Source organism: Natronoarchaeum mannanilyticum, assembly GCF_039522665.1.
Taxonomy (GTDB): domain Archaea; phylum Halobacteriota; class Halobacteria; order Halobacteriales; family Natronoarchaeaceae; genus Natronoarchaeum; species Natronoarchaeum mannanilyticum.
The window spans coordinates 1-52,679 of the sequence record NZ_BAAADV010000003.1 but is presented as its reverse complement, the minus strand read 5'-3'; the positions used below and the strand labels follow the sequence as shown (position 1 = coordinate 52,679).

Annotated in this window: 61 protein-coding genes; 26 read left to right on the top strand and 35 right to left on the bottom strand. The window is 68.4% G+C overall.

Annotation, left to right across the window (positions count from 1 at the left end; translation table 11 throughout):
* Positions 1-145 precede the first annotated feature (145 nt).
* Positions 146-949, top strand: coding sequence for a ZIP family metal transporter (locus ABDZ81_RS08675; protein WP_343773565.1), 804 nt, complete (start codon positions 146-148; stop codon positions 947-949).
* 26 nt (positions 950-975) lie between these two features.
* Here ABDZ81_RS08675 and ABDZ81_RS08670 read toward each other — a convergent pair whose 3' ends face one another.
* The 6 genes from ABDZ81_RS08670 to ABDZ81_RS08645 all read right to left on the bottom strand — a co-directional run bounded on the left by ABDZ81_RS08670 (position 976) and on the right by ABDZ81_RS08645 (position 4,633).
* Positions 976-1,593, bottom strand: a complete 618-nt coding sequence (locus tag ABDZ81_RS08670) for a GNAT family N-acetyltransferase (protein WP_343773564.1) — start codon at positions 1,591-1,593, stop codon at positions 976-978.
* Between the two features lie 83 nt (positions 1,594-1,676).
* On the bottom strand, positions 1,677-2,045 hold the full coding sequence (locus tag ABDZ81_RS08665) for a putative antibiotic biosynthesis monooxygenase (protein ID WP_343773563.1): 369 nt from the start codon (positions 2,043-2,045) through the stop codon (positions 1,677-1,679).
* A 71-nt stretch (positions 2,046-2,116) separates the two neighbouring features.
* Positions 2,117-2,758 (bottom strand): helix-turn-helix domain-containing protein, encoded by a 642-nt coding sequence (locus tag ABDZ81_RS08660; RefSeq protein ID WP_343773562.1) that lies wholly within the window; start codon positions 2,756-2,758, stop codon positions 2,117-2,119.
* A 48-nt stretch (positions 2,759-2,806) separates the two neighbouring features.
* On the bottom strand, positions 2,807-2,965 hold the full coding sequence (locus tag ABDZ81_RS08655) for a hypothetical protein (RefSeq protein ID WP_343773561.1): 159 nt from the start codon (positions 2,963-2,965) through the stop codon (positions 2,807-2,809).
* A 123-nt stretch (positions 2,966-3,088) separates the two neighbouring features.
* The gene (locus ABDZ81_RS08650) at positions 3,089-4,012 is read right to left on the bottom strand and encodes a cation diffusion facilitator family transporter (RefSeq protein ID WP_343773959.1); all 924 of its coding nucleotides are present in this window, start codon (positions 4,010-4,012) and stop codon (positions 3,089-3,091) included.
* Between the two features lie 66 nt (positions 4,013-4,078).
* On the bottom strand, positions 4,079-4,633 hold the full coding sequence (locus tag ABDZ81_RS08645; RefSeq protein WP_343773560.1) for an HIT family protein: 555 nt from the start codon (positions 4,631-4,633) through the stop codon (positions 4,079-4,081).
* Between the two features lie 295 nt (positions 4,634-4,928).
* Between ABDZ81_RS08645 and ABDZ81_RS08640 the strand changes: the two genes are divergently transcribed.
* The gene (locus ABDZ81_RS08640; RefSeq protein ID WP_256393926.1) at positions 4,929-5,129 is read left to right on the top strand and encodes a DUF7835 family putative zinc beta-ribbon protein; all 201 of its coding nucleotides are present in this window, start codon (positions 4,929-4,931) and stop codon (positions 5,127-5,129) included.
* An 18-nt stretch (positions 5,130-5,147) separates the two neighbouring features.
* On the opposite strand, the gene map is transcribed toward ABDZ81_RS08640, so the two are convergent.
* On the bottom strand, positions 5,148-6,044 hold the full coding sequence (gene map / locus ABDZ81_RS08635; RefSeq protein WP_343773559.1) for a type II methionyl aminopeptidase: 897 nt from the start codon (positions 6,042-6,044) through the stop codon (positions 5,148-5,150).
* A gap of 63 nt (positions 6,045-6,107) precedes the next feature.
* The gene (locus ABDZ81_RS08630; protein WP_343773558.1) at positions 6,108-6,239 is read right to left on the bottom strand and encodes a hypothetical protein; all 132 of its coding nucleotides are present in this window, start codon (positions 6,237-6,239) and stop codon (positions 6,108-6,110) included.
* A gap of 443 nt (positions 6,240-6,682) precedes the next feature.
* Between ABDZ81_RS08630 and ABDZ81_RS08625 the strand changes: the two genes are divergently transcribed.
* Positions 6,683-8,146: a putative sodium/potassium/calcium exchanger gene (locus tag ABDZ81_RS08625; protein ID WP_343773557.1), complete on the top strand. Its 1,464-nt coding sequence runs from the start codon at positions 6,683-6,685 to the stop codon at positions 8,144-8,146.
* A gap of 82 nt (positions 8,147-8,228) precedes the next feature.
* Here ABDZ81_RS08625 and ABDZ81_RS08620 read toward each other — a convergent pair whose 3' ends face one another.
* Both ABDZ81_RS08620 and ABDZ81_RS08615 read right to left on the bottom strand, forming a co-directional pair.
* Entirely contained in the window at positions 8,229-9,170 is a 942-nt protein-coding gene (locus ABDZ81_RS08620; RefSeq protein ID WP_343773556.1) for an isoaspartyl peptidase/L-asparaginase, read from the bottom strand.
* Positions 9,171-9,226: 56 nt separating this feature from the next.
* Complete coding sequence (locus tag ABDZ81_RS08615; protein WP_343773554.1) at positions 9,227-9,862, bottom strand: IS6 family transposase; 636 nt, start codon at positions 9,860-9,862, stop codon at positions 9,227-9,229.
* 199 nt (positions 9,863-10,061) lie between these two features.
* Between ABDZ81_RS08615 and icd the strand changes: the two genes are divergently transcribed.
* Positions 10,062-11,339, top strand: a complete 1,278-nt coding sequence (gene icd, locus ABDZ81_RS08610) for an isocitrate dehydrogenase (NADP(+)) (protein ID WP_343773553.1) — start codon at positions 10,062-10,064, stop codon at positions 11,337-11,339.
* A 109-nt stretch (positions 11,340-11,448) separates the two neighbouring features.
* Here icd and ABDZ81_RS08605 read toward each other — a convergent pair whose 3' ends face one another.
* Positions 11,449-12,861 carry a PAS domain-containing protein gene (locus tag ABDZ81_RS08605; RefSeq protein ID WP_343773552.1) on the bottom strand — a complete coding sequence of 471 codons (1,413 nt, stop codon included), beginning with the start codon at positions 12,859-12,861 and terminating at the stop codon, positions 11,449-11,451.
* A 166-nt stretch (positions 12,862-13,027) separates the two neighbouring features.
* On the opposite strand from ABDZ81_RS08605, the gene ABDZ81_RS08600 reads away from it, so the two are divergent.
* Positions 13,028-13,471, top strand: coding sequence for a GNAT family N-acetyltransferase (locus ABDZ81_RS08600; RefSeq protein WP_343773551.1), 444 nt, complete (start codon positions 13,028-13,030; stop codon positions 13,469-13,471).
* Here the strand turns inward: ABDZ81_RS08600 and ABDZ81_RS08595 are convergent.
* Entirely contained in the window at positions 13,468-13,809 is a 342-nt protein-coding gene (locus tag ABDZ81_RS08595) for a cupin domain-containing protein (RefSeq protein WP_343773550.1), read from the bottom strand. The genes ABDZ81_RS08600 and ABDZ81_RS08595 overlap by 4 nt on opposite strands.
* A gap of 118 nt (positions 13,810-13,927) precedes the next feature.
* Between ABDZ81_RS08595 and ABDZ81_RS08590 the strand changes: the two genes are divergently transcribed.
* A complete protein-coding gene (locus ABDZ81_RS08590; RefSeq protein ID WP_343773549.1) occupies positions 13,928-14,455 on the top strand; it encodes a DUF5817 domain-containing protein in 528 nt (175 codons plus the stop codon).
* 27 nt (positions 14,456-14,482) lie between these two features.
* On the opposite strand, the gene ABDZ81_RS08585 is transcribed toward ABDZ81_RS08590, so the two are convergent.
* A complete protein-coding gene (locus ABDZ81_RS08585) occupies positions 14,483-14,629 on the bottom strand; it encodes a hypothetical protein (protein WP_343773548.1) in 147 nt (48 codons plus the stop codon).
* 196 nt (positions 14,630-14,825) lie between these two features.
* The gene (gene hmgA, locus ABDZ81_RS08580) at positions 14,826-16,037 is read right to left on the bottom strand and encodes a hydroxymethylglutaryl-CoA reductase (NADPH) (RefSeq protein WP_343773547.1); all 1,212 of its coding nucleotides are present in this window, start codon (positions 16,035-16,037) and stop codon (positions 14,826-14,828) included.
* Between the two features lie 135 nt (positions 16,038-16,172).
* Between hmgA and ABDZ81_RS08575 the strand changes: the two genes are divergently transcribed.
* A complete protein-coding gene (locus ABDZ81_RS08575; protein ID WP_343773546.1) occupies positions 16,173-16,427 on the top strand; it encodes a DUF7533 family protein in 255 nt (84 codons plus the stop codon).
* Positions 16,428-16,443: 16 nt separating this feature from the next.
* On the opposite strand, the gene ABDZ81_RS08570 is transcribed toward ABDZ81_RS08575, so the two are convergent.
* From ABDZ81_RS08570 to ABDZ81_RS08550, 5 genes are all read right to left on the bottom strand, one after another.
* A complete protein-coding gene (locus tag ABDZ81_RS08570; RefSeq protein WP_343773545.1) occupies positions 16,444-17,616 on the bottom strand; it encodes a M24 family metallopeptidase in 1,173 nt (390 codons plus the stop codon).
* A 4-nt stretch (positions 17,617-17,620) separates the two neighbouring features.
* Entirely contained in the window at positions 17,621-19,465 is a 1,845-nt protein-coding gene (locus tag ABDZ81_RS08565) for a UvrD-helicase domain-containing protein (protein ID WP_343773544.1), read from the bottom strand.
* Positions 19,466-19,527: 62 nt separating this feature from the next.
* Positions 19,528-19,686, bottom strand: a complete 159-nt coding sequence (locus ABDZ81_RS08560; RefSeq protein WP_343773543.1) for a DUF7563 family protein — start codon at positions 19,684-19,686, stop codon at positions 19,528-19,530.
* A 118-nt stretch (positions 19,687-19,804) separates the two neighbouring features.
* Positions 19,805-20,008: an HVO_0416 family zinc finger protein gene (locus ABDZ81_RS08555; RefSeq protein ID WP_343773542.1), complete on the bottom strand. Its 204-nt coding sequence runs from the start codon at positions 20,006-20,008 to the stop codon at positions 19,805-19,807.
* Positions 20,009-20,147: 139 nt separating this feature from the next.
* Entirely contained in the window at positions 20,148-20,555 is a 408-nt protein-coding gene (locus tag ABDZ81_RS08550) for a rhodanese-like domain-containing protein (protein ID WP_343773541.1), read from the bottom strand.
* Positions 20,556-20,670: 115 nt separating this feature from the next.
* Here ABDZ81_RS08550 and ubaA point away from each other — a divergent pair, with 115 nt between their 5' ends.
* A complete protein-coding gene (gene ubaA / locus ABDZ81_RS08545; protein WP_343773540.1) occupies positions 20,671-21,492 on the top strand; it encodes an SAMP-activating enzyme E1 in 822 nt (273 codons plus the stop codon).
* Positions 21,493-21,521: 29 nt separating this feature from the next.
* On the opposite strand, the gene hemA is transcribed toward ubaA, so the two are convergent.
* The 4 genes from hemA to ABDZ81_RS08525 form a co-directional block, all read right to left on the bottom strand.
* Positions 21,522-22,919, bottom strand: coding sequence for a glutamyl-tRNA reductase (gene hemA / locus ABDZ81_RS08540; RefSeq protein ID WP_343773539.1), 1,398 nt, complete (start codon positions 22,917-22,919; stop codon positions 21,522-21,524).
* A complete protein-coding gene (locus tag ABDZ81_RS08535; protein ID WP_343773538.1) occupies positions 22,913-23,575 on the bottom strand; it encodes a precorrin-2 dehydrogenase/sirohydrochlorin ferrochelatase family protein in 663 nt (220 codons plus the stop codon). Before ABDZ81_RS08535 ends, hemA begins: the two co-directional genes overlap by 7 nt.
* 68 nt (positions 23,576-23,643) lie before the next feature.
* Positions 23,644-24,777 carry a siroheme decarboxylase subunit beta gene (ahbB, locus tag ABDZ81_RS08530; protein ID WP_343773537.1) on the bottom strand — a complete coding sequence of 378 codons (1,134 nt, stop codon included), beginning with the start codon at positions 24,775-24,777 and terminating at the stop codon, positions 23,644-23,646.
* 135 nt (positions 24,778-24,912) lie between these two features.
* Positions 24,913-25,056: a hypothetical protein gene (locus ABDZ81_RS08525; protein ID WP_343773536.1), complete on the bottom strand. Its 144-nt coding sequence runs from the start codon at positions 25,054-25,056 to the stop codon at positions 24,913-24,915.
* A 164-nt stretch (positions 25,057-25,220) separates the two neighbouring features.
* Here ABDZ81_RS08525 and ABDZ81_RS08520 point away from each other — a divergent pair, with 164 nt between their 5' ends.
* Together ABDZ81_RS08520 and ABDZ81_RS08515 are read left to right on the top strand one after the other, a co-directional pair.
* Positions 25,221-25,655, top strand: a complete 435-nt coding sequence (locus tag ABDZ81_RS08520) for a Rieske (2Fe-2S) protein (protein WP_343773535.1) — start codon at positions 25,221-25,223, stop codon at positions 25,653-25,655.
* Between the two features lie 115 nt (positions 25,656-25,770).
* Positions 25,771-27,264: a sodium:solute symporter family protein gene (locus ABDZ81_RS08515; protein ID WP_343773534.1), complete on the top strand. Its 1,494-nt coding sequence runs from the start codon at positions 25,771-25,773 to the stop codon at positions 27,262-27,264.
* 39 nt (positions 27,265-27,303) lie between these two features.
* Here the strand turns inward: ABDZ81_RS08515 and ABDZ81_RS08510 are convergent, their stop codons facing one another.
* Complete coding sequence (locus ABDZ81_RS08510; RefSeq protein WP_343773533.1) at positions 27,304-27,708, bottom strand: DUF5778 family protein; 405 nt, start codon at positions 27,706-27,708, stop codon at positions 27,304-27,306.
* 212 nt (positions 27,709-27,920) lie between these two features.
* The gene (locus ABDZ81_RS08505) at positions 27,921-28,115 is read right to left on the bottom strand and encodes a cold-shock protein (protein ID WP_256393900.1); all 195 of its coding nucleotides are present in this window, start codon (positions 28,113-28,115) and stop codon (positions 27,921-27,923) included.
* A 151-nt stretch (positions 28,116-28,266) separates the two neighbouring features.
* Here ABDZ81_RS08505 and uppS point away from each other — a divergent pair, with 151 nt between their 5' ends.
* Positions 28,267-29,196, top strand: coding sequence for a polyprenyl diphosphate synthase (gene uppS / locus ABDZ81_RS08500; RefSeq protein WP_343773532.1), 930 nt, complete (start codon positions 28,267-28,269; stop codon positions 29,194-29,196).
* A gap of 24 nt (positions 29,197-29,220) precedes the next feature.
* On the opposite strand, the gene ABDZ81_RS08495 is transcribed toward uppS, so the two are convergent.
* Positions 29,221-29,829, bottom strand: a complete 609-nt coding sequence (locus ABDZ81_RS08495) for an undecaprenyl diphosphate synthase family protein (RefSeq protein WP_343773531.1) — start codon at positions 29,827-29,829, stop codon at positions 29,221-29,223.
* A gap of 178 nt (positions 29,830-30,007) precedes the next feature.
* On the opposite strand from ABDZ81_RS08495, the gene ABDZ81_RS08490 reads away from it, so the two are divergent.
* Together ABDZ81_RS08490 and ABDZ81_RS08485 are read left to right on the top strand one after the other, a co-directional pair.
* Positions 30,008-31,333, top strand: a complete 1,326-nt coding sequence (locus ABDZ81_RS08490) for a DUF92 domain-containing protein (RefSeq protein ID WP_343773530.1) — start codon at positions 30,008-30,010, stop codon at positions 31,331-31,333.
* The gene (locus ABDZ81_RS08485; protein ID WP_343773529.1) at positions 31,330-31,791 is read left to right on the top strand and encodes a GNAT family N-acetyltransferase; all 462 of its coding nucleotides are present in this window, start codon (positions 31,330-31,332) and stop codon (positions 31,789-31,791) included. The genes ABDZ81_RS08490 and ABDZ81_RS08485 overlap by 4 nt, the downstream gene beginning before the upstream one ends.
* 33 nt (positions 31,792-31,824) lie before the next feature.
* On the opposite strand, the gene dnaG is transcribed toward ABDZ81_RS08485, so the two are convergent.
* Together dnaG and ABDZ81_RS08475 are read right to left on the bottom strand one after the other, a co-directional pair.
* Entirely contained in the window at positions 31,825-33,240 is a 1,416-nt protein-coding gene (gene dnaG, locus ABDZ81_RS08480; protein ID WP_343773528.1) for a DNA primase DnaG, read from the bottom strand.
* 238 nt (positions 33,241-33,478) lie between these two features.
* A complete protein-coding gene (locus ABDZ81_RS08475; RefSeq protein ID WP_343773527.1) occupies positions 33,479-34,219 on the bottom strand; it encodes a sugar phosphate isomerase/epimerase family protein in 741 nt (246 codons plus the stop codon).
* A gap of 199 nt (positions 34,220-34,418) precedes the next feature.
* Here ABDZ81_RS08475 and ABDZ81_RS08470 point away from each other — a divergent pair, with 199 nt between their 5' ends.
* The 4 genes from ABDZ81_RS08470 (at position 34,419) to ABDZ81_RS08455 (ending at position 37,449) form a co-directional block, all read left to right on the top strand.
* On the top strand, positions 34,419-34,700 hold the full coding sequence (locus tag ABDZ81_RS08470) for a DUF3311 domain-containing protein (protein WP_343773526.1): 282 nt from the start codon (positions 34,419-34,421) through the stop codon (positions 34,698-34,700).
* A complete protein-coding gene (locus ABDZ81_RS08465) occupies positions 34,697-36,169 on the top strand; it encodes a sodium:solute symporter family protein (RefSeq protein ID WP_343773525.1) in 1,473 nt (490 codons plus the stop codon). Before ABDZ81_RS08470 ends, ABDZ81_RS08465 begins: the two co-directional genes overlap by 4 nt.
* A gap of 65 nt (positions 36,170-36,234) precedes the next feature.
* Positions 36,235-36,444: a YgaP-like transmembrane domain gene (locus ABDZ81_RS08460; RefSeq protein WP_343773524.1), complete on the top strand. Its 210-nt coding sequence runs from the start codon at positions 36,235-36,237 to the stop codon at positions 36,442-36,444.
* A 93-nt stretch (positions 36,445-36,537) separates the two neighbouring features.
* Positions 36,538-37,449 (top strand): HFX_2341 family transcriptional regulator, encoded by a 912-nt coding sequence (locus ABDZ81_RS08455; RefSeq protein WP_343773523.1) that lies wholly within the window; start codon positions 36,538-36,540, stop codon positions 37,447-37,449.
* Positions 37,450-37,453: 4 nt separating this feature from the next.
* Here ABDZ81_RS08455 and ABDZ81_RS08450 read toward each other — a convergent pair whose 3' ends face one another.
* The 3 genes from ABDZ81_RS08450 to ABDZ81_RS08440 form a co-directional block, all read right to left on the bottom strand.
* Positions 37,454-37,870, bottom strand: coding sequence for a hypothetical protein (locus ABDZ81_RS08450; RefSeq protein ID WP_343773522.1), 417 nt, complete (start codon positions 37,868-37,870; stop codon positions 37,454-37,456).
* Between the two features lie 204 nt (positions 37,871-38,074).
* Positions 38,075-38,266, bottom strand: a complete 192-nt coding sequence (locus ABDZ81_RS08445; RefSeq protein ID WP_343773521.1) for a hypothetical protein — start codon at positions 38,264-38,266, stop codon at positions 38,075-38,077.
* Positions 38,267-38,322: 56 nt separating this feature from the next.
* The gene (locus ABDZ81_RS08440) at positions 38,323-40,920 is read right to left on the bottom strand and encodes an efflux RND transporter permease subunit (RefSeq protein ID WP_343773520.1); all 2,598 of its coding nucleotides are present in this window, start codon (positions 40,918-40,920) and stop codon (positions 38,323-38,325) included.
* 151 nt (positions 40,921-41,071) lie between these two features.
* Between ABDZ81_RS08440 and ABDZ81_RS08435 the strand changes: the two genes are divergently transcribed.
* The 3 genes from ABDZ81_RS08435 to ABDZ81_RS08425 all read left to right on the top strand — a co-directional run bounded on the left by ABDZ81_RS08435 (position 41,072) and on the right by ABDZ81_RS08425 (position 45,097).
* Entirely contained in the window at positions 41,072-41,707 is a 636-nt protein-coding gene (locus ABDZ81_RS08435; protein ID WP_343773519.1) for a DUF8102 family protein, read from the top strand.
* 267 nt (positions 41,708-41,974) lie between these two features.
* Positions 41,975-44,644 (top strand): valine--tRNA ligase, encoded by a 2,670-nt coding sequence (locus ABDZ81_RS08430; RefSeq protein WP_343773518.1) that lies wholly within the window; start codon positions 41,975-41,977, stop codon positions 44,642-44,644.
* A gap of 87 nt (positions 44,645-44,731) precedes the next feature.
* Entirely contained in the window at positions 44,732-45,097 is a 366-nt protein-coding gene (locus ABDZ81_RS08425; protein ID WP_343773517.1) for a hypothetical protein, read from the top strand.
* Here the strand turns inward: ABDZ81_RS08425 and ABDZ81_RS08420 are convergent.
* Positions 45,083-45,778 (bottom strand): DUF1405 domain-containing protein, encoded by a 696-nt coding sequence (locus tag ABDZ81_RS08420; RefSeq protein ID WP_343773516.1) that lies wholly within the window; start codon positions 45,776-45,778, stop codon positions 45,083-45,085. The two genes, ABDZ81_RS08425 and ABDZ81_RS08420, sit on opposite strands and share 15 nt — an antisense overlap.
* Positions 45,779-45,918: 140 nt before the next feature.
* On the opposite strand from ABDZ81_RS08420, the gene ABDZ81_RS08415 reads away from it, so the two are divergent.
* The 5 genes from ABDZ81_RS08415 (at position 45,919) to ABDZ81_RS08395 (ending at position 49,561) form a co-directional block, all read left to right on the top strand.
* Positions 45,919-46,059 carry a hypothetical protein gene (locus tag ABDZ81_RS08415; RefSeq protein ID WP_343773515.1) on the top strand — a complete coding sequence of 47 codons (141 nt, stop codon included), beginning with the start codon at positions 45,919-45,921 and terminating at the stop codon, positions 46,057-46,059.
* 103 nt (positions 46,060-46,162) lie between these two features.
* A complete protein-coding gene (pdxS, locus tag ABDZ81_RS08410) occupies positions 46,163-47,071 on the top strand; it encodes a pyridoxal 5'-phosphate synthase lyase subunit PdxS (protein ID WP_343773514.1) in 909 nt (302 codons plus the stop codon).
* A gap of 181 nt (positions 47,072-47,252) precedes the next feature.
* Positions 47,253-48,410 carry a CBS domain-containing protein gene (locus ABDZ81_RS08405; protein ID WP_343773958.1) on the top strand — a complete coding sequence of 386 codons (1,158 nt, stop codon included), beginning with the start codon at positions 47,253-47,255 and terminating at the stop codon, positions 48,408-48,410.
* Positions 48,411-48,495: 85 nt separating this feature from the next.
* Positions 48,496-49,170 carry a helix-turn-helix domain-containing protein gene (locus tag ABDZ81_RS08400; protein ID WP_343773513.1) on the top strand — a complete coding sequence of 225 codons (675 nt, stop codon included), beginning with the start codon at positions 48,496-48,498 and terminating at the stop codon, positions 49,168-49,170.
* A 64-nt stretch (positions 49,171-49,234) separates the two neighbouring features.
* The gene (locus tag ABDZ81_RS08395; RefSeq protein WP_343773512.1) at positions 49,235-49,561 is read left to right on the top strand and encodes a DUF7344 domain-containing protein; all 327 of its coding nucleotides are present in this window, start codon (positions 49,235-49,237) and stop codon (positions 49,559-49,561) included.
* Between the two features lie 45 nt (positions 49,562-49,606).
* On the opposite strand, the gene radB is transcribed toward ABDZ81_RS08395, so the two are convergent.
* The gene (gene radB, locus ABDZ81_RS08390) at positions 49,607-50,320 is read right to left on the bottom strand and encodes a DNA repair and recombination protein RadB (protein WP_343773511.1); all 714 of its coding nucleotides are present in this window, start codon (positions 50,318-50,320) and stop codon (positions 49,607-49,609) included.
* A 201-nt stretch (positions 50,321-50,521) separates the two neighbouring features.
* Here radB and ABDZ81_RS08385 point away from each other — a divergent pair, with 201 nt between their 5' ends.
* Positions 50,522-51,262, top strand: coding sequence for a hypothetical protein (locus ABDZ81_RS08385; protein WP_343773510.1), 741 nt, complete (start codon positions 50,522-50,524; stop codon positions 51,260-51,262).
* Between the two features lie 78 nt (positions 51,263-51,340).
* Here the strand turns inward: ABDZ81_RS08385 and ABDZ81_RS08380 are convergent, their stop codons facing one another.
* Positions 51,341-52,306 carry a cation diffusion facilitator family transporter gene (locus ABDZ81_RS08380; RefSeq protein WP_343773509.1) on the bottom strand — a complete coding sequence of 322 codons (966 nt, stop codon included), beginning with the start codon at positions 52,304-52,306 and terminating at the stop codon, positions 51,341-51,343.
* A 98-nt stretch (positions 52,307-52,404) separates the two neighbouring features.
* Positions 52,405-52,560: a hypothetical protein gene (locus ABDZ81_RS08375; RefSeq protein WP_343773508.1), complete on the bottom strand. Its 156-nt coding sequence runs from the start codon at positions 52,558-52,560 to the stop codon at positions 52,405-52,407.
* Between the last annotated feature and the right edge of the window lie 119 nt (positions 52,561-52,679).

Below are 52,679 nucleotides of genomic sequence, written 5' to 3'. Positions count from 1 at the left end.
TCTTTGATCGTGTTCTCGCTCTCCCCCGAAACGCACCCGATCCGGCGCATTCGGCAGTCGTTTCATGTATCTGCCGGCCAAACTGGTTCGTCGTGAGCCGACTGCCAGCGGATGCCGATTGCCGGGGCGCAGCGCGGAGGTACGGATGGTCTCGCTGACCAACCTCGGCGTCGTGTTCGGCGCGGGGCTGCTCACCGCGCTGGCGACGGGGCTCGGCGTCGCGCCCTTTTTCGTCGCCGACGAGCTCAGCGACCGGCTCACGGTCGCGCTGTGGGGCCTCGCGGCGGGGATCATGTTCGCCGCGTCGGCGTTCGGGCTCGTCCCGGAGGGCCTGGCCGCCGGGACGGTCCCGCAGGTCGCGGCCGGCCTCGTCGGCGGCGCCCTGCTGATCGTCGCGGCGGACCGGGTGCTCTCGAACCACGAGTTCGATCCCGGGGAGTTCGCCGCCGCGGATTTCAGGAAGATGGTGCTGATCGTCGGCGCGCTGACGGTCCACAGCTTTCCCGAGGGCGTCGCGATCGGCGTGGCCTTTGCCGACCTGGGCGTCGACGTCGGGGGCGCGACCGCCGCTGCGGGAATCCCGGCGCTCGCGGTGTTCATGACGCTCGCGATCTCGATCCAGAACGTCCCGGAAGGGCTGGCGATCGCGATCCCGCTGCGCACCTACGGCGTCGGCAAGTGGCGCGCGGTCTGGTGGGCCGTCTTCTCCAGTCTCCCCCAGCCGATCGCCGCCGTGATCGCGTACTACTTCGTCGTCGTCGCGCGCCGGATCCTCCCCTACGGGTTCGGGTTCGCCGCGGGCGCGATGGTGTTCCTCGTCGTCCACGACCTGATCCCGGAAGGGCTCGACCGGGGACGCGACCTTCCCGGCGGCGGTCGGCGCGAACTGGCCGCCGGGCTCGCGGTCGGCGTCGGGACGATGATCGCGATGCTCGTCGCGCTGGGATAGCGGTCGAGCGAAGCGGGCGAAACGCGTCAGTCGCCGACGATCGGCGGGTTCTGGGTGCCTCTCGCCAGCGGATCCGACAGGGACAGCCGCATCTCGAACGACAGCGAGCGCCGGAGCGGCTCGTCGGCCGAGCGCTCCTCGACGCGCTCGAAGCCGAGCTTCTCGTAGACGGCGATCGCCCGCCGATTGGCCGGTTCGACTTCGAGTACCAGCGCGTCCCGATCGGCCGCCGCCGCGGTGGCGATCAAGTGCCGGCACAGCTCGGTGCCGATCCCGCGGCCCTGGAACTCCTGGTGGACGAACACGGCGAGCTCGGGCTCGGCGTCGTCCGACGCGACGTAGGCGGAGTGCCCGACGACGCGGTCGCCCGATCGGGCGACGAAGTTGCAACCGTCCGCGAGCAGCCCGTCGAGCCACGAGTCGATCCGATCCTCGCCGAGCGGCGGCAGCCCCTGGGCGCGCTCGTCGGGATCGAAGTCGCGGTACATCGCCGACAGCGCGTCGCGATCCGCCGCGCCGGCGGGCTCGATCGTCCAGGTGTCGCCGATCTTGTCGACGAATCGCGGACAGCGCGGCGGGCAGTGGGGCGATCCCTCGCACTCGTCCGGCGCCCAGGCCTCGCAGGTCGGTGTGTCGGCGCTCATGATTCATCGTTGGTCTTCGGGTCGCATAAGGGGGACACGCGGCTCCCACTCGCTGAGAATCGCACGACTGGGTGTCCAAACAGTCAGTCGGCCGTCGCGCGCGTCCGCTCGGTCATCTCGCTGTTCGCGAGCGCGCCGGTCGGCACCGTCTCGCGGAGCGCGTCGACGAGCTCGGCGCCGGCGCCGGAGTCCCAGAACCGCCGTCGCGCGCGTTCGCTGGCGAACTCGACGGCGACGCGCAGGCGTCGCCCCGACGGCACCTCGGGCCGATCGATGTCGACGCCCAGGACGCCCGGCTCGGCGCTGGCGTCCAGCGTCGCCTCCAGCACCTGCTTCTCGTCGATCTCGTAGCCTTCGTCGACGTCGCAGACGAACTCCGCGACGTAGATCTCCTCCCGTTTCTTGCGGGACGCCGCATCGTTCCCGTCGGGTCGGCGGTCGTTTCGTTTCATCACGTATGAATGTACGCGCCGACGGCCGGTGACCCCTGTCGCGGATATTGAAGGTTTTAAAAGCAGTCGCGTCAGGCCGTGCGGTCCTCGGTGCGGAGCAGTTCGAGCACGAGCGTCGACGCCGCGCCGTTGAGCCGCTGGGACGCCGCCGACCGGGAGATGCCCAGCTCGTCGGCCACGTCGCCGAGGTCCGCATCGCGCGGGTCGTCGTAGTACCCCAGTCGGTCGGCGACCCGGATCGCCTCGCGCTGGGCCTCGGTCACCTCGCCGACGTCGAGTTCCAGCGTTCGGCCCCCGGCGTCGGCGGTGTCGAGGCGCGCGAGCTCGACGTCGGCGCCGCGTTCGCGCAGGTCGGCGACGACGTCCCGGAGCGTCTCGCGGTCGGGGACCGACAGGCGAACGGCGACGGCGTCGCCGAGCACGCGCTCGACGGAGGCGACGCAGCGGTGCGCCGAGAACGCCGGGCAGATGCAGTGGTCGTTCGCGGCGTCGCTGACGAGGCGGCGTCGCTTGTGCCCGCCCTCCTCGACCGTGACGTCGGCGTGACAGGCCGTTCCAACCTCGCCGCCGCCGCTGACGCCGCCGTTCAGCGACACCGATTCGCCCCCCGATCCGGTCGACACGACCGCGCAGGCCGCTTTCGGATCGGGCGTGACGTGCAGCACCGCTCGGAGCGGGTGGTCGTCGGTCGGCCGATCGGGGGTTCCGGTCATGATTTACGGTCGGCTTGCGGTTTCCGGTCGTCGCTCGTTCTACGACGGTCACTCACGGACGTCGCGTTCGCAGTCCGCGTGGATCCAGGCGTCCGGCCGCCCGGGTTCGTAGACGAGCAGTCCGGTTTCGGTCTCGAGCGCGACCGCGCCGTCGCGGGTCGTCTCTTCCTGCTGAGCGTCGGCCTCTCGCGCGACGTCGTTCGGCATCATCGGTGGCTCTACGTGAACGTAGGCCCCGACGTCTCAAGAACCGAGGAACCGATTCCCGCGGCGTGGGAACGCCGGATACGGGCCCTGAAAATCACGTTCGGCGGGTTCGTCGCGATTCGCTTACTCGCCGTCCCTCGCGGCGAGTTGCTCGGCGTAGTCGTCTTTCCACTCGCCGAGCTCGCGCGGGTCGACGTGGACGAACACGTCGTCGACCTCGTCGAGGGCGCGGATCGACTCGATCACCGCGGACTCGATCTCGTGGGCCTCCAGCAGCGTGCGCTCGCCCTCGACCTCGATGTGGAGGCTCACGTCGATCTCCGGGCCGACGTAGTGGGCGACGACGTCGTGGACGCCCTCGACCTCCGGGTGAGCGAGCGCCCGACGGACGATTTCGGCGCGGAGGTCCTGGGGCGGTGCGGCGCCGACGAGGTAGTTGACGTTGTCCAGCACGACCTCGACGCCGGTGTAGAGGATTGCGAGCGCGACGGCGCTCGCGGCGAGCGGATCGAGGAGAGGGTAGCCCGCCTGCGCGCCGAGCACGCCGACCAGCGCGGCGATCGACGCCAGGATGTCGTTGCGATTGTCCATCGCCGTCGCGGTGACCGCGGGCGAGTTGTTGGTCTCGCCCACGCGCAGGCAGTACCGGTAGAGCCCGTACTTGATCGCGGCCGACGCGGCGAGCACGGCGGCCGCCCCGGGACCTTGCGCGACGGCGATCGCGCCGCCGCCCCCGCGGATCGCGCCGACGGCGCTCCAGAGGATCGCGCCGCCGGCGGCGAAGATGCCCGCGGCGACGAACAGGGAGACGAACGGCTCGATCCGCTCGTGGCCGTGGGGGTGCTCGAGGTCGGGCGGCTGGGTCGTCAGGTAGAGACCGCCGAGGATCACGACGCTGTAGGTGACGTCGGTGAGGCTGTTGACGGCTTCCGACCCGACCGCGAGGCTCCCCGTCCGGTACCAGACGGCGGCCTTGGCCGCCACCAGCAGGACGTTGCCCGCCAGCACGACGAGCCCGACGCGCCTGAGCGCCGCCTTCCGGTCCATTCTGTCGCCCGATTTGCGTGCCACCAGTAAGGAGCTATCGACTGCGCGGGAGACGGTCGCCCGTGGTCAGGAACGCGGTCCGACGATCCGCACGGCGGCGTCCTCGTCGTCCGGGCGCTCGGTTCCGGCCTGGTCGGCGAACGCGTCGTGCAGTCGCTCGTAGGTGTCCTCGAGCGCCTCGACGATCACCTTCGTCTCGCTGATCACGGCCATGAAGTTCGTGTCGCCGCTCCAGCGGGGGACGACGTGGGTGTGGACGTGGTCGTCGATCGAGCCGCCGGCGGCGTCGCCGCCGAGATTCAGGCCGGCGTTGAACCCGTCCGGCCCGAACGCGGCGTCCAGCGCGTCGATCGTCCGCTGCTTGAGTCGGGCGTGGTCAAGCAGCGTCTCCTCGTCGAGTTCCCGGTAGTCCCCAGTGTGACGGCGCGGGATCACCATGAGGTGGCCGGGGTTGTACGGGTAGTTGTTGAGCAACGCGAACGACCGGTCGCTCCGCGCGACGATCATGTTCTCTCGGTCCTCGGTTTGCTCGGGCAGCGCGCAGAACGGACACCGGTCGTCCCCGTCGTCGCCCTCGCGCTCGACCCACTCGATCCGCCAGGGTGCGAACACCTGATCCATACCGCCACTGGTGACCCCGACCGCTTAGATGCTGCGCGACGGCCCCGAGTAGGGTGTCTCTACCTATATTTCGGATGACACGAATCGAGCGACTACCTCTATAATACCATATTTAAACCCTTCGACCAATCCTCTGACTGACGATGAATCGGTTGTTCTAAGGAGCTTTTGAACAATTTCAACGTATTTGAGGCGTTCTAGTGGATTACCCCGACGCCGTACCGCAATTAAGCGCATGAACTGGGGTCAACTGAGTAGCGTTTTTATACTACGGTAGTATGTAGAGGAAGGTAAGATGGCAACGACAGACGACTCCTTCGACGGACTGCGCGAGCACTGCGACGACTGCGATAGGAAGACCTTACACCAAGTTTCGGTTCAGATCCGGACCGAAAGCCGCAAGGAAGAGAACGCACAGTTCTCGCGGGAACCCTACCGCGTCTCCGAGTGCCAGAACTGCGGTGCGCGGTCCAGCCAGCGGATGAACAACGCGTGAGCGTTACCGCAACGTCATCTACTTCGTCGTCACTTCGCAGCCGTCCTCGGTCACAATGATCGTGTGTTCCTTCTGACTCACCAGCGCGCCGTCGTCTTCTTTCAGCACCGGGTAGCCGTGGACGATGTCCTCGGACTTGAGCCGCCGGAGCGCCATCTTCGCCCGGCTCGTGTCCAGCCAGCGCGTGGCGAACGGTAGCGTCTTGAACTCCTCGGTGATCTGCTCGAGCGCCTGTCGAGCCTGCCGGTTTCGAACCGTGCCCTCGCGTTCGAGCGCGAAGATCTCCTCGTCGCTCCCCTCGTTGACCTTGCCCGTGCCGTCGGTGGCGAACGGTTCGATGGCGACTACGTCGCCGACCTCCAGGGTCGTTCCCTGCGAGACCGACCGGTTCGGGATCGTCGGCTCGGTGTGCTGTTCCCAGTGGCCCAGGCCGTGGCCGGTGAGGTTCACGACGGGGTTGTAGCCGTACCCCTCGATCACGTCCTCGATCTCGGCGCCGATCGCGCCCGTTTCGACGCCGGGCTCGATGATGTCGAGGGCGGCTTCGAGGGCTTCGGCGGGCGCCTCGGCGAGTTCGGGGTTGCCCGAGAGGTCGACGGTGACGGCGGTGTCGGCGAGCCAGCCGTCGACGTGGACGCCGATGTCGAGGTTGATCATCTCCTCGCCGAACGTCGTCTCGTCGCCGACGCCGGGCGTCGCGTGGGCGGCCTCCTCGTCGATGCTGATGTTGACGGGGAACGCCGGCTCGCCGCCGAGTTCGCGGATCCGGTCTTCGGCGTACTCGGCGATCTCAAGGTGGCTCGCGCCGACCTCGACGCGCTCGGCGGCCTCCTCGCGCACCTGCGCGAGGATCTCCCCGGCCTCCCGGTGTTTCTCGTACTGCTCGGCGTCCAGATCGACGTCGCTGTCTGCCATACCGAGGACGTGGTCGGAAACGGCAAAAGGCGTTACGCAGTGGCCCGCACCGTGTGGGTGCCGCTATCCGCCGCCGTCCGCGGGCGAACCGCCGGTCCAGCGGCAGTCCGGGCAGTCGGCGAGTCCCTGCACGTTCACCAGTGCGCCGCCACAAACTGGACAGCGGCGTCGCGCGTCGCGTCGGAGCCAGCTCATCGAACGGACGATCGAATTCGACGATATTAAATTCACCTCTCGACGATCGTCGTAAACTCGACGTTAGCAGGTAACGCCCGTCCGCCACCGGTGGCGCTCCGACGCCGGAAAGTTCGGTCACGTTACTTTCGGAATCGAACCGGCGGAACGGCACGCCTCGATCCGGCGGCCGAGTAACTGTAGCAAACAGAACCGGTTGGTTCGCTTGCAGAAGCTGCCGATGGGGCGTCGCCGCATCGTCGGCGTCGGCGCCAAACTGGCCAACGGGGCCGGCACCTGCCGGCAGGAAAGCCCGCGTTAGGTCGTTCGCGAAGGTTTCGGATCCATGTGAAATGCGCTCTAAACGACGCAGCGTTGTCTGTGGGCTCTCTAGGCGCGCTAAAATCGCTAAACGTTCGAACCCGTTTATCCCGTTCACGGACGGACATATCCGTGGCGCCAGCATGAGAGCTACATTGCACAAACTTGGAGTCGTGTTTGTCGTCGTGCTCGTCGCGACCGGCATGGGAGTCGCCGGGATCGCGGGCGCGGCGGGCGACGCGGGATTCCAGGAAGACGATACGACGGACGACGGAACAGACACAGCAGACAACGGAACGGACGCGACCGTCCAGAACGCCAGCGCGGGGACGCTCGAACTACAGAACGCCACGCTGCACAACGTGACCATCGAGCAACTGGACGTCCAGAGCGTCCAGCTGGGCGAGAACGCGAGCGACGAGATGGCGTCCGAGGATCAGGCGTCCCTGATGTTCGAGGGCGTCCACTTCCAGAACCTCTCGCTCGAGAACGTCTCGATGGAGGAACTCGAGGGTGACACGGAGGCCCTCACGATGAACGAGTCGAACGCGTCGGACGGCCAGCGGATGACCGTCCAGAACGTGACGATCGAGCAGATGAGCGTCGAGCAGTTCACGATCGAACAGCTCACGGTCGGTCAGGACGCCCAGATGAACGAGTCGATGCAGAACGAGACCGGCGCGCAGAACGAGACCGGGGACGACGGCGGAATCCTCGGCGGCGACGATAACGAGACCGACGACGGGGGCATCCTCGGCGACGACAACGACACTGAGGACAACGCCACCGTCGGCGCCAACGAGACCGAGGACAACGCCACCGCCGGCGCCAACGAGACCGAGGACAACGCCACCGCCGGCGCCAACGAGACCGAGGACAACGCCACCGCCGGCGCCAACGCGTCCGCGATGAACGAGAGCGGTGAGATGCAGATTCACTCGCTCACCATCGAGCAGTTCGACGTCACCGAGATGACCGTCCACCACATGTCCGCCCAGTCGATGCAGATCGGCATGGGCGGCGAGATGGACGGGCAGATCACCGCCGGCATGCAGAACGACACTGTCGGCGCGAACGAAACCGACGACAACGAGACGGAAGACGACGGCATCCTCGGCGACGACAACGAGACCGAGGACAACGCCACCGCCGAGACGAACGTCAGCGGTGCCCAGAACGAGACGGGAAGCCAGAACGTCACGATCGAACAGCTCAGCGCCGGCAACGTCACGATCGGGAACGCCAGCGCGGACGACTGGTCGATCGACAACGTCTCGATCGCGGGCGGGATGGCTGACGACGCGACCGACGACAACGAGACGGACGGCGCGACGATCGGCGAGGATAACGAGACTGACGACGGTGCGGTGGTCGGCGACGACAATGAAACCGACGACGAAGCGAACGTGACCGACGACGCCACCGTGACGACCGACGAGGAGAACGCGAGTGACGGTGACGTCGTCGCAGCGGGCGACGACAACGCCACGGACGGCGGCAACATGACCGACGGCGAAGACGAGCAGGCGGTGCTCGAAACTGCCGCGGCCGACGCTGGGGGACCGGTCCTCGCAGCGGCGCCGGCGGCGTCCGCGAGCGCGGCCTGATCGGCGACACCGATCCGGTTCGATAACGCCTTTTTTGACCGTTCGGCCCGGTAGCTTCGGCTCTCGTTCGGTTCCCTCTCGCTCACTCGATGGAGCCGGCGCTACCGGTCTGCATCGCCGCGCTGTTGAACGCGCTCCCGAGCCCGCCGTCGGCGTCCGCCACGATCACGCCGGCCTCGGCGTCCGTCTCAGTACCGAACGCTTCGATCGCTCGCTCGGCGGCGTCGGCGGCGTCGACGCCGTTGTCGAGCAGGTCGACCGCTCGACGCGCCAGTCCGTGCGTCGCGATGGCCTCGCCGGCGCCGGTCGCGCTCGCGCCGCCCGACGGCGTCGCGAAGAAGCCGCTCCCGACCTGCGGGACGTCGCCGACCCGACCCGCCAGCGCGTACCAGCGCCCGCCGGTCGAGGTCGCCGCGGCGACCCGGTCGCCGTCGGTCGCCACCGCGCCGACGGTGTCGTGGTCCGTGGGATCGGCGTCTCCCGTTCGGTCGGCGTCCTCGTCCCCACCGTCGGCCTCGCCGCCTTCGGGCATCGCCTCCCCGGTCGCGCCGAAGTGGTCGTGGATCCACGACAGCTGCTCGCTCGGCGGCCCCTCGGGCGGCGCCGTCCGGTCCCAGCGCTCCCTCGTTCGGTCGGAGAGGAGGTCGACGCCCGTCTCGACGCCGTAGTCCTCCGCGAGCGCGACGGCGTGCTCGCCGCTGAGCAGGACGTGCGGCGTGGCTTCGAGGACGACCCGCGCGACGCCGACCGCCCGCTCGACGCCCGGCATCGAGCAGGCCGCGCCGACCGCCCGCTCGCTCGTCATGATGCCTGCGTCCGTCCGGACTGCGCCGTCGCTCTGGCGGGCGCCGCCGGTCCCGGCGTTGAACCGCGGCGAACGTTCGAGCACCCCCACCGCGGCGTCGACGGCGTCCAGCGGCGTCGACTCGTCCGCTCCGCGGTCGGCCGCGCTGTCGAGGACTTCCTGACGGTCGCCGGGCTCGTCGGGACGGTCGCCCGCGCCGCCGTGGACGATCACCTGCATACGGGCCCTGTCGAGGGCCACGCTATTGGGATTTGGCCCCCGTGGGAGGGTAGTGTTCAGATAAGCTGATTCCATGCGAAGGCGAACGCTTGGAGCCAATTTTCTGCGGTGTTTGCTTCGGCGTTGCTGAAGCAGTTTGAGAACTGGTTGGTTCGGCGTTTTAGTTCTCGAAAGACACGTTCGATGCTGTTCCGATTACCATGTTTTTCGTATCTGTAATCGAGGCCGTGTCGATGGAGTGCTGCTTGTAGCCACGGTGCAGAATCGACGAGAAAGAGCGCGTCATTGACGAGATGTTTCTCGCGAAGTTCAGCAAGGAACATCTCGGTAATCGCTTGATTTCTCGTCGGAGAAAGCTTGACATGCAGCAAGCGGTTCGTCTTGGGATCGACCGCAGCGTACAGCCAGAACTGCTTGTCATTCAGTTGGATCACGGTCTCGTCAACCGCGACGTGATCCGGATCGGCGCCATCGAGGGGCTGTAACTCTGCCTTCTGCACCCAGTTATGCACGGTCGCTCGACAGCGTTCGACACCCAACCTATCGAGTATAGAGATGGTATCCGATAGTGATAGTCCTGCCAAATGGAGTCGGATACCGAGCTCCATTGCTGGCTCGGGTGTCGCCTCTCTCTCCACAAACGCTAACTCGAAGCAGTCGTTATCTCCGATGAGGCGGGCGATTTCTGGCATGGACACCTAGAAATCATACCGCCTCGTTCTTCAGAGCTTATCTGAACACCGCCCGTGGGAGCAGTTCGGCGGCGCGTCCGGAGGATCTCTCACCCGCAGTACTACGGGTCCCTCGCCCCGCTCTACTCGGCCGTAAGTATTGCACGGCAGCGCCAAATGGCAGCCCTTTTAGCCCCGACAGGATACCGTACGAACGACCATGAGCTACGACAAGATCGAAGTCCCCGACGACGGTGAGAAGATCACCGTCTCGGACGCCGAAGGCGAGGAGCTCGACGTCCCCGAAAATCCGATCATTCCGGTCATCCACGGCGACGGGATCGGCAAGGACGTCGGCCCCGCCGCTCAGCAGATTCTCAGCGCGGCCGCCCGGGCGACGGGTCGCGACATCAGCTGGATGCGCGTCTACGCCGGCGAGACCGCCCGCGAGAAGTACGGCGAGGACACCAACCTCCCCGACGAGACCGTCGAGGCGATCCGCGAGCACCGCGTCGCGCTCAAGGGCCCGCTCACGACGCCCGTCGGCGCCGGCTTCCGCTCGCTGAACGTCGCCCTGCGCCAGACGCTCGATCTGTACGCCAACGTCCGACCGACCTACTACCTCGACGGCGTCCCGTCGCCGATGAAGTCGCCCGAGGAGATGGACATGGTGACGTTCCGGGAGAACACCGAGGACGTCTACGCCGGCATCGAGTGGGAGGCCGGCACCGACGAGGTCGAGCAGGTTCGCGACTTCGTCGAGCAGGACATGGGCTTCGACGAGACGATGCACGACGGTCCGATCGGCATCGGCATCAAGCCCATCACCGAGAAGGGTAGCAAGCGCCTCGTCCGCGAGGCGATCGACTACGCCATCGAGCACGACCGCGACAAGGTCACGCTCGTCCACAAGGGTAACATCATGAAGTTCACCGAGGGGCAGTTCTCCGAGTGGGGCATGGAGGTCGCCGACGAGGAGTACCCCGACGACGAAGTCTTCGCCGCCCCCGACTCGCTGTGGGAGACCCAGGAGGACATCGACATCCCCGAGGGCGCCGTGATGGTCGAGGAGCGCCTCGCCGACGCGATGCTCCAGTGGATGCAGCTGCGCACCGACGAGTTCGACGTGCTCGCCATGCCGAACCTCAACGGCGACTACCTCAGCGACGCCGCTGGCGCCCAGATCGGCGGCCTCGGCATCGCGCCGGGCGCCAACTTCGGCGACGCGCGCTGTCTCGCCGAGCCGGTCCACGGCTCCGCGCCCAAGCGCGCCGGCCAGGACCAGGCCAACCCGACCGCGATCACGCTCTCGGGCGTCCTGATGTTCGATTACATCGGCTGGGACGACACCGCCCAGCTCGTCAAGGACGCCGTCGAGGAGACGATCTCCTCGGGCAAGGTCACCTACGACCTCGAGCGCAACCTCGAGGACGCCGAGAAGCTCTCGACCACCGAGTACGCCGACGAAGTCGTCAGCAACATCGAGAAGTTGTCGTAGACAACTTCTCGGGTTTCGCGGCTACGCCGCGAAAATATCGAGAAACTCTCGTAGAGCGTCTCGGACTTCTCTCTCCGATTTTCTTTTCGCCGCGGCGCCGACGGCGTCGCTACGACCCGACGCTGGGCCGCGCGTCGACCGCGAACTCGAACCGGGCGCCGCCCGTTCGCCCGTCGGTCACCGACACCTCCCAGCCGTGGGCCCGCGCGATCGTCCGGACGACCGCGAGTCCGTACCCCGTGCCGTCGTCGGCGGTGGTGACGCCCCACTCGAACACCGACTCCCGATCGTCTTGGGGGATTCCCAGCCCGTCGTCTTCGACGTAAAACCCGCCGTCGTAGAGGCCGACGCGAACCGTCGGCGTCTCGCCGGCGTGGTCCTTGCTGTTGCGCAGCAGGTTCTCGAACAGCGTCCGTACGCGTTCGGGATCTCCCTCGACCGACGGCAGCTCCTCGTCGATCTCCGGCTGGATTCCCACCGATGCCCCCGCTTCCCGTGCGATCGCCGCCAGATCGAGCCGCTCGGGATCCTCTATCGCGACCCCTTGACGGGCGATCTTGAGCACGCCGTCGATGATCCCGTCCATCCGATCGAGAGCGTCCGCGACCGCCGAGAGATCCTCGTCATCGCGGTTCTCGCGGGCTATCTCCAGGTGCCCCTCGGCGATCGTGAGCGGGTTTCTGAGATCGTGCGAGACGACGCTCGCGAACCGATCCTGCAGTTCCGTTTGCTGCTGGAGCGCCTCCTCGAGCGACTTTCGCTCGGTGACGTCCTTCTGGAAGCCGAAGTAGTGGGTCACTTCGCCGTCGTCGCGAACCGGCGCGATGTCAAGCTGATTCCAGAAGGGCGTACCGTCGGCGCGGTAGTTCAGCAGTTCGACCGACACCGGTTCCTGGTTCTCGATGGCGGCTCGAAGTCGATCGACCGTTTCCTCGTCCGTGCCGGCGCCCTGTAGAAACCGGCAGTTGCGACCGAGCACCGCGGAGCGGTCGTACCCGGTGAGCCGCTCGAACTGGTCGTTGACGTACACGAGCGGTTCGTCGTCGACCGTCGCGTCGCCGATCGTGATCCCGACCGGCGCCTGGTTCATCGCCCGGCTCTTCCGCTCGAGGTCCGTTCGAGTCCGTTCTGACTCGACGGTCGTTCTGATCCGGACGCCGAGAACCGACCGGGCCGTCGTGTCGGAGTCGGAACAGAGGTAGTCGCCGCCCGACGCGAGTATCTCCTCGACGACGCCCGCCCGCACCCGGGGGCCGTACAGAATGAACGGTTGCTCGCGATCGTCGGCCCGGAGCTGATCGAGAAACCGACGGGCGTCGACCGCCGGCGGATCGTGCCCGGCGACGACACAGTCGATTTCGGGGCCGATCGCGTCGATGCCGTCCTCCGAACGCGACGCCGTCCGGAACGACACCGCTTCTTCCGAGGGGAGCCCCGCCGCCAGCTCGTCCGCCAGCGGCCCGACGTACAGCACCTCGATGGTGGCTCCGTCGCCCTCGCCGTGGGAGTGCGAGTCGTTCATTGGGAATCCTCACTCATCGTGTCAGCCACAGATACGTGGGAATCTGGTATGCGACCGGTATATAACTACCGTCCGGGGGAATCGGCGCCGGGTAGTCCGACAGACGAACTCCACCCGGCGATCCGCCGCCGAAATGTTCTCGTCGGTTCGCCCGATACGCCATCCTATGACCGACGTTCGCGTCGCGACCGACGAGAGTGCGCGCGAGGACGCGTTTGCGGTGCGCCGGACCGTCTTCGTCGACGAGCAGGGCGTCGACGAGGCCCTGGAGTACGACGAACACGACGAGCCGGACGCCGACGCCGTCCACTTCGTCGCCTACGATGACGGTGAGCCGATCGGGGCGGCCCGGCTCCGGTTCCCGAACGCGGGTGTTGGCAAGGTCGAGCGCGTCGCCGTGCTGGCGTCCCGGCGCGGGGAGGACGTCGGACGCGATCTGATGGACGCCGTGCACGCCGAAGCGCGCGATCGAGACCTCGACATCTTGAAGCTTCACTCCCAGACGCGCGCCGCCGGGTTCTACGAGCGTCTGGGCTACGAGCGCCGCGGCGAGGAGTTCGAGGAGGCCGGGATTCCCCACGTCGAGATGCGCCGGCCGGTCGGGAGCTAATCCTGCCAGTCGGGATCCGTCCGGGGCGGGCTGAACACGTCGACGCCGACGACCGGTTCGTCGCCTCGATTCTCGGCGGCGTGGGCTTCCTCGCCCGCCAGCGCGTACGTTTCGCCCGGTCCGACCGCGCGCTCGGTGCCGTCGGCCAGGACGAACGTCAGCGTCCCCTCGACCACCATCCCGGTCTGCTCGTGGGGATGGCTGTGTTCGGGGACGACCGCGCCGGGTTCGATCTCGAAGCGCTGGAGGTTCATCCGCTCGCCGCCCGCCAGCAGCGACAGGTGCACGCCGTCGACGGCTTCGGCAGCGTCTCGGTCCGCGGGAGAAACTACGTCCATGCCCGGCCGTACAGCGGAACCAAACCTAAGCGTTCGGGCGGTCTCGGCCGCCCGTCGCTCGTTCCCTCGATCCGCTCCCGACGGTGACGTTATTAGCGACCGGGCGGTACGACGACGCATGTACGCCGTCGTCGGGTGCACCGACTGCAGCGCGCTCTGGTTGGTCGAGGGGCGCCAGCAGACCGCACAGTGTCAGCGCTGCGGCAAGACCCACCAGTTCGAGAAGCTAAAGAAGTTCGTCGAGACCGACGACGAGGACCACGCCCGCGAGGTCCGGGCGTCGATGCTCGCCAACCGACAGGACCACGGCGAGGCGTTCGCGGAGGTCGACTCCTTCGCAGAACTCGAATCGCAGGTCGACGACGCCGTCGTCGACGACGCGGAGTACCTGGAGGGCTCGGGCATCGATCCCGACGCCGTCGACGAGGCGGCCGACCGGGCGATGGAGCGATCCGCGGGCGGCGGTCAAAGTCGAAAGGAGACCGTGCTCGACGCGCTCAGAGCGCTGGAGGAGCCGACCGAGGACGACGTGATCGCGTACGCCGTCGATCGCGGCGTCCCGGCCGAGTACGTGCGGAAGAGCCTCGACAAGCTCGCACAGCGCGGTCGGGTCTCAGAGAACCGCGGCGTCTATCGCCTGCTGTAGACGACAACGGCGGGGAACCGTCACCGTCTACGGTGCTTGGAGGGCGGTCCAGATCGACACGATCAGGGCGACGACCCGCAGGACGCGCTTGAGGAGGGCCAGCCAGCGGTACCGCCGCTCGCAGCCGCAGCGCTGTCCGTCGGGAGCGTCGTCCCGGCGATCGGTTACAGTCATGGGTGGACGCGCCCGCCGGTGCTACCCGTGCGGACGCGTCCGAACGTACCGGCGGATTTGCACTAAAGTCGAGCCTTGAGCGCGCGGTGAAAGTGAAACTGATGGCGAATCGCCATCGCGGGGGAGAAGCGCGCGGAAGCGAGAAATACGGGAAGTTTCAGTTTCGCCCGTTCGCGGCAGTGGTCGCGGCCCGATCTCAGCGCCCGAGATCCTCGTGCGCGCTCGAAAGATGTCGCGACGCTAGCGCGGCCAGCAAGGAGAGTTCGCCCGCGAGCGCGCCGACCGCGATGATCTCCGCGAGAGCGTCGGCGTTCGACCCCGGCGGATCGCCGCCGCCCCGGAGGTCCAGCACGTCCAGCGCCTCGGATTGGGTGGGGAGCTTCGTCCCGCCGCCGACCGTCCCGACTTCGAGGCTGGCGATGCTGACGCTGGCGTACAGCGCGTCGCCGCGGTCGTCGATCGTCGTGATGGCGTTGGCGCCCTCGACGACCTGGGCCTCGTCCTGTCCGGTCGCGAGGAACGCGGCGGCGACGACGTTGGCGGCGTGGGCGTTGAATCCCAGACTTCCCGCCTTCGCGCTGCCCACCAGGTTCTTGCGGGTGTTGGCCTCCGCGATGGCTTCGGGCGTCGTGCCGAAGCGCTCCTCGACGAGTTCGCGATCGAGCTCGACGTCGGCCGTGACGGTCCGTCCGCGGCCCTCGATCGCGTTGATCGCGGCGGGTTTCTTGTCCGAGCAGAGATTGCCCGAGAGCGCGACGAGCTCGGCGGGCGTCTCGGCCTCGATCACGTCGCAGGCTTCTCCCGTGGCGATCGTGGCCATGTTCATCCCCATCGCGTCCTTGGTGTCGTAGGCGAAGCGGAGGTAGACCGAGTCGCCGACGACGTAGGGGTCGACGCCCAGCAGCTCGCCGTGGCTCGTCGTCGACTCGGCGGCCTCGCGCAGTCGGTCCTCGTTGTCCGCCACCCAGTCGACCACCTCTTTGCCCTCGACGACGCCGTCGACGCGGAACACGGGCGCGCGGGTCATCCCCGAGTCGGTGATCCGCGCGTCGGCGCCGCCCGCGGAGCGGATCGCCGAGCAGCCGCGGTTCACGCTGGCGATCAGCGCGCCCTCGGTCGTCGCCAGCGGGAGGAAGTAGTCGCCGTCGGCCGCGCCGCCGGCTACCGGGACCGGGCCGACGACGCCCATCGGCACCTGCGCGGCGCCGATCATGTTCTCGACGTTCGGCTCGGCGTCTTCGGCGTCGAACGCGTACTCGCCGACGGTCTCCAGGTCGGCGCCGGTCTCCTCGACGACGTACCGCCGCCGGGCGTTTGCGGCGGTCTCGTGGTCCGCGTGCTCTTCGAGTTCGTGCAGGCGAAGTTCGCCCTCACGAACGCGCTCGGCGAGGGCTGCGGGATCGGTCATGGTTCCCTCGTGGCGTGCCCGGCCCCTAACAGTTGCTCTTTCGGCGGCCGGGAGCCGTCCCCGTTCGTCTCCCCGATGTCGGGGGTCCGTCCCGGCCCGGTGGGCTTTTGACGCAGACCCGCCTACGATCGATCGATGAAGGTCGGAATCCTGGAGTCGATCACGCTCGTCGGCACCCTCGCGGTGGCGATCTCGATGGTGTACGCCGGCGGCGGCCTCTACCTCGACGGGAACCCGATCGGTCTGGTGTTCGTCGTGCTCGGCGTGCTGCTGGTCGTCGCCGAGCGCGTGCTCGTCACGCCGCAGGATCTGCCGACGCTGGTCGTCGAGAAGGCGGTCGGCGGGGTGCTCCCGGATCCCGAGGAGTCGGACTCGCCGGACAACGAGTGATCGAACGGTCGACCCGCTACTTCTCTACCGCCATCGACGTCGAGTGATCGCCGAGCAGGTCGACGGCGTCCTCGCGGACGACCGCGACGTCGGCGAGTTCGACGTGCCCGCGCTCCGGATCGGACAGTCCGGGCCGGAGCGCCAGCGCGGTTCCGGATCGAAGTTCGCCACCCGCCGAGAGCCGCGGCGCCTCCCGGCGTTCGAGCCCGACGCCGCCGCCCAGCTCGTCGACGACGATCTCGGACTCGGGGCCGGCATCGAAGCCGTAGGCGCCCAGTTCGGCGACGATCTCGCCCCGCACCGACGCCGGCGTCGCACCCTCCCCCTCGGAGAGCTCCGCGAGCGCCGCCTCCCTGGCGTTTCGCACGGCCACGTTCGCACGGCGCTCCCACCCGCCGTCGCCGTCGACGACGAGCGTCCGTGCGAGGCGACCGTGGTAGCCGCCGGGCTCTCGCGGCGCGACCGAGACGGTGATCGCCGCGGCGGGGCGGAGCGGGATCGCGTCGGCATCCTCGTTGCCTGTTCCGCCGCTGACTGCAGGATCGACCGGTGGGCCGTCGACGCCGACTTTCGTGTTTCGCGCCGGATCGCCGCCGGCGCCCGCCATCGCGGCGTCGACTTCGCGGCCCAGCCGTTCGGCGGTCAGCGTCTCGCCGTCATGAACGAGCCGGTCGCCGTCGACGGTTGCAGCGCCCAGCGTCCCCCGCGCCCGGTCGAGCCCGGCGCCGGCGATCGCTTGCGCGCGTTCGACGCGGGATAGCTCGGCGTCGGTCTTTCGCTCGCGAGCCCGCGCGACGGCGTCGGTCGACGCCAGTTCGTGGCCGGCGCGTTCGACGTACAGCGCGGCGTCGTGCCCGATCGCCGGCGGCGTCAAGACCGTGCCCTCGACGCCGCGCTCCGCGAGCGCGTCGCCCGCGACCAGCCCGGGATGGCGTCTGTCCGGATCGAACTGGCGGACGGCGTCGCCCGGAAACGCTCGTTCGGCGCTCTCCACGATCGACTCGGGGACGCACAGAGCTGTCTCGTCGGCGGTCAGCACGAACGCGCTCCGGCGCTCCGGGCGAACGGGGCCGGCGCAGTACGAAAAATCGGGGTCGCACCGGTCGCCGACGTGGACGAACGCCGCCGCATCTGCATCGGTGACGCTACTCGCCAGTCGCTCGTAGTCGGGCGTCGTGTCGGCCGCCATCCCCTTACTGGGCCTCGGCGGGCTGGCGGGCCTGCGTGAGCAGCTCCTCGACGGGCTCGTTGCTGGGCTCGCCGTTCAGGATGACGTCGATCGGCAGCGTGGGGGCGCCGTCGACGAGGTTCTCCAGGAGGACGAGCCGTTCGCGCGCGCGGCTCATGCCGACGTAGAACACGCGCCGCTCGTTGTCCGTCAGCGTCGGGACGGGGTCGGTCGTCTTGGTGAACTCCTCGCAGCCGGGCACGTCGGTCGGATCGTCGACCGTCGCGGCCATCTGCTCGACGACCTTCTCGGTGAGGTCCGTCGCGACGAACACGTGGTCGGCCTCGCGACCCTTGGCGCTGTGGATCGTGCCGACACGGACGCGCTCGGGGTCCATGTCGAGGTACTCGCCGACCGCGAAGTACGACGTCATGCTCTTGGACTGGAAGCTCGTGATCTTCCGGGACATGTCCGCCGCCGACGCCGGGCCGGGCATGAACGGGACGTGCTCGCCGATCAGCTCGGGCTCGATCGTCAGCTCGGTCAGATCGTCGACGCCGGCCGCTTCCTCGCGCTCGTCGATGGCGTCGAACAGCGCGTCGCGCTCGTTCGAGCCGAACGCCGAGTCCGCGAGCATGTCGGCGAGGCGTCGAGCCTGGAGGCCGTCGATCGGCTCGTCCTCGTCGATCGCCTCGACAGCCGTGACGAACTGGCTGAGCCGGTCGGTCCACATCCGCTGGTCGGTCAGGCAGCTGAAGGGGATCCCCTCGGTGATGAACTCGTCGATGAAGCGGAACATCTGGTAGCGCGCCCGGAACAGCAACATTACCGTCCCGTCCTCCTCCTCCTCGAGCGTCGCGCGGACGTTCCGAACCAGATCGAGCATCGAGGGGCTCTCGATCCCCTCGACGACGCCGCCCTCTTTGCGGGGCTTGAGGTCCTTGTCCTGGCGCTTGTCGATGTGGCGGATCTCGCGGTTGACGACGTTCAGCACGTCCGAGGGAAGCCGGTAGGAGTTCGGCAGGATCACGTCTTCGTCGACGTCCTCGTCGAGCAGCAGGGCGGGATCGGCGCCCTGCCAGGAGTAGACGACCTGGTCGTCGTCGCCCGCGATCAGCACCTTCTCCATCTGGGGTTTCCACTCCTCGTACACGTCGTACTGCAGCGTCGTGATGTCCTGGAACTCGTCGATCACCAGGTAGTCGACGTTCGGGAGCAGCGAACGCTGCTTGACCCGCTCGAGCATGTCGGCGAAGCCGGTCAGGCCGTGATCGCCCTTGTAGTTGCGCCAGCCCCGGATCGCCTCGGGCACGTCGATCCGCTCGTCGTCGCTCGGCCAGGTGGGCGTGTACTTGTTGCCTTCCTGGGCGTTCGGGTCGATCTCGGGCGGCAGGCGCACCTCCTCGTCGTCCCACTGGAAGGGGACGTCGTACCAGTCGGCGACGTCGCGGCGGGTCCGCTGGAGCCACTGGCTGGTTGCGATGATCTTGTTTCCGAGTGTCGTCGAGCGCGCCGTCCGGCGGCCGGCGCCGCCGTACTCGTCCTCGAACTCGATGCCGAACTCCTCGCAGAAATCGCTCTTGTCGGATTCGCCCACCACGTCGCCCCGCGAGAGATCCAGCAGCTCGTAGGCTTTCGCGTGCATCGTGCAGACGTTGCCCTGCAGCGCGCGCGGATTCTCGTCGATTCGCTCCGCGAGGCGCTCGCGGATCTCCTGGGCGGCCGCTCGCGTGTACGAGACGACCAGGACGTCGCGCACGTCGACCCAGTCGTCCTCTAACAACTCGTCGACGCGGTCGAGGAGGGCGGTCGTCTTACCGCTTCCCGGACCGCCGAACAGCCGGGTTACGGTCGCATCGGCGTCGGTCATTACAATGGGTAACGCCACGAACCCCCATAAGCCTCTGGATTCGGGCTCGAAAACGCCGTAATTTAGTTCCCGCGCGGCGAGCGTGCTTCGCGGACGTCGCTGCCGTCGCGGATCTTGTCCTCGCACTGGGGGCAGACGCGCGGCTCCTCGGTCCCTCTGGGCGTGAACACTCGCGCGTAGTCCCGCGTCACGAACGCATCACAGTTCTGGCATCGGGGCATTTCTATCTCCACCGTTTCCTGAGGAAATAATGGATTATAATAGTATCGGCGAGTAAGGATTCAACTATTTACGCGGCGAGAATAACGTCCGGTGCCGATAACCGACCGCTCCGGTGGATCAGTCGTCCGCGACTGCGGGTCCGGTCGGGCCCCACCCGCAGACCGCACACTCCGAAGCGTCGGTGTCGTGGAGTCCGCCACACTCCGGACACTGCTTCTTGTTGTAGCTCCGCTCCCATCCTACTGTCTCCGTGTCGTGACCGCGACGCGATAGGAAGCTGTCGAGCACGTCGTCGCCGGCATCGTTGGGTGCGGACGCCATACAAGGTATGGTAAGGCACACCACGCACTTAAAATGTGGTACTGTGACAGAGGTTGCCTGTCACCGTGCCAATCGTAGCTACTCGGCCCGGAAAGCACAAGATCGCGCGTCCTACTGCTCGCAGAACGTAGTCTGCCGGTTAGAAGGGGGCGTCGGCGTCGCCGGACGTCGCGCTCGGGCCCTCGTCGCTCGATTCGGTTCCGGTCGCGCTCTCGACGTCCTCGCGTCCCGACGCCACGTCGCCGTCCCACGCGCGGAGGCCGCCGTCGAGGTTGTACACGTCGGCGTCGTCGTCGACGCCCTCGTAGGATTCGAGCATCCGGGCGGCCTTCTGGGAGCTTTTGCCGATCGCGCAGGCGACGACGATCTCGTCGTCCCAGTCGATCTGATCGACCGTGCGCGGCAGTTCGGGGAACGGGACGTTCTCGGCGCCGGGGATGTGGGCCTGCCGGAACTGCGCCGGCTTCCGGACGTCGACGATCTGGGGCGCGTCGTCGTCGTCCTCGATCCGTTCGGCGATCTCGTCGGGCGTGACGTCTTCGACCATCTGGCTCCCCGTTGGGCGCTGGCGGGCTAAAGCGCTTCGACGGCGGGACTCGCTGCCGTCTCGATCCCGGGTCCGTTCCCTCGCGCTTAAGCGAATCGACCGGCTATGCCCCGCCATGACCGATCTTAATCTCGATCCGGTCCAGCTGGACCGGTACTCCCGGCACGTCATCATGGACGACGTGGGGCCCGAGGGCCAGCGGGACCTGCTGGACGCCGCCGTGCTGGTGATCGGCGCCGGCGGCCTCGGCTCGCCCGCGATCCAGTACCTCGCGGCCGCGGGCGTCGGGCGCGTCGGGATCGCCGACGACGACGTCGTCGAACGCTCCAATCTCCAGCGCCAGGTGATCCACGGCGACGCCGACGTCGGGCGGCCGAAGGTCGACAGCGCCGCGGACTTCGTCGAACAGTTGAATCCCGACGTCGACGTCGAGACCCACGAGACGCGCGTCACCAGCGAGAACGTCGACGCGCTGCTCGACGAGTACGATCTGGTGGTCGACGGCAGCGACAACTTCCGGACGCGCTACCTCGTCAACGACGCCTGCACGCTCGGGGGCGTCCCGTTCACCCACGGCGCCGTGTTCCAGTTCGAGGGCCAGATCACCACGTTTCCGGCGGACGACGACGCGCCCTGTTACCGCTGCCTGTTTCCCGAGGCGCCCCCGGCGGGGACGGTGCCGGATTGCGAAACGACGGGCGTGCTGGGCGTGCTGCCCGGCACGGTGGGATCTCTGCAGGCGACCGAGGCGATCAAGCTGCTGCTGGGGAAGGGCGATCCGCTGGAGGGCCGGCTGGTCGTCTACGACGCGATGGAGCTGTCCTTCGAGACCGCGGAGTTCGAGAAGAACCCGGACTGCCCGGTTTGCGGCGACGACCCCGCGATCGCGTCGGTCGCGGACGTCGAGTACGACGAGCGGTGCGCTATCGGGCGTTAGCGCGATAAGTTCGGGACAAGAATAGCGCCTCAGTCGTCGGTCTGTGCCGCGACGTCGTCGGGAATCTCCTCGGCGAGCTCCTCGGGGATGTCGGCCGAGACGCCGGTCGGAAGCTCTCCGCTCTCCCCTTCGAGCATCTCGCTGACGAACGCCGGCGGGCCGTCCTCGCCGCCGAAGTCGGGGTCGAACAGCTGGAGCGCGGTGTTGATCGTCGTCCAGTCGTCCTCCGCGGCGGCTTCCCGCAGGCTCTTGGTCGGCGGTGCCAGCAGCTTGTTGACCAGCGCGTCGGCCATCGCTTCGAGAACCTCGCGCTGTTCGTCGGGCAGGTCGCCGTCCCCGTCCATCTCGGCCTCCAGTTTCGAGACGGCCGTCGAGACCTCCTCGGACTTGACGCGGTCGGCGCTCTCGTACATCGCGGCGATCACTTCGTCGGCCCGCTTGCGCTTGTACTGTTCGAGCAGCCGCTCGAACTCCCGGTCGATGATCGCCTCGACTTCGTCGACGGCTTCGCGGCGGCGCCGCTCGGTCTCGTCGGTCACCGACTGGAGATCGTCCAGGTCGAACACGGTGACCGGCGACAGCTCCGCGACCTCGGGCGCGATGTCGCGGGGCTGGGCCACGTCGACGACGGTCGTCTCGCCGCCGTCGGAAAAGGCCTCGGCGTCGAGCAGCGGTTCGTCGCTGGCGGTCGTCGTGACGACCAGATCCGCTCGTTCGGCGACCGTCTCCGCGGCCGGTAGGGCGACCGCGCTCGCGTCGGCGTCGACCTCCTTGGCGACGTGTTCGGCGTGCGGGACGGTGCGGTTGGCGATCACCAGCTCGGCGACGCCCCGGTCGGCCAGCGACTGGGCCGCCAGCGTCCCCATCTCGCCCGCGCCGACGACCAGCGCGGTCGCGTCCTCGATGGACACTTCCTCGGTCGCCACCTCGGCGGCGGCGCTGCCCAGCGAGAGCACGCCCTCGTTGAACGCCGTCTCCGTGCGGACGCGCTCGCCGACGCGGATCGCCTTGGTGACGGCCTCGTCGAGCATCGGCCCGATGCCGCCGACGCCGCGGGCGTCCTCGTAGGCCGTGCGGACCTGGCCGATGATCTGGTCCTCGCCGAGCACGAGCGATTCGAGCCCGGCGGCGACTCGCATGAGATGCCGGAGGCTCTCCTCGTGGTCGGTGTACACCACGGACTCCTCGGACACCTCGTCGGCGAAGCCGCCCAGCGTCGCCCGCCCGACCGTCGGGTCGTCGGTGACGACGTACGCCTCCGTGCGGTTGCAGGTGTGGAGCGCGAACGCCTCCTCGACGCCCGGTCGGGCGAGCAGTCGCTCGACCTCGGCGCGCTGGTCGTCGGCGCCGGCGGCGGCGACATCGTCGACGCTCGCGCGCTGGTGGGCGACGCTGACGCCGGAGATGACGCCCGATCCCGTCAGCATGGCGACCCCCCGGCGCGCTCGCCCAGTTCCTCGTTGATCACGTCCCGTGCCACTTGACGGGCATTAGTGTCTCCGGTACGTAAAGCCTTCCAAACGCGCGACGATTGCACGACGGCTCTGATCGCACCCCGGCGCTCCGCGGGGTCGTCCACGTGAGCTTTCAGCTCCGAGCGCAGTTCGCCCGTCAGTTCGGCCATCGCGCCCGCGCCCGCCAGTTCGCTCTCGATATTCCGGCGGAGCTGGCGCGAGAGCGCCGGGCTCGTCCCGCCGGTCGCGACCGCGGCGACGACCGGATCGTCCCGCACCGTCGCGGGGACGACGACGCTCCCGGCGTCGCGCGACCCGCTGCGATCGGCCCGGTTGACCAGCGCGCCCCGCTCGCGCGCGGCGTCGGCGGCGGCCTCGTTGACGGCCTCGTCGTCGGTCGCCGCGACGACCAGCGCGGGCTCGGTCCGCTCGACCCACTCCCGGATCTCGGCGGGGTCTGGCGCCGCGCGGACGAGCTCGCTGTCGCCGAACTCGCGGTCGCCAAAGTCGGGGCCGAGCACGATCACGTCGGCCTCGCGGGCGAACCGCCGTGCCTTCCGGGCGCCGACGCTCCCGCCGCCGACGACCAGCACCGTCGCGCCCGAAAAGTCGTGGAGTAGCGGTATCATCAGGGTCCTCTCGGTCGTTCGATTCCTTTCTCTCCGGTCCACTCGCAGGTTTGGCCGAACACGTTCGGTTACTCGTCTCCTCCGGTCGGCGTCGGCTCGTTCGTCTCGTGCTCGCCGTCCGTTCCCGCCTCGCCGTCGGCGTCCGCCTCGGTGTTCGCGCTCGCGCGCTCGTCGATCCTGATTCCGGTCTTCTTGAGGATCTGCGTCGAGAACAGCGTGTCCCAGTCGTCCTCGCCCACGTCCCAGAACTCCGCCATGCGCTCGCGGACCTGCTCGACGCGCTCGGCGCTCTCTTCCTCGCTGCGGCCGTGTGTCATCGCGAAGAAGTTGTACGGCCAGACGCCGTCGTGGCGCGGGCGCTCGTAGCAGTGGGTGACGAACGGCAGGCTCGCGATCTCGGGGCCGACGTCGGCGACTTTCTCGTCGGGGACGTCCCAGACGGTCATCCCGTTCTCGGTGTACCCCAGCGCGTAGTGGTTCGGGATCACGCCGACTCTCCTGACTTTCCCCTCGGCGTCGAAGCGCTTGATCGTCTCGCGGACCCACGCGGGGTCGGCGTCGATCGCCTCGGCCACGTCGGCGTACGGCGTCGCCGTGATCGGCAGCCCGTCCTGAATTTCGAGCACGAGGTCGCGCTCGGCGGGCGTCAGCGTCCCGCGCTCGCTCGGCGTCACGTCGGGCCCGAGACCCGAGAGGTCGACGTCGCCCTCGGGGATCGGCCCGTCGACGTGGAACTTCGCCTCGACGCGGAACTCTTGCTGCTTGGGCAGGTTGTACGTCTCCTGGCCCGTCTCGGCCTCGATTTCCGCGAGCACGTCCTCGACGCGGTCGGGGTCGGCGACCGACACCACGAACCAGACGTTGAGATGGGGATGCTCGCGCTCGTAGTTGTGCGCGACTTCGCGGTGGTCGTTGACGGCGTCGACGACCTCGTCGAAGCGCTCCTCGGGGGCGTGCATCGCGACCAGCGTCGCGGCGCCGCCGATCTCCTGGGCGTTGATGAGCGCGCCGAATCTGGTCAGCGTGCCCTCCTCGTCGAGGTCCTGTACGCGCGCAAGCAACTCGTCGGCGTCGATCTCGACGCCCCGCTCGCGCAGCGCGGCAGCCGCCGGCTCGAAGGGCTCCGCGACGACCGGAAACCCGCCCTGGAACGCGTTGACGATGGCCCGATCGCGCTCGTCGAGGCCGACGTCGGTGGTCATACCCGGAGGTCGGGACCGCCGGTGCATAAGCCCCTCGGCACGCGACGAATCGGCCGCGATCTCGGTCGCCGCCCGCCTCGCAGTCGGCGCCGGACGCCGCGGTACTGCGGACGCCGCCCGACTGCGCCCGCCCCGCTACTGCCTGACGTACAGCGTCAGGATGCCGAGCGCGAGCAGGCCCAGCCCCCACCACAGCGAGTCGCCGGGCAGCACTTTCAACACGAGCGTCACGATGCCGGAGGACAGCAGGGACCAGCCGACCGTCGTCTGGTAGGACATACGGGGTCTACCGCCTCCCGACAGTTAGTTTTCAGGGCAAACGACGTGGGTGCTGCGACGCGGAGCGTCGCGTCACCGCGACGCCACGGCGCCGTTGCGGGGCCGGTCGCCGCCCGCCCGGCGTCGCCCGAGAAATTATCACGGCGCCGGCCGCACGAACCACCATGAGCGGTCGCTACCGGCTGACGAGCGTCGACGCGGTCGAGGAGGAAGGGTCCTGGCTGTTCACGGTTCGGGACCAGCACGGCAACGACGAGGAGTTCTTTCTCGTACCCTGCGACGACCCCGACCGGCCGGCGGTCGAAGCGTGGCTCAACCGCTGCACCCACGAGTCCCAGCGCCTGTATCGCGAGGGCGTCGGCGCGATCGTCCGCGACGGCGGGGTGGTCTGTCCGAAGCACGGCTCGATCTTCGACACCTGCACGGGCTACTGCGACAACGGCGAGGCCGCCGACACGACGCTGCCGGACGTCGAGATCGCCGTCGATGGCGGACAGGTGTATCTGGTCGACGACGACGTGACGTTCCTGCGCGCGGGACCGAGCCGCGACGACGATGACGACGACGGTCCGAGTTCGACGTCGCACCTGCAGTTCTGACACGACACTTCTGCGGGAGTCTCCGGCGGCGATCGTTTCGTCGGTTGAGGCTCCCCTGAGCCACCGCGACGGCACGTAGACTGAAGTTCGCGTTATCGTATGTGATAACGAGACGATGATCGATCCGCTCGTGGCGTCGATGATCGCCTACTTCGGGATCACTATTCTCATCGCCTGGTGGTACGGTCGCGGCGCGGGGGCGGGCTACGTCGAGTTCACCCTCGCGGGCAAGAACCTTGGACTGGTCCCGTTTACGATGACGTACTTCGCCACGTTCGTCGGCGGCGGGCTGACGATGGGGATCGCCCAGAAGGCGTTCGTCGACGGTATCAGCGCCCAGTGGTACGCGATGACCCAGGGGATCGCATGGATGTCGATCTCGCTGGTGATCGGCTACCTGTACGCCTTCGACGTCGTCAGTGTCCCGGAACTCCTCGGGCGCGTGTTCGGGTCGTCGACCAAGTACTTCGCGGCGCTCGCGACGGTGATCGGCCAGATCGCGCTGACGGCGGGCCAGACGATCGGCATGGCGACGATCATCGCGACGGTCACGACGATCCCGCTCGACGTGGCGTTCTGGATGAGCACCCTCGTGTTCGTCGGCATCACCGCCTGGGGCGGGATGAACTCCGTCGCCTGGGCGGACACGCTCCACGGGATCATCATCATCGTCGGCATGGCCGCCGCGATCCCCGCGGCGCTGGCCAACACCGGCGGCGTCGGCGCGGTCGCCGCCGGCGTGCCCCAGGGACACACCGACTGGCTCGGCGTGGGAATCGTACAGATCGCGACCTGGTATCTCCTGTACATCACCGTCGCCGGCGCCCAGCAGCACCTCCTCCAGCGGACGTGGTCGGCGAAAGACGCCGGCACGGCCAGGCGCGGCGTCTTCCTCGCGGGCCTGGTCATCAGCGGCTACGGCATCCTGACCGCGACCGCGGGGCTGATCGCGTACGCGGAGGGCGCGGGCGTCGACTCCTCGATGGCGTTCGCCTGGACGCTCCAGAACACCATCCACCCGGTTCTGGGCGGCGTCCTGCTGGCCGCGGCCGTCGGGGCGGTGATGAGCGGCGCCGACTCGATGCTGCTCGCCGGGGCGACCACCTTCGTCAACGACATCTACGTCCCGTGGAGCGGCGGCATGGAGAACGTCTCCCAGACCCACCTTGTGCGGGTGACGCGGCTGGTGATCCTGGTGTTCGGCATCGGCGCCGCGGCCATCGCGCTCAGCGGCGTCGAGATCGTCGTCATCGACAACCTCGGGATGGGCGTGATGTCGGTGCTGTTCGCCGGCGTGGTCGCGCTGTTCTGGCGCCACACCGATCGACGAGCCGGCTTCCCCGGCCTGCTCGTCGGGGGCGCGGTGTTCGTCGTCTGGCGGTTCGTCCTCGGGGAACCCGAGTTCTTCGGCGAGGGGGCGGTCGAGGCGGCGGTTCCTGGCACGCTCGCGGCGCTGCTCACGATCGCGGTTCTGAGCTACGCGTGGGACGGCGAGACGTTCACCGTCGAGGAGATTCAACGCGCGGCGACGCGCGACATGAATCGGTTCACCCAGCGGGATCTGCGGACGAGCGACGGCGATACCGACGCGCCGTCTGCGGACGACTGAACGAGCGGCGCCGCGAGGCGTCGGGACGCGTCGCCGTTGCTACTCTCCTTCGACGCCCGTCACGTCGAAGCCCAGTTCTTCGATGTCCTCCAGAATGGCGTCGTGGTCCGCGCTGGCCTCGTAGTAGATCACGATGTCGAAACTCCCCTCGCGCAGCAACTGCTGGCACTCCCAGACGAACTCCTCGTCGTCCAGCGTGAGGCCCTGGTGCTGGTTCGAGGAGAAGTCCGGATCGTCGTTGCCCGAGTAGACGAACGTGTCCTTCGGGTCGATCCCGGAGTGCTCGGCGATGATCTCGCCGGCGTCGATCGTCGCCTGCATCATGTCGATCTCGTCGTCGCCGTCGAAGTCGGTGTGGACGATCGCGCCGTTGAGATCGACCTCGCCCGGTTCGAGCAGTCGCTTCGTGCGCCGGTAGAGCTCCTCGTCGAGTACCTCGGCCATATACAAACTTGCTCCAGCGCCGGTAAATCGCTCACGGTCTGGAGTTCGCGTCTCGAAGGCGGGACGCCGCTCGCGAGCGGGAACGCGGTGGATCTCGCAGTTGGTCGCGACGCTGTCGCTATCGGACGCGAAATACGGAAAAGCTCGCTTCACGGGCGGACCGGCGGACTACGTCCACTCGACGCCCGGAACCGCTCCGCGGCGTCGGCCACCTACAGGCGGACGAGGTTCTTCGCGCGCGGGCCCTTGTCGGCCTGCTCGATCTCGAACTCTACTTCCTGTCCTTCCTCGAGGTCGGGACCGCCGACGTCTTCCATGTGGAAGAAGACGTCCTCGTCAGCCTCGTCGGTGTCGATGAAACCGTAACCGCCAGTGTCGTTGAAGAAATCAACTTCGCCTTTCGCCATTGCACCTGAACAGAAGAGCCGCGAACACATAAACGGTGCGGGTTAGTTTTATGTGGGATGCCCGTTCGCGTCGCCCTCGCCCCTACTCGCGCCGGTAGACGTGACGGCGAGTACGGAAAGACACATGTGTGCCCGCCCTGACCGATCCTGTATGAGAGAGTGGTTCGGGCGGCAGGTCCGCTCGGGGTACGAGCGACTGCTCCGGCGGGAGATCGAGGGGGTCCCGACCCACGTCGCGGTCATCCAGGACGGCAATCGGCGCTACGCGCGACAGAACGGTGCAGACGCGCCCGACGGCCATCGAGCCGGCGCGGAGACGACCGAGCAGGTCCTGGAGTGGTGCCAGGATCTGGGCGTCGAGGAGCTGACGCTGTACGCCTTCTCGACGGAGAACTTCGATCGACCCGACGAGGAACTCGAACCGCTGTTCGACCTCCTCGAAGGCAAGCTCCGCGAGTTCGCCGACGCCGATCGGGTCCACGAGAACGGCGTCTGCATCCGCGCGCTCGGCGACGTCGAGCGGCTCCCCGAGCGCGTGCAGGACGCCGTCGCCTACGCCGAGGAACGGACCGAGGGGTACGATCGGTTCGTCCTGAACGTCGCGCTCGCGTACGGCGGCCGCGCGGAGCTGCTGTCGGCGGCCCGCTCGGTTCTCTCGGATGTCGACGCCGGGGCGCTGTCGCCCGGGGAGATCGACGTCGAGACGGTCGAGGAACGCCTCTACGAGCGGCCCGTTCGGGACGTCGATCTGATCATCCGCACCGGCGGCGACGAGCGCACCAGCAACTTCCTGCCGTGGTACGCGAACGGCAACGAAGCCGCCGTGTTCTTCTGTGCGCCCTACTGGCCCGAGTTCCGGCAGGTCGACTTCCTGCGGGCGATCCGGACCTACGAGCACCGCCAGGAGTCCTGGCGGACGGCCAGGGCGCGGCGCGCGCTCGCACTTCTCCGGGCGACCGGGAGTGCCGAACTCGACGAGGCCAGGAACGTGCTCGAACGCTTTCGGGACGCGCTGCCCAGCAGCGAGCGCGAGCAGCTCGATCCGGAGGAGTTCGACGCCGACGAGCGGGCCGCCGACTGACCGTCAGTCCCCGTCTCTGGCGGCTCAGCGTCCGAATCTCCTCGTCCGATTCTTGTACTCCCGGATCGCGCGGAGGTAGTCGCGCTTGCGGAAGTCCCGCCAGTTCACGTCCGTGAAGTACAGTTCGGAGTACACCGACTGCCAGATCATGAAATCCGAGAGCCGCTCGGCGCCGGTCTTGATGACGAGGTCGGGCGCGTCCGGGAACACCAGCCGCTCCTCGACGTCGTCCTCGCTGATCGCGTCGGGATCCAGCTCGCCCGATTCGACCTCGCCCGCGAGCGATCGCACCGCGGCGGTGAACTCGTGTTTGCCGCCCAGCCCGATGCTCACCTGGATCGGCGCGTCGGCCCGCGACCGGTCCTCGGGGCCGCGCACGGCCATCTCCCGCGGCGCGGCGACGTCGGTCAGCGAGCGCTCCAGCGTCGGCACGGCGGCCTCGTCGAGGACGCTGACGTACACCGTCACGCGCTCGGCGCCGTACTCGAACGCCCACCGGAAGAACGTCTCTAGCGTCTCGTAGGCGCCCCGCTCCAGCAGGTCGCGCTCGGCGACGATCAGCGCGACGTGCTCCGGCGGCGCGGCCTCCTGGTTGCGAACCCGCAGCGAGAGGTACCGGTCGTACAGTCCCACGGACGACTGTTAACGGCCACGCTGGTAAATGGTGCGACCGGCGTCGACGCGCGCTCGGATCGGGTAGTCGGGTTCGTTCGAACGCCGCCATGCGGACGAAAGCCTGATCGCCACGATGGCTCGGCGGCTCTTCGGTTCGGGAAGGTTAAGTAAGCCTCAGCAAAAGGAAGCGAGTAACGTGACATCGACCGTCCGCCGCGCGGGTGCGTTCGCCGCTGTCGGGACCCTCGCGGTTCTGGCCGCGGCCGTGCCCGCGGCGGCCGTGGCCGCGTTCGTTGCGGTGGCCGCCGCAGCCGCGACGATCACGGACGGCGCCGCCTTCGAGCTGTTCGCCCGACCGGGCGACCGGCGCGACGAACGCCTCAAGGGGCTCGTCGGCTTCGCCGTCGCGGCGGCGCTGTTGGCCGGATTCGCCACCTTCGGCGAGCTCCCCGTTCGGGTATTCGTCGGGACGGTCGTGCTGTACGCCTACGGGAACCTCGCCGGCGAGATCGCCCAGCGACGCGTCGGCGGCGAGGTCGCCGAAGCCGTCGGGTTCGTCGTCGGCGGGCTGCTCGCCGGCGTCGCCGCCGTCCAGGCGACCGCGCTGGTGACCGACGCCGCTCTACTGCCGTTCGCGGAAGTGGCGGTGCTGGCGACGACCGGCGCGCTCGTCGGCGCCTTGCTCCGGTCGGTACTGCTGGGCCGGGACGACCCGGCCGTGATCCTCTCGGTCGGCCTGCTGCTCTGGCTGATCGCCGCGCTGAACGTCGGCACGACGACGACGGACGTGCTCGTCGCGCTGGGCGTGACGGCCGCGCTGGGCTACACCTCCTACGCCCTGGAGACCGCGTCCGTCGAGGGGATGCTCGCGGGCGTCGTGCTCGCGTTTCTGGCGATCGTGCTCGGCGGGTACCCGTGGTTCGCCGTCATGATCGCGTTCTTCGGGATCGGCGGGCTCTCGACGAAGTTCCGCTACGACGAGAAGCTCGACCGCGGCGTCGCCGAGGACAACGAGGGCGCGCGGGGGAGCGCGAACGTGCTCGGCAACGCCGCCGTCGCGCTGGTCGCCGTGCTCGGCTACGCGGCGGCCTCCGCGGGCCTGTTCGGCGCCGATCCCGCACTGTTTCTGTTCGCCTTTACGGGGTCGCTCGCGACGGCGCTCGCGGACACGCTCTCCTCGGAGATCGGCGGGGTGTTCGATCGCCCGCGGCTGATCACCACCCTCGAACGAGTCGAGCCGGGGACCGACGGTGGCGTCACCTGGCAGGGGGAGATCGCCGGGGCAGCCGGCGCCGCACTCGTCGCCGCCCTCTCCTGGCTGCTGTTCGCGGAGGTGGGAGTGCCCGGTGCGCTGGTGATCGTCGCCGCCGGCGTGACGGGGATGACCGTCGACAGCCTGCTGGGCGCGACGATCGAGGGGAACAGCGTGGGCAACCAGAGTGTCAACTTCCTGGCGACGCTGTCGGGCGGGATCGCCGGCACGCTGTTCGCGCTGGCGGTCGGGCTGGCGGGGCTGCCGTGATCCGCGAGGCCGTCGAGGCCGACCGGCCGGCCCTGCTCGCCCTGCAGTCGCTGCTCCCCGAGCCGGCGCCCGAGGCGCTCGGCGCCGCGCTGGACGGCCCGGGCGAGGTGCTCGTCGCGACCGACGGCGGGAGCGAGCCGGGCGCGCGGCTCGGCGCCGGCGACCGAGACCGCCAGCGACCGATCGGCTACGTCTTCGCGATGCCGAGCGACGACAGCGCGTACGTCGCCGAGCTCGTCGTCGCCCCCGACCGGCGGCGGGAGGGCATCGCCTCGCAGCTGTTTTCCCGACTGTTCGATCGGCTCGAGGACCGTAGCGTCCGGCTCGTCACGCTGGCCGTTTCGCCGGACAACGACGAGGCCCGTGAGTTCTACGAGGAGTGGGGCTTCCGGGAGGTCGATCGGGATTCCGAGTACTACGACGGCGACCCGGCGCTGTTGCTGGCCCGGCCTCTGTGAGCGAAGAATGATCGAAAGAAATGGCGGCGAACGCTACCCGCCGTCGCCGAGCAGCTGGTCGGCGGTGCGCAGCCGGACGCTCGTCGGCCGCTTGGTGAACTCGCCGAGCGAGCGGGCGACCGCTTGCGAGACGCCGCGCTGGGCGGCGACGTCGAGCAGCCGCTGGCTGAGTTCGCCGTCGAGCACGACGGCGCTCGGCGGTGACGCTGCGGCCTCGACGGCCTCGACGGCGTCTTCCGCGGGCGCCTCGTCGATTTCGCCGAACTCGTCGTCGAGCAGCCGCACCGTCTTGCGCTCGCCTCGGACCACGGCCTCGACGTGGCCGTGCAGCGTCTCCGGGACAGTCGTTTCGGCGTCGCCCGACCCGGTTTCGGCGTCCGTCCCGGTTTCTTCGACGTCCGCCGGTTCGGGCGTAACGTCGGGCGATTCGAGTTCGGTCTCCGCGGCGCTCTCCTCGGCATCGTCGACATTCTCAGCTGCGGCGTCCGCCTCTTCGGCGGCGTCCGCGACTGCGGGTTCGTCGGGACTCTCGGGGCCGTCGACCGCGTCGCCCGACTCCGACGAGTCCGCCGCGGCGTCGTCCGACTCCGGCGCGGGCATCGCGCTCCCGTCGGTCGCGGCGACCGCGGTGCGCGGCGTCGAGGCGTCCGCGACGGCGTCGTAGGGGACCTTGTCCCGCAGCGCCTCGAACACCTCGTGGCGCGAGAGGTCCTCGACCGACCGGCCGTCGGGCGCGAACGTCACGTAGTCGACGTCGGCGACCTGCGAGAGCTCCCGCAGGATCAGGTCGCCGCCGCGGTCGCCGTCGAGAAAGGCGGTGGTCGTCCGCTCGGCGGTCAGGTCGGCGACGACGTCGGGGACGTCGGTGCCCTCGACGGCGACGGCGTTCTTGACGCCGTACTGCAGGAGCGTCAGCACGTCGGCGCGCCCTTCGACGATCACGACGGCGTCGCTGTCTTCGACGCGGGGACCCGCGGGGAGCCCCTCGTACTCGGTGACGTCGGCGACGCGGACGCGCTGGCGCACCTCCTCCAAGATCTCCTGGCTGCTCATCGCGGTCTCGTCGAACGCCTCGACGAGCAGCTCGTGGGCGCGGTCGACGATCTGGCGGCGCTTGGCCGCGCGCACGTCCTCGATGTTGGTCACGGTGAGATCGGCCCGACAGGGACCGACCCGCGTGATCGTCTCCAGCGACGCGGCCAGCGTCGCTGTCTCGACCTTGTCCAGGCTCGTCGCGATCGTCACCTCGCCGCGCGACTCGCCGCCGCTGCTGTCGATCTCGACGTCGATGCGCCCTACTTTCGAGGACTGCTGGAGGTCCCGCAGATCGAGCTCCTCGCCGAGCAGCCCCTCGGTCTGCCCGAAGATGGCGCCGACGACGTCACTCCGCTCGACCACCCCGCTCGCGGTCACGTCGGCGTGGATGAGATATTTCGTTGTATCGTCCATTGATGATCTGCCCCGGTCGGGGGCGTGATTGTGAATGACCCATGAACGGCTTCATGGTACGTTATATATGTTTGGGTCGGAACCTTCAAATACCTGTCGTCAGTTCTCGGCTCGACAGTAGGGTCCGGCGACGCCGCGCCCGCTCTATACGTGGTGACTCTTGTCGTACCGATCGATAACGGGTAATTAAAACGGAGGCAGCCGCCGGAGCGGGGCGGCGCGATGCACCGAACGGGCGCTACCGCGCCTGATGGGGATCGTCGAGCACCGTCGCGCCGTGAGCCAGCGACGCGATCGGATCCTCCGGATCGTCGTGCTCGTAGACGATCGCCTCGACGTCGGCCTCGCGCGCGGCGTCGACGCAGGCCGGCACGTCGAGGACGCCCTCGCCGAGCTCGACCGGCTCGCCGTCCGCGCTCACGTCCTTGAGGTGGACCAGCGGGATCCGGTCGTCGAACCGCCGGAGCAGCTCCGTCGGATCGTAGTCGGCGGCTTTCGCCCAGCCCAGATCGAGCTCGAAGCCGACCGCGTCGTCGGTCTCCTCGACGAGGAGCTCGAACGCCGACCGGCCCTCCGTCCCGCGGGGCGAGACGAACTCGTGGTCGTGGTTGTGGTAGCACAGCCGCATCCCGTGCGGTTCGAGCAGGCCCGCGAGCGTCTCCAGATGGTCGGCCGTCTCGGCGACGGCGTCGCGCTCGTCGAAGTGGGATTCGTCGAGGTACGGCACGACGACGGTCGCGCAGTCGACCGCATCGCACGCTTCGACGACTTCCTCGGTCGAGCGCTCGATGCGGTCGTCGGCGACGTGCGCGGCCGTCGCCGTCAGATCGGCGTCCGCGAGCGCCTCGGCGACGCCGTCCTCGGTCGGCGCCGCGGCGAACTCGACGCCGTCGAGCGGCGTCTCGCCGACCCGTTCGATCAGCTGCGCGGTCGGTTCGCCGACGTTCCGGAGCGTGTACAGCTGGACTGCCGTGTGCATGTTCGCGACTGCGACGGACGCACTGAAATAGGTCCGGCCTCCGGCGACCGACGGTCGATCGACGATCGCGTGGACCGGTCCGACACGTCATCGGCCGATCGGCTACCGTCGCGGGGTATCGAACAATATTTCTCTTCAGTCGCACCGTCTGGTGACGAACGACAATCTTTAAGCGCGTCTGACGGCGACCCGCCTAGTAATGACGTCGTCGACCGAGCGGATCGGCTGGGGCATCGCGTTCCTCCTCCTGGCGGCGCTGGGGATCCCGTGGTTCCTCTGGGGGTCCGACCGCGTCGTCGCGGGGCTGCCCGTCTGGATCTGGTGGCACGTCGGGTGGATGCTGCTGACCGCAGCCGCGTTCTGGCTGTTCGCGCAGCGCTCGTGGGGGCTCTGGATCGAGAGCGACGCCGCCGTCGAGGATGGCAAAGCGTCCGCCGCGGGGGCGACCGCAGCCGACGACCCCGGAGGTGACCGACCGTGAGCCAGGTCGCCCTGCAGCTGGGCATCGTCGTCGGCTATCTCCTGCTCGCGCTCGGCGTCGGCCTGCTGGCCTACCGGCTCACCGACCGCACCGCGGAGGACTTCTATCTCGCTTCCCGCACCTTTGGCACGGTCGTCCTGCTGTTCACGACGTTCGCGACGCTGCTGTCGGCCTTTACGTTCTTCGGCGGCCCGAACCTCGCCTACGCGTCGGGCCCCGAGTGGATCCTCGTGATGGGCGTGATGGACGGGATCCTCTTCGCGATCCTCTGGTACGTGATCGGCTACAAGCAGTGGCTGATCGGCAAGCGTCACGGCTACGTCACGCTCCCCGAGATGCTGGGCGACCGGTTCGGCTCGCCGGCGCTGCGCGGGCTGGTCGCGCTCGTCAGCCTGTTCTGGCTCTTTCCGTACATCATGCTCCAGCAGATGGGCGCCGGCACCGCGCTGGCGGGCCTGACCGGCGGCTGGCTCCCCTACTGGGCCGGCGCGGCGCTGGTGACCGCCTTCATGATCGTCTACGTCGTGCTCGCGGGGATGCGCGGCATCGCCTGGACCGACACGATTCAGGGCGCCTTTATGCTGCTGGCGACGTGGGCCGCCGCGCTGTGGGTGCTCGACGCCGTCGGCGGGGCGGGCGCCGCGACCGCGGCGGTCGCCGAGTCGAACCCCGAGTTCCTCTCGCTGGGCGGCGGCGTCTACTCGCCGGCGTGGATGATATCGCAGGCCGTCAGCATCGCCTTCGGCGTCGCGATGTTCCCGCAGGTCAACCAGCGATTCTTCACGGCGGGCTCGAAGAAAGTGTTCAAGCGCACGTTCGCGCTCTGGCCGATCCTGGTCGTCCTACTCTTTGTCCCGGCGTTCCTGCTGGGCACGTGGGCGGCCGGCCTCGGAATCGCAGTCCCCGAAGGCGAGAACGTCCTCCCGATCCTGCTCAACGAGTACGCGCCGGGGTGGTTCGCCGCGCTCGTGATCGCCGGCGCGATGGCGGCGATGATGAGTAGTTCCGACTCGATGCTGCTGTCGGGCTCCTCCTATTTCACGCGGGATCTCTACCGCCCGTTCGTCTCGCCCGACGCCAGCGAGCGCCGCGAGGACCTGCTGGGACGGATCGGCGTCGTCGTCTTCGCGACGGCGACGTTCGTCGCCAGCCTCTACCGGCCCGGCGGGCTGGTCCAGATCGGCTCGACCGCGTTCGGCGGGTTCGCCCAACTCGCGTTCCCGGTGCTGGTCGCGCTGTACTGGCGTCGGACGACCCGCGCGGGGATGCTCGCAGGCGTCGGCGCGAGTCAGGCGTTCTACCTCGCGTCGGTGTTCATCGGGGCCGTCCCGAGCACGTACTGGGGTTGGGACGCCTCGATCCTCGGCATGGTCGTCGGGCTCGTCCTGACCGTCGGCGTCTCTGCGGTGACTCCTCAATCGGCCGACGCACGCAGCGCCCGGTTCGCCGAGCTTTCGGGCGCCGAGTAGCGAGCGCACTCTGATCCCGACCGCTTCCGGGAAGATACAAGCCCGACGGGGCCTATGCTCAGGATATGGTGGACAAGAACGTCGGCGGTCGCGACCGACTCGCCCGTGCACTGCTCGCCGCGCTGCTGACCGTCGCGGCGATCCGCTCGCTGCGACAGGGTCGACGAACGGTCGGGATGCTCGCGAGTATCAGCGCGCTGGGGTTCGGGATCAACGCGGTGACGTGCTTCTGCGGGCTGAATCGAGCGCTCGGCATCGACACGACCGAGGAGTAGGAACGTCCCGTTTTTCGTCGTGTACGCCGCCCGGGAAGCACGAGGGCGCCGAAGACTGGTCCTTTAAATAAACGCCGCCCCCACGTCTCTCGTATGCAAACGCACATCGTTCCGGTCGGGTTCGACTACGACCGGCTGATCGCGCCGCTCGTGCGCGACCAGTTGGACGTCGATCGGGTCGTCCTGCTTGAGGGTGCGGTGGGCAGCGAGGCCAACGTCGAGTACTCGCAGAACCTCTCCGAGAAGCTCGAACAGGATTTCCGGAACCTGCTGGGCGCCGAGACGGAACGATTCGTCCTGAAGGACGTCTACGACTACGACGCCGCCTTCGAACAGGCGTTCGCGATGATCAACGACGAACTCGACCGGGGCAACGAGGTCTGGGTGAACATCAGCGCGATGCCCCGGCCGGTCTCCTTCGCCTTCGCGACGGCGGCCCACTCGATCATGGTCGAGCGTCAGGAGGACCGCGAGAAGATCCACACCTACTACACCGCGCCCGAGAAGTACCTCGAAACCGAGCTCGCCAAGGAGCTGCGCAAGCAGCGCGAGCTGCTGGAGGATCTGCAGGCCGAGGGCGAAGCGGCGGACGACCGGATCGGGGAGCGCCTCGACAGCGCCGAGGAGCTGCTCTCGGAGTTCGACGAGCGCGGCACGACGATCGGCGCCAAGGAGATCGACGGGCGCCACATCGTCGAGCTGCCGGTCGCGTCGTTCTCGAACGTCAAGCCGTTCGAGGAGCTGATCCTCTTCACGCTGGGCGAGCACGGCGAGTTCGACAGCATCTCCGAGCTCGCGAAGGAGCTCGCGAAGGAGCTCAACGAGGAGTACACCGACAGCTTCCGCTCGAAAGTGATCTACAACGTCGACCGGCTCGGCCCGGGCGGCAAGGGGTACATCGAACAGGAGTCACACGGGAAATCCTACCGGACGCGCCTCTCGCGGATCGGCGAGCTGTGGGTGCGCTCGCACTCGAACGACCAGGAGACCAGCGTCGAACTGTAGCGGCTCAGTTCTGCGACCCGCCGAACTCCGGCGTCGGCACGACGCCGCGGATCACCAGCGCGTACGCGACGACTAGCAGCGCCGCCAGCACCAGCGGCGTCCCGGCGTCGCCCTGCAACCATCCCGGTAGCGCCGCGACGGCGTCGACCAGCGGCACCGCGGGCTCGAAGGCCAGTAGCCACGCGAGCAGGATCAGCGCCATCAAGAGCGAGGTCCCGAGTTCGGGCATCCGATCCCGGCTGTAGGCGTGTGCGACCAGCGCCAGCGCGGCGGCGTCCGAGACGATCGGCGCGTTGCTGGAAGGGTCGCCGGTCAGCACCGCGCCGAGCACCGTGACCGTGAGAAGGTAGACGAGGACGAGCACTGCACCGAGCACGGAGTCGTAGGCTGCGGCCCGGCGTCGAACGTCCGTCAGATCCATCGAGTTGCGGTAGCGACCGCGGCGTGATGAAGGTAGCGCACCCGGTGCGGATCTCAGTCCTCGTCGGCGTCCTCGCGAGGCGAAGCTGAGCGAGGGCTCGGAGAGCTTTGCTCTCCGGCGTCCTCCTGAGCTTGCGAAGGAGGGCTCAAAGCGCTCTGCGCTTTGGCGTCCTGACGAGCCTGCGAGTCAGGGCTCGGAGAGCTTTTACTCTCCGGCGTCCCGCCGCACGACGCCGAACTGCAGCGCCGCGCCGGCGCCGCCGGTCAGCACCGAGCCGCCGACGATCGTCGCCGACGCGTCGGTGAGCATCCCGTACACCGCCACGGCGGCGCCACACAGCGCCAGCACGCCGCAGGCGAGCGCGTAGTAGTCGAACCAGTCCTCGAAGACGGCCATCGATCGTTCGTTCCGGGCCCGGGCTGTTGAATGTTGGCGGCGATCGCGTCGGCGTCTCAGTCCCCGCCGCTGGCGACGCTCTCGCGGGCCGCCCACCGTTCGATCGCACGCTCGCGGAGCACCAGCAGGCTCGGCAGCACCGTGATACAGGCGACGAAGGCGTAGACGATGCTCAGGCCCGTCACGATGCCGAAGCGCTGGAGCGGCGGCGCCAGCGCCAGCGCGAGGACGCCGAAGCCCGTGGCCGTCGTCGCGGCGCTGCCCAACAAGGCGCCGCCGGTGCCCGCGACGGTCGCCGAGAGCGCCGCGTCGAGCCCGTCGTGCCGACGGCGTTCGTCGACGAAGCGCTCGGTGAAGTGGATGCTGTAGTCGACGCCCAGCCCGATAGCGAGGCTCGTGACGACCGCAGTCTCGCTATTAAAGGGCACGTCGAACAGCGCCATCGTGCCCAGCAGCCACGCCAGCGCGAGCACGACCGGCGCGAGCGCGACCGCCGCCAGGTCCGGCGCGCCGGTGCGCCACCAGTACAGTCCGAGCAGGAACGCGCCGATCACGACCAGCGTGACCGCAAGCGCCTGGATCAGCGTCTCCAGCAGCGCGTCCTGGAGGACGGCCGTGACGACTGGACCGCCGGTCGCGACGGCGCTCACCGGCGCCGACGCCTCGATCGACGCGGCGAACGCGCGGACGTCCTCGGCGACCGTCTGGGCCGACGCGTCGCCCTGCACGCCCACCGTCAGTCGGGCCGATTCGTAGTCGCCTCCATCCGTTCGGTACAGCACGCCGGCGGCCCGCTCGGGCGCGGCGTCGAACAGCGCGTCGTACACCGCGGCGACGTCCTCGTCGGGCAGGCCGTCGCCGTCGGCGTCGCGGGCGTCGATCGCCGCCGCGAGGGAGTCGTTTTCGGCGGCGACCGCTCGGAGTACCGTCGCGGGCGTCTCGGCGGCCGCGGCGCCGTCCGGCCGATCCGCGATGGCGTCGTCCGGGTTCGCCTCGCGCGTCGCGGCGTCGATCGCGCGCAACGTTTCGGGATCCGTTATTTCGCCGCGTAGCAGCACTTGCGCTTCGGCGTCCTGCCCGCGCTGGCGGAAGTTCTCGCCGAGATACTGAGCGTTCTCGCGCACGTCGAAGTCGCCGGCCGCGAGCGGGCCGGGCAGCGACTTCGCCCAGTCGGGCGCGTCCTCGGGCAGGAAGTCGGTCCGGTTGAACTCCGTGTCGATGCCGGTCGCGCCGTACGCGCCCGCCGAGGCGACTAGCACCGCGATCACCAGCACGCCGAGCGGCGCGCGCCGGGCGAGCCCGCCGGCGGCCCCGAGCGCCCGATTGATCGGCCCCGGCGTGACGCCGACCGCGGGGTTCCGACGCTCGCGCCCGAACCTGTCGAGTAGGCGCTCGATCTCCAGCTTCACCGCCGGAACCAGCGCCGCGAACACGACGAACGTCGCGAGGATGCCGGCGCCCGAGAGCACCGCGAAGTCCCGGATCGCCGTCAGCGGGCTGACGTAGTTCGAGAGGAAGCCGACGCCAGTCGAGAACGTCGCCGCGGCGAGCGCGAGGACGACGCCGGCGACGCCCGTTCGCATCGCAGCGGTCGGGTCGCGTCTGCCGGTCGCAGTGTCGTCCGTGTCGAGATCGCCCTCTCTCGCCTCGCGGTAGCGCATCACGACGTGCAGCGAGTAGTCGATGCTCAGTCCGATCAGCAGGAACGGCACCGCGATCAACAGCTGGCTGGAGGGGATGCCGAGCCAGCCCTGGGCGCCCGCGAGCCACGCCATCACGACGCCGATGCCGAACACGCCGATCAGCACGTCGACGACGTCCCGGTAGGCGATCGCCAGCACCCCGAGCACCAGCACCAGCGCGACCGGCGTGATAATGGTGAAGCTGTCGCCGACCGCGCGCGTCGAGGCGTCGTCGGTGACGCCCTGGCCGAACACGAACGCGTCGTCGAAGCGCTCCTCGACGAGTCCGTCGATCTCGACCTGCGCGTCGTAGGCGGCCTGCGGGTCGGCGTCGCCCGCACTCCCGTCGACCTGGAACACGAACGTGATCCGCGCGTCGGCGCTGGTCGCGCCCGGATCGTAGTCGGCGGGCAGGAACTGGTAGGGGTCGCCGCCGCGCGTCTCGGCGTCTGGAGCGAGCACGCGTTCGAGCAGCGACTCGACCTCGGCGTCTGACCGCGATTCGAGCGCCGCGATCTGCTGGTCGAGCGTCGGCGGCGGCGCGGTGCTGGCGTTCGTCTGGTTCCCCGCGCCCGCTCGATCCTCGTAGTACGCCGCCGTGGCGACGACGTTTTCCAGTCCGACGACGCCACTTTCGTTCCGCAGCGTCGCGTCGATCGACTCGTCAGATCGCATCTCCTGCTGGAGCCGTAATCCTGAGAGCAGCGACTCCTTCGTCAGCACGTCGCCCCCCTCGTCGCGGACGACAATCTGGGCGACGACGGCGTCGTCGGTGTCGTATGTCGCCTCGATCTCGTCGAGCGCGGCCCGCTCCTCGGAGTCGGTCTCGAACTGGCCGATGCCGCCCTCGCCGGCGCTACCCAGCGCCGCGCCGGCGCCGACGACGAGCGTCGCGACCAGCAACAGGACGATCACGAGCCGGCTGTGGTCGACCAGCGCGTCGGCGTACCGATCGACGAGCTCCCGGCTCATCGGTTCGGTTCCTCCTCCCTGAATTCGGGACGGGCGAGCGCCGGCGGCCCTCCGAGACGGCGCTTCGCGGGGTCGTACATACCTCGGTCTGACATCCCAGCGCTGATATACGTTCGGATGGAAACGGACTGTGTATAACCGACATCCGATTATGAACACCGACATCGACCGCGATCGGGGGGTGCTCACCCCCGCCGACCGGGCGTACCTGCTCGGCGAGGCCGAGATGAGCCACGAACAGTCGAAACGCAACGCCGAGGCGCGCATCCGCGGCCGGATCCGCGAGGGGATCCTCGATTTCGACCTGCTGGTCCACCACCTCGACCGGAAGGACCGCCGCCAGATATTCGAACGGGCCACCGACGACGAGGCGTTTCTCGACGGCATCACGGCGATGCTATCGTTCGCCTACATCGGGCTCAAAGAGCAGGGCGTCGACTTCGAGCGCGTGCTCGTCCCGGCGATCAGCGGCGCCGAGCGCGCCTACGGCATCGACCAGCAGTCCGCCAACGTCACCGTCGACGTCGAGTTCGACGTCGAGACCACCGTCGAGGCTCGGCTCGACGGCATCGCCGAGCGGTTAGACGACGGCGACCCCGTCGCGCCCCGCGAGCTGTTCTCGCTGGTCATGGAGGGCGAGCGCGCGCTCGACGATTACGAGCGCATCACGCTGCGGCTCGACGACGAGGAGGACCGCGCGCACGTGACGCGGCTCGCCGAGTATCTCGACGCCGACGTTCGGTACCGCAACGACGCCCTGGCCGTCCTGCGCCTCGACGCGGAATGACGCCGCTGTGGGCCGCCGCGCTCTCGAAACCACTAAGACGCGCGCGTCGGCAACTGTAGGTATGCCCGTCACCGCTGCCGACCCGCGCGGCAACGACGGCCCCCGCGGCGTGTTCGTAGGGGCGTCCTAGCCCCCTCACTCCTACCCCGTTTCGACGGATGTATTGCACCCGACCGGCTTTCAGCGATCAACGACCAGTATGTACGACCGATACGACGGACGGACGAGTTCGCGGCATCGACGACGCCCTTCGCGGGCGGTGAGAGCATGAGCCAAGACGCCGAAGAGCGCTCGGACGCCGATGGTCTCGACGGCGGCTACGACGCCGACGCGGTCGAGCCCAAGTGGCAGGACCGCTGGGTCGAGGCCGAGACCTACGCCTACGAGGGCGACCCCGAGCAGGACCCCAACACCACCTACGCCATCGACACGCCGCCGCCGACGGTGTCGGGCAGCCTCCACATGGGCCACCTGTACGGCCACACGCTGCAGGACTTCGCCGCCCGCTTCCAGCGGATGTACGACGGCGACGTCCTGTTCCCCTTCGGCTACGACGACAACGGCATCGCCTCCGAGCGCCTGACCGAGCGCGATCTCGGCATCCGCCACCAGGAGTTCGAGCGCCGCGAGTTCCAGCAGAAGTGCCGCGAGGTCTGCCAGGAGTACGAGGACTCGTTCACCGAGCAGATGCAGTCGCTGGGCTGCTCGATCGACTGGAACCACACGTACAAGACGATCGAGCCGCGCGTCCAGCGCGTCTCGCAGCTGTCGTTCCTCGACCTGTACGAGAAGGGTCGCGAGTACCGCAAGAAGGCGCCCGCGATCTGGTGTCCCGACTGCGAGACGGCAATCTCGCAGGTCGAGATGGAGGACGACGAGCGCGGTTCCCATTTCAACGACATCGCGTTCGAGCTCGTCGGCGACAACCTCGATCGCGACGAGTTCGTGATCTCGACGACCCGGCCCGAGCTGATCCCCGCCTGCGTCTCGGTGTTCGTCCACCCCGACGACGAGGACAACCAGGAGCTGGTCGGCGAGCGCGCCCGGATCCCGATCTTCGGCCACGAGGTGCCGATCATCGAGGACGAGCGCGTCGACATGGAGAAAGGCAGCGGCGTCGTGATGTGCTGCACCTTCGGCGACCAGAACGACATCGAGTGGTACCAGGCCCACGATCTGCCGCTGCGCGTCGCGATCGACGAGTCCGCGACGATGACCGAACTCGCGGGCGACTACGAGGGCATGAGTACGGAAGAGGCCCGCGACGCCATCGTCGAGGACCTCGACGAGGAAGGCTACCTCCGGGATCGCTGGGAGATCTCCCACGCCGTCCAGGTCCACGAGCGCTGCGACACGCCCGTCGAGTACCGCGTCTCCAAGCAGTGGTACGTGGAGATCCTCGATCACAAAGAGGAGTACCTCGAGGCGGGCCGCGAGATGGACTGGTACCCCGAGAAGATGTTCTCGCGGTACGAACACTGGATCGAGGGGTTAGAGTGGGACTGGCTGATCTCGCGCCAGCGCGACTCCGGCATCCCGTTCCCGGTGTGGTACTGCGAGGCCTGCGACGAGCCCGTGATGGCCGAGAAGGAGGATCTGCCGGTCGACCCGCTGGCGGACGACCCGCCGGTCGACGCCTGTCCCGAGTGCGGCCACGACGAGTTCGAAGCCGAGGAGGACGTGTTCGACACGTGGGCGACCTCCTCGCTGACGCCGCTGATCAACGCCGGGTGGGACTGGGACGCCGAGGACGAGCAGTTCTCGATGGACCACCCCGAACTCTACCCCTTCGACCTGCGCCCGCAGGGCCACGACATCATCTCGTTCTGGCTGTTCCACACGATCGTCAAGTGCTACGAGCACACCGGCGAGGTGCCGTTCGACGCGACGCTGATCAACGGCCACGTCCTCGACGAGAACCGCGAGAAGATGTCCAAGTCGCGGGGCAACGTCGTCGACCCCGAGAACGTGATGGCGGAGTACCCCGTCGACGCGATCCGCTACTGGGCCGCCAGCGCGTCGGTCGGCGACGACTTCCCGTTCAAGGAGCAGGATCTCGTCACCGGCGAGAAACTCCTCAGGAAGCTCTGGAACGCCTCGAAGCTCGTCGACCAGCTCACGCCCGCCGATCCGGTCGAGGAGCCCGACGAGCTCGACCCGATCGACGAGTGGCTGCTGGCCCGCCAGGACGCCGTGATCGAGAGCCTCACCGCGAAGTTGGAGGATCACGAGATCTCGAAGGCGCGCAACGAGCTGCGCGTGTTCTTCTGGAACACGTTCTGCGACGACTACCTCGAGATCGCGAAACAGCGCCTCGACAGCGACGATAGCGACTCCACGGCGTACGCCCTGCGGACCGCCCACCGGCGGTTCGTCGAACTGTTCGCGCCCCTGCTGCCCCACATCACCGAGGAGATCTGGCAGTCGCTGTACGCCGACGGCGGCTCGGTCGCCGAGGACAGCGTCCACCTGCGCGACTGGCCGACGCCGTCCGGCTACGACGCCGACCTCCAGTCGGGCGAGACGGCCCTCGAAGTGATCGGCGCGCTCCGGCGCTACAAGAGCGAGCACCAGCTCGCGCTGAACGCCGAGCTCGATCGCGTCGAGGTGTACGGCCGCATCGACGGGTTCGAGGACGTCGTCCGCGACGTGATGCACGTCGACGAGCTCGACGCCCGCGACGAGGCCGCCGACGTCACGACCGAGATCGCCGAGATCAGCCTCGACTACTCGCAGGTCGGGCCGAAGTTCGGCGAGAAAGTCGGCGAGATCGACGCCGCCCTCGAAAATGGCGAGTACGAGCTGTCGGACGGCACGCTCGAAGTCGCCGGCGAGGAGCTCGGCGCGGACCTGTTCGAGGTGCGCGAGGAGCGCACCTACGCCGGCGAGGGCCAGATGATCGAGGCCGACGACCTGGTCGTCGTCGTCCAGAACTGAGCGAGGCGTCGGATCCCGTCGACGCCGCGGATCGAATCGCGCGAACGCACCCGTAATTTTTTGCGCCACGACGCCGAAGTCGCCCGTATGGCGACGAACGACTCCGCCGCAGCAGGAGCCGGTATGCTCACCCTCAGGGGTGCCACCGGCCCCGCGATCGGCGCCCTCCTCGCGTGGCTGGCGATCGACGTCGTCGTCGATCCGGGCGGGTGGCCGGTTGGGGCGCTCGTCGCGGCCCTCGCGTTCCTCCCGCTCGTCGGCGTCGCGCTGCAGCGGAACGCCGCGGGCGTCGTGGTCGGTGGGCTCGTCGCGGTCGTCGCGCTGTCCGCACTCGGAGTCGTCCGCGGCGGGGCGCCGTCGACGCCGCTGCTCGCGGTGATGGCGCTCTGCGGCGCGTTCCTGGTCGTGTTCGGCTACGCGCTGAGCGATCCGACCGGGTCAGCCGCTCCCTGACTGCCGAAGTTCCAGCTTCTTCGAGCGGATCGCCAGCGAGAGATACGTCGCCAGCAGCGTCAGCAGGACGGCGCCGGCGGCGACGACGTCCAGCGCGTCCGCGCCGAGCCACATCGGCGTCGAGCGATCGACCGGGATGATCGTGTGGTGGGGCTCGCCGACGACGGGAATGAAGAAGTCGACGACCAGATCGAGCCCGTACCACGCGACGGCGACGCCGACCGCCTCGGTCGGGAAGTCGCTGATCCGGTAGATCACGAACGCCTGGACGACCATCCCGAGGTGGCTAAAAAACAGGAACAGGTACATCGCGGGGTGCTGGTGGGCGAGGTAGACGTCCGCGAACACCAGCAGGACGTACGGCGTCCAGAAGCCGAGGATCAGGTTGCCGAAAAAGGCCACGGCGTTGAGCCACTCCCGACTGTGCCCGCGCGCCCACGAGGCGAACGCGCCGGCGGCCAGCAGCGTCGCGGCGGGGCTGTCGGGCACCCACGGCCACATCACGGTCGGCGTGTCGAGCAGTTGGCCCGTCTCGAAGGCGTAGAACCAGAAGCCGAAGGCCGTCCCGACGAGGTTGATCGCGACGACGAGCCACACGTTCCGGAGCCCCAGATCCTCGACCGCGTCGGGGACCGGCGCGAGGTAGGCCGGCAACCTGTCGCGCTCGGGAAGTTCTCGCATCGTCCGTGGGATCTTCCGAGGCGACCAAAACGGTAGCGGTTCCGGCCCGGTCGTCGCGTTCCCTCCTCCTCCTGCTCTCTCGGCCCTTCCGCCGCCGGGAAAAATACTTGCCAGTTGGCACAAACGGCTACGTATCGATGATGAGTCTCGGCCAGAAGTTCGTCGCCCTCTCGACGATCGTCGGGCTCAACCTCGTGGTGCTGCACTTCCTCGGCTGGCTGTTCGTGTTCCTGTCGCTGTTCGTGTCGGGGCCGATGGCGATGGCCGTCCTGCGGCAGTAACACCGTCGATACCGCTCTCGTCCTCTGTACCCGCCTTTCGTCGGGGGTTCAGGCGACTGCAGCAAAGGAACCCGTTAAGTGTGGCGGGTCCTAACCGCGCGGTATGGCAGCAGAGACGGATCTCGAAGATCTCAAGCGCGGCACGGACCTCGTCAAGCGCGGCTTCGCCCGGATGCAGAAGGGCGGCGTGATCATGGACGTCGTGAACCGCGAGCAGGCCCGGATCGCCGAGGACGTCGGCGCGGTCGCGGTGATGTCCCTGGAAGCCGTCCCCGCCGATATCCGCAAGCGCGGCGGCGTCGCGCGGATGGCCGACCCGGCCGACGTCGAGGCGATCATCGAGGAGGTGTCGATCCCGGTGATGGGCAAGTCCCGGATCGGCCACGCCAAGGAGGCCCAGATCCTCGAGGCGACCGGCGTCGACATGATCGACGAGTCGGAGGTCCTGACGCCCGCCGACGACCGCTTCCACATCGACAAGCGCGACTTCACCGCGCCGTTCGTCTGCGGCGCGCGCAACCTCGGCGAGGCGCTCCGCCGGATCGACGAGGGCGCGGCGATGATTCGGACGAAAGGTGAAGCGGGCACCGGCGACGTCAATCAGGCCGTCCACCACCAGCGCAACATCAAAGGGGCGATCCGCAAGCTCGAAGGAATGGCCCACGAGGAGCGCGAGGAGTGGGCCCGCGAGCACGAGGCGCCCGCCGACCTGGTCCACGAGACCGCCGAGATGGGTCGCCTGCCGGTCGTGAACTTCGCCGCCGGCGGCATCGCGACGCCGGCCGACGCCGCCTTGATGATGCACCACGGCTGCGACGGCATCTTCGTCGGCTCGGGCATCTTCGGCGCCGAGGACCCCGAGGCGATGGGCACCGCGATCGTCGAGGCCGTCAACAACTGGGACGACCCCGACGCGCTGGCCGAGATCAGCAAGAACGTCGGCTCGGGCATGAAGGGCGACGCCAACGCCGACCTGCCCGAGGAGGAGAAGCTGCAGGGCCGCGGCGTCTGAGGACCGACCGAACACCCGACGACGACGGAGCGGTTTCTATCTGAACTATCTGAGGGTCGCAGTCGCCGATCGCGTGTCGGCATCGCGCGGCCGAGATTATCAATCTTGATAACCAATCTCGCGTGTTAACAATGGTCGGTACCTTAAATAGTGTCCGCGGAGTACACCCACTGTGAGCACCATGGACATTTCTGACATCGCGTCACAGCAGTTCGCCGAAGTTGATGTCGAGACGAGACTGGGCAAGGTGCGATCGCTGTTCGACGAGGAGAACCCGAAAGGGATAATCGTCACCCGCGACGGCGAGTACGCGGGCGTGATCGGCGAGCGCGACCTGCTCCAGTCCCACGTCGAGGACGACGCGAAGGTCGGGTCCCACATCAAGCCCAGCCGGAACGACCCGGCGCCGAAGATCCAGCGGACCGAGAACATCCGCGACGTCGCCCGCAAGCTCGTCGAGGGCGGGACGAAGGTCGCGCCGGTGTTCGAGGACGGCTCGCTGTGGGGCATCATCACGGCCGACGCCATCCTCGAGTCGGTGATCGAGAACCTCGACGCGCTGACCGTCGAGCAGATCTACACCGACTCGGTGATCACGATCGGCGAGGACGACGGCATCGGTAAGGCGATCAACCAGCTCCGGGAACACGGGATCTCCCGGCTGCCGGTGCTCAACGAGAACGGCTACCTCTCGGGCGTGGTCACGACCCACGACATCAGCGAGATCGCCGTCCGGAAGAGCCAGCGCCAGACGACGGGCGACCGCTCGGGCGACGCGAACAAGATCATGGACGTGCCCGTCTACGACGCGATGTCCAGTCCCGTCGGGACGACGACCGTCGACGCGTCGGTTCGAGCGGCCGTCCAGAAGATGCTCGACGACGACTACGGCGGGCTCGTCGTGACGCCGGAGGGCGACGACCGGACGGTCAGCGGCATCCTCACGAAAACCGACGTGCTCCGAGCGCTGTCGTACACCGAGGAGGAGACGATGGACGTCCAGATCACGAACATCCGGCTGCTGGACACGATCAGCCGGCAGGACGTGCGCGACGCCATCACGCAGGTCGCCGACAAGTACCGGAAGATGCAGGTGCAACACGTCCACGTGCGGTTCCACAAGCACAAGGAGAAACTCCGCGGAACGCCGCTGATCCAGGCCCAGATCCGGATGCGGACCAACAAGGGCCAGATGGCCGGCTCCGGCGAGGGGTACGGCGCCGACAACGCGTTCCACGTCGCGCTCGACAAGCTGGAACGTAACGTCCTCGAACGGAAAGGCGTCATCAGCGACGAGGAACACCGCGGACAGCTGCTGCGGAAGCTCGGCGAGCTGTAGCGGTTCGGCGTCGCTGCCGTCAATCCGGCGTCGTCTCGGCCACTGATTCCAGCGCTCTTATTCTGTTCGGGGTCGAAACGGCCGCATGAGCGTCATCGCGGAGTTTTCGGTCGCGTCGGATGATTTCGCGTTGCATCATTCGTTGACCGCGGCGCCGGAGATGGTCGTCGAGATCGAGCAAGTCGTCGCGACGATGGAGGATCGGGTAATGCCGTACTTCTGGGTCACCGGCGGCGACCAGTCGGAGTTCGAGGCGGCGTTCCGCGACGACGAGACCGTGACCGACGTCACGGCGGTCGACGAGACCGAGGACGCCAGGCTGTACCGCGCCGAGTGGACCGACAACGTCGAGACGATAGTGTACGCCTACGTCGAGATCGGCGCGACGATCCTCGACGCGCTCGGCAGAAACGAGGGGTGGGAGCTGCGGATGCGCTTCGACGACCGGGAGAAACTCTCCGATTTTCGCGAGTACTGCGACACCCACGGGATCGCGTTCGAGCTCAACCAGATCACCGAGCAGGAACAGCCCATGGCGAGCGCGCAGTACGACATGACGCCGAAACAGCGCGAAACGCTGGTGAGGGCGCTCGACGCGGGCTACTACGACGTCCCGCAGAGGGTGACGATGAGCGAGCTCGCCGACGAGCTGGGGATCTCCCAGCAGGCGCTCTCGAAGCGGTTCCACACGGGGCATCAAAACCTCGTCAGGAGCACGCTGACGATAAGCCATCCGGACGATAAGGACGGCAGGAACTGACTCGCACCGCGGGAGTTGTCTATACAACGTTGCACTTCATCCGCGTGGGGCAGCTACGAAGGGTATGGTTGGGACCACGACGGATACCGCCGCAATAGCGCCGCTCGCACACGAACGCCGCCGCACCGTCCTCCGCCGCCTGCGAGAGTACGGGATGCCGATGACGCTGGCCGACCTGGCCGACGAGGTTGTCGGCAGCGAGAACGACGAGCCCGTTCCGGAACTTTCCGGCGAGGAGGTGACGCGCGTCGCCGCCAGGCTGCACCACGTGGATCTCCCGAAATTAGCGGAGGCCGGGTTCCTGACGTACGATCTGCAGACGAACGTCGTCAGGCTCTCCGAGCGAGGCGAGACGTTCGATTACGAGACGATCCCGATGGCGATGCCGTAGTTCGGCGGCGCCCCCGGTCCCGTCTATTCGGAAACTACCGCTCGGTCACCGCGCCGGATCTTCGACGGCGACGCAGCCCTCGTCGGTGATCCGAAACTGCGCCGTTTCGCCCGCGGGCTTCGCGCGGTGTTTCTCCAGCGTCGCTTTCCTGTTGCCGCCACGGTAGCGATCGAGCCGAAGCACCGTCCCGGTCCAGTGTTCGAGCGTGTGCCCGCCCAGCGCGCGCGTCTGGTCGCTGTCGGGATCGGAAAACACCTGATTGGTGACGACGACCGCGAGGTCGTGCTTGCGCGCCAGCGAGAGCAGGTGGGTCACCTGACTGGCGACCTGGCGCAGGGCGTCGCCCGCGTTGGCGTCGGCGGTGCGTTCGAGCCGGTAGAAGCCGGTCGCGCTGTCGACGACGATCAGGTCGGCGTCTGGCGCGAACTCCTCGGCGTCCCGGACGGCCTCGGCCTGCTCCTCGAAGTCGTGAGCGCTCTCGACGACGACCCGGCCGGCCGCGGCCGACACGGCGTCCTCGTCCTCGCCGACGCGCGCCTCCAGCAGCTGCTCGAAGCGGTCGACCGAGATCCCCTCGGTGTCGACGTACACCGCGCGCCCGCCGTCGGCGGCCACCTCGACCGCGGCGCCGAGCGCGAGGTTGGTCTTGCCCGCCGCGGGCTGGCCGTACACCTGCGTGACGGTCCCGCGCTCGAACCCGCCGCCCAGAAGCTCGTCGACCGGCCCGCATCCCGTCGAAATCGGCTCGCTCGCGTTCACGACCGACGGTTGGGCCGTTCCCCGCAAAAACTCCCCGGTATGGGCGCTGGACGCCGCCGGGGCCGCGGCGTGACGGCCGGCCGGGCGTCGACGTCGTCGCCGCACCGTGTCCGCCCCCGCGACGCACCGGCGTCCCGACGCCGCCCCGCGGTCGGGCCGCCGTCTTAAGAGTTAACACGGACCGACGCCAACCATCGGACAGTGATCGTCGTCGCGACCGAGGACTTCGAGGTGTACCACGGCGTCGTCAACGAGCTGCGGGACCGCGGCGTCCAGTTTACTACCGTGGAACCTGACGACGAACTGCCCGACGCTGCCGGCGTCGTGATCACGGGCCCCGACGAGGCGTTCGCCGAGCGGGAGGACGCGGCGGCGTTCGACACGGTCGCGGCCGACCCTGCGAATCCCCGCCAGGCCGTCGAGGCCGCGATGGCGCTGCTCCGCGAGGAGGGCGGCCGGATCGTCGTCGGCGTCGACCCGGGGACCAAGCCGGGCGTCGCGGTGCTGGCCGGCGAGATGGTGATCGGCGCCTTCCACGTCCCGCTGGAGGACGCGCCGGAGGTCGTCCGCCGGGAGGTCGCCGACGCCGAGAACCCGGTGGTGCGGGTCGGCGACGGCGCCCGCCTGGAGAGCGCCCGGATCGTCGACGCGCTCGACGACGTGCGGGTCGAACTCGTCGACGAGACCGGGACGACGCCGTACCTCGGCACCGGCGCTCGGGGCATGGGCGACGTGCTCGCGGCGGTCAACATCGCTCGCCTGGAGGGCGAGGTGATCGAGCGCCGGGAGATCGAGCCGACCGACGGCGAGCTGCAGGTGATCAAAAACAGGTCGCGCGAGCGCTCCTCGGAGAATCGGACGATCGACGAGGAACTCGCCCGCCGGGTCGCGACCGGCGATCTGACGCTCGACGAGGCGATCGAGGAACACGGCGATCGGTGACCCGGTCGGCGCCCGGGTCGCGTTGGATCCGGTCGGCGATCCGGACCGTCATCGGGCGCTCGATCGCAGCGACGCCGCTCAGGCCGCCCGTTCGCCGTCCGGCTCGACGTAGATCTTCCCGATGTCGGGATTTCGCTCTCTGATCCGCGTCTCCATCTCGTCGATCCGGCGCTCGACCGTCTCGGCGTCGAGGTCGGGCTCGAACGACACGTCGGCGGTGACCAGCACCTCCTCGGGGCCGAAGTACACAGTTCGAAGGCCGACGATCGACGCGACGCCGTCGGTCTCCGTGATCGTCGCCCGGAGCTTCTGCTCCTCGTCGTCCGGCAGGCTCTCCCCGAGGATCAGGCGCTTGTTCTCCCACGCCAGCGCCAGCGCGAAGCCCATCAGCATGATGCCGATCAGCAGCGCGGCCGAGGCGTCGAAGATGTAGTTGCCCGTCCAGCGCGTGAGGAAGATCCCCAGGAGCGCGATGCCCAGCCCGGCGAGCGCGATCGTGTCCTCGGTCAGGGCGGTGAGGATCGTCGTCCGGCTGGTCTTCCGGAACGCCTCGACGTAGCCGCTGTAGCCTTTCTCCTCGATCTCGGCCTGCATGGCGGCGCGCGCCTTGACCAGCGCCCACGTCTCGAAGACGATCCCGCCCAGCAGAACGCTGTAGTTGACCCAGATCCCCGGAATCTCCGCCGCGACGACGGGGATCGTCACGGCCCCCTCGACCGCGGTGGTCTCGCCGTGCATCACGGCCTCGTAGCCGTGCTTGGCGCTCTCCCAGCCCGCGATGCCGAACAGGAACACGCTCACGAGGAAGCTGTAGAAGAACTGCGCCTTCCCGTAGCCGAACGGGTGGTCCCGGTCGCGCTCCCGCCCGCCGTACCTGATGCCGATCAGCAGGAACACCTGGTTCCCGGTGTCCGATATCGAGTGGTACGTCTCGGCGAGCATCGCCGGGCTTCCCGTCAGGACGAACCCGCCGAACTTCAGGATCGCGATGGCGCCGTTCGCGAACAGCGCTGCGAGGACGACTGACGTGCTGTTTCCGGCCATTGCATCCTCTTTCGCCAGCCGACAAAAAAGTGTACCGGGACGTCCGGGAGACGCCCGTCGCCACGGCGGTCCCGGGCGCCGCGGCGCGTCGGCGTCGGTCAGTCGGCGCTCGACGCGCTCCGCCTGAGCGTCCGCCGGCCCGTCCGCGTCTCGGCCTCTCGCGTGTTGCAGGTCGTACACCGGTACTCGACGAGCTTCGTCGTCTCGTCGTCGAGGTGCATCCGCTCGCCGCACCGGGGACAGTCTGGAATCATAAATGATGGTAGATCCGGACGGCAGATAACGCTTTCTGCCGCCGATCGGGTAGTGTTCAGATAAGCTGATTCCATGCGAAGGCGAACGCCTGGAGCCAATTTTCGGCGGTGTTTGCTTC

Coding starts and splice junctions, on each gene's coding strand:
- ABDZ81_RS08675 (WP_343773565.1), top strand. CDS start 146: ATGGTCTCGCTGACCAACCTCGGCGTCGTGTTCGGCGCGGGGCTGCTC.
- ABDZ81_RS08670 (WP_343773564.1), bottom strand. CDS start 1,593: ATGAGCGCCGACACACCGACCTGCGAGGCCTGGGCGCCGGACGAGTGC.
- ABDZ81_RS08665 (WP_343773563.1), bottom strand. CDS start 2,045: ATGAAACGAAACGACCGCCGACCCGACGGGAACGATGCGGCGTCCCGC.
- ABDZ81_RS08660 (WP_343773562.1), bottom strand. CDS start 2,758: ATGACCGGAACCCCCGATCGGCCGACCGACGACCACCCGCTCCGAGCG.
- ABDZ81_RS08655 (WP_343773561.1), bottom strand. CDS start 2,965: ATGCCGAACGACGTCGCGCGAGAGGCCGACGCTCAGCAGGAAGAGACG.
- ABDZ81_RS08650 (WP_343773959.1), bottom strand. CDS start 4,012: ATGGACCGGAAGGCGGCGCTCAGGCGCGTCGGGCTCGTCGTGCTGGCG.
- ABDZ81_RS08645 (WP_343773560.1), bottom strand. CDS start 4,633: ATGGATCAGGTGTTCGCACCCTGGCGGATCGAGTGGGTCGAGCGCGAG.
- ABDZ81_RS08640 (WP_256393926.1), top strand. CDS start 4,929: ATGGCAACGACAGACGACTCCTTCGACGGACTGCGCGAGCACTGCGAC.
- map (WP_343773559.1), bottom strand. CDS start 6,044: ATGGCAGACAGCGACGTCGATCTGGACGCCGAGCAGTACGAGAAACAC.
- ABDZ81_RS08630 (WP_343773558.1), bottom strand. CDS start 6,239: ATGAGCTGGCTCCGACGCGACGCGCGACGCCGCTGTCCAGTTTGTGGC.
- ABDZ81_RS08625 (WP_343773557.1), top strand. CDS start 6,683: ATGAGAGCTACATTGCACAAACTTGGAGTCGTGTTTGTCGTCGTGCTC.
- ABDZ81_RS08620 (WP_343773556.1), bottom strand. CDS start 9,170: ATGCAGGTGATCGTCCACGGCGGCGCGGGCGACCGTCCCGACGAGCCC.
- ABDZ81_RS08615 (WP_343773554.1), bottom strand. CDS start 9,862: ATGCCAGAAATCGCCCGCCTCATCGGAGATAACGACTGCTTCGAGTTA.
- icd (WP_343773553.1), top strand. CDS start 10,062: ATGAGCTACGACAAGATCGAAGTCCCCGACGACGGTGAGAAGATCACC.
- ABDZ81_RS08605 (WP_343773552.1), bottom strand. CDS start 12,861: ATGAACGACTCGCACTCCCACGGCGAGGGCGACGGAGCCACCATCGAG.
- ABDZ81_RS08600 (WP_343773551.1), top strand. CDS start 13,028: ATGACCGACGTTCGCGTCGCGACCGACGAGAGTGCGCGCGAGGACGCG.
- ABDZ81_RS08595 (WP_343773550.1), bottom strand. CDS start 13,809: ATGGACGTAGTTTCTCCCGCGGACCGAGACGCTGCCGAAGCCGTCGAC.
- ABDZ81_RS08590 (WP_343773549.1), top strand. CDS start 13,928: ATGTACGCCGTCGTCGGGTGCACCGACTGCAGCGCGCTCTGGTTGGTC.
- ABDZ81_RS08585 (WP_343773548.1), bottom strand. CDS start 14,629: ATGACTGTAACCGATCGCCGGGACGACGCTCCCGACGGACAGCGCTGC.
- hmgA (WP_343773547.1), bottom strand. CDS start 16,037: ATGACCGATCCCGCAGCCCTCGCCGAGCGCGTTCGTGAGGGCGAACTT.
- ABDZ81_RS08575 (WP_343773546.1), top strand. CDS start 16,173: ATGAAGGTCGGAATCCTGGAGTCGATCACGCTCGTCGGCACCCTCGCG.
- ABDZ81_RS08570 (WP_343773545.1), bottom strand. CDS start 17,616: ATGGCGGCCGACACGACGCCCGACTACGAGCGACTGGCGAGTAGCGTC.
- ABDZ81_RS08565 (WP_343773544.1), bottom strand. CDS start 19,465: ATGACCGACGCCGATGCGACCGTAACCCGGCTGTTCGGCGGTCCGGGA.
- ABDZ81_RS08560 (WP_343773543.1), bottom strand. CDS start 19,686: ATGCCCCGATGCCAGAACTGTGATGCGTTCGTGACGCGGGACTACGCG.
- ABDZ81_RS08555 (WP_343773542.1), bottom strand. CDS start 20,008: ATGGCGTCCGCACCCAACGATGCCGGCGACGACGTGCTCGACAGCTTC.
- ABDZ81_RS08550 (WP_343773541.1), bottom strand. CDS start 20,555: ATGGTCGAAGACGTCACGCCCGACGAGATCGCCGAACGGATCGAGGAC.
- ubaA (WP_343773540.1), top strand. CDS start 20,671: ATGACCGATCTTAATCTCGATCCGGTCCAGCTGGACCGGTACTCCCGG.
- hemA (WP_343773539.1), bottom strand. CDS start 22,919: ATGCTGACGGGATCGGGCGTCATCTCCGGCGTCAGCGTCGCCCACCAG.
- ABDZ81_RS08535 (WP_343773538.1), bottom strand. CDS start 23,575: ATGATACCGCTACTCCACGACTTTTCGGGCGCGACGGTGCTGGTCGTC.
- ahbB (WP_343773537.1), bottom strand. CDS start 24,777: ATGACCACCGACGTCGGCCTCGACGAGCGCGATCGGGCCATCGTCAAC.
- ABDZ81_RS08525 (WP_343773536.1), bottom strand. CDS start 25,056: ATGTCCTACCAGACGACGGTCGGCTGGTCCCTGCTGTCCTCCGGCATC.
- ABDZ81_RS08520 (WP_343773535.1), top strand. CDS start 25,221: ATGAGCGGTCGCTACCGGCTGACGAGCGTCGACGCGGTCGAGGAGGAA.
- ABDZ81_RS08515 (WP_343773534.1), top strand. CDS start 25,771: ATGATCGATCCGCTCGTGGCGTCGATGATCGCCTACTTCGGGATCACT.
- ABDZ81_RS08510 (WP_343773533.1), bottom strand. CDS start 27,708: ATGGCCGAGGTACTCGACGAGGAGCTCTACCGGCGCACGAAGCGACTG.
- ABDZ81_RS08505 (WP_256393900.1), bottom strand. CDS start 28,115: ATGGCGAAAGGCGAAGTTGATTTCTTCAACGACACTGGCGGTTACGGT.
- uppS (WP_343773532.1), top strand. CDS start 28,267: ATGAGAGAGTGGTTCGGGCGGCAGGTCCGCTCGGGGTACGAGCGACTG.
- dnaG (WP_343773528.1), bottom strand. CDS start 33,240: ATGGACGATACAACGAAATATCTCATCCACGCCGACGTGACCGCGAGC.
- ABDZ81_RS08475 (WP_343773527.1), bottom strand. CDS start 34,219: ATGCACACGGCAGTCCAGCTGTACACGCTCCGGAACGTCGGCGAACCG.
- ABDZ81_RS08470 (WP_343773526.1), top strand. CDS start 34,419: ATGACGTCGTCGACCGAGCGGATCGGCTGGGGCATCGCGTTCCTCCTC.
- ABDZ81_RS08460 (WP_343773524.1), top strand. CDS start 36,235: ATGGTGGACAAGAACGTCGGCGGTCGCGACCGACTCGCCCGTGCACTG.
- ABDZ81_RS08455 (WP_343773523.1), top strand. CDS start 36,538: ATGCAAACGCACATCGTTCCGGTCGGGTTCGACTACGACCGGCTGATC.
- ABDZ81_RS08450 (WP_343773522.1), bottom strand. CDS start 37,870: ATGGATCTGACGGACGTTCGACGCCGGGCCGCAGCCTACGACTCCGTG.
- ABDZ81_RS08445 (WP_343773521.1), bottom strand. CDS start 38,266: ATGGCCGTCTTCGAGGACTGGTTCGACTACTACGCGCTCGCCTGCGGC.
- ABDZ81_RS08440 (WP_343773520.1), bottom strand. CDS start 40,920: ATGAGCCGGGAGCTCGTCGATCGGTACGCCGACGCGCTGGTCGACCAC.
- ABDZ81_RS08435 (WP_343773519.1), top strand. CDS start 41,072: ATGAACACCGACATCGACCGCGATCGGGGGGTGCTCACCCCCGCCGAC.
- ABDZ81_RS08430 (WP_343773518.1), top strand. CDS start 41,975: ATGAGCCAAGACGCCGAAGAGCGCTCGGACGCCGATGGTCTCGACGGC.
- ABDZ81_RS08425 (WP_343773517.1), top strand. CDS start 44,732: ATGGCGACGAACGACTCCGCCGCAGCAGGAGCCGGTATGCTCACCCTC.
- ABDZ81_RS08420 (WP_343773516.1), bottom strand. CDS start 45,778: ATGCGAGAACTTCCCGAGCGCGACAGGTTGCCGGCCTACCTCGCGCCG.
- ABDZ81_RS08415 (WP_343773515.1), top strand. CDS start 45,919: ATGAGTCTCGGCCAGAAGTTCGTCGCCCTCTCGACGATCGTCGGGCTC.
- pdxS (WP_343773514.1), top strand. CDS start 46,163: ATGGCAGCAGAGACGGATCTCGAAGATCTCAAGCGCGGCACGGACCTC.
- ABDZ81_RS08405 (WP_343773958.1), top strand. CDS start 47,253: ATGGACATTTCTGACATCGCGTCACAGCAGTTCGCCGAAGTTGATGTC.
- ABDZ81_RS08400 (WP_343773513.1), top strand. CDS start 48,496: ATGAGCGTCATCGCGGAGTTTTCGGTCGCGTCGGATGATTTCGCGTTG.
- ABDZ81_RS08395 (WP_343773512.1), top strand. CDS start 49,235: ATGGTTGGGACCACGACGGATACCGCCGCAATAGCGCCGCTCGCACAC.
- ABDZ81_RS08380 (WP_343773509.1), bottom strand. CDS start 52,306: ATGGCCGGAAACAGCACGTCAGTCGTCCTCGCAGCGCTGTTCGCGAAC.
- ABDZ81_RS08375 (WP_343773508.1), bottom strand. CDS start 52,560: ATGATTCCAGACTGTCCCCGGTGCGGCGAGCGGATGCACCTCGACGAC.